We start from the raw sequence: 57671 nt of genomic DNA, 5'->3' as shown, positions 1-57671 counted from the left end.
GGTGGTTGCTCTTGAGTGGGACAGTTGATCTCCGTCGTCAACAATTGACGATCACTCTCTACGGTCAGCCAACCAATCGACGGGTCGAGTATACCTACCGTATTCTCGAACGCATGCCAGCACCGACTCAACCGGTGTACGTTGATGATCCTACTCTACCGAGCGGTATGATTCGGCAAACCGATACTGCTCGTGACGGACTACGGGTTGAGATCTATCGCACCGTCTACGTAGGAGATCAGGTACATCTCCGTGACACTATCCCCACGACATTTCAACCATGGCCCAACATTTTTGTTCGGGGCACCAAACGCTAATGTTTCGTTAGCATGATAGCACAGCGACACTGCGCCCCGATTCACCTCGCCGCCAAGTTGACGATCTCTGCTATACTAGAATTGAGTTGTTTGAGCAACTATTCTCGTGAATAATATCACGACTGAAGATAACGAAAGGTAACTCAGAATGAAAGCGCGCGAGATCATGACCCGCAATGTGATTTGCGTCAACGATGATGCCACTGTTGAAGACGCGGCCCGTCTGATGACGCGCAACCGGATCAGTGGTTTGCCGGTTATCAATTCCCATGGCATGCTGGTTGGCCTCGTCACCGAACATGACCTGATTGCCAAAGAAGGACGTACCGTCAAAGAAATCATGACTCGGAGTGTCATCAGTGTGAGTGCCGACACCGAAGTCGAACATATCCAACATCTCCTGACCAACCAGCGCATCCGACGGGTACCGGTCGTTGAGAATGGTAAAGTCGTTGGGATTGTCAGCCGTTCTGATCTTGTGCGCCAGATTGCTATGCGTTGGGTTTGCGGGGTATGTGGTGAGATTGTACGTACCCTCGATCCACCTAGGCATTGTCCACGCTGTGGCGCCGACACCCATGCCTTCACACGCGAAGTTGTGCCACCGGGGATGTAATGACCGTCTGCAAACCTAACAACCTTAAGCAGGTAAGGACATCCCCAACCTTTATACCGGCTCGTGAATCATCGGCGAAGCATGGTAATGCGGCACAGAACAATTGCAACGAAGCCACGACTGTCGCGTTTGTAGAGGTACTCGTGTAAAAAGCATTGTGTCAATCAGTTTTGCGATACCGTCATTGCTTGTCAGAACGGTAACCCTTACACGATACGGATAGAGCGGGTGCTTCTTACCTGTTTGAACAATCTGCCTTCGTCGGTATCAGGCGCAAGCCTAAACCTCTGGTTTGGGTAGCACCTAGAGCGCAACCCACACTCGCGGGAGTGTGGTAGCAATAACAGATGGCGCACCAAACCGGCTCATATCCCCTTCCTGCCGGAGCGGAACGCCCAGCATAAGAGAGGAGACCACAACAATGGCCGAAGTTGCCGAAACGACTCAACCACTGCTTGAGCGTGCTACTGTCGATGAATTGAAGCACTACTACTACCAGATGCTTCTGTTACGACGTTTTGAAGAGCGCGCCGGCGAGATGTACGTGAAAGCCAAAATTGGCGGGTATTGTCACCTCAATCTTGGCGAAGAGGCTACCATCGTTGGCTTGATGGCAGCGCTGACTCCCGACGACTATATCTTCACCAATTATCGCGAGCACGGTTACATTATTGCCCGTGGTGTACCACCCGGCCCAGTAATGGCCGAACTCTTCGGTAAAGAGACCGGTGTATCCGGTGGTCGTGGCGGATCGATGCACCTGTTCGACCGCAAGACCAACTTTATGGGTGGCTATGCCATTGTTGGTGGACAGGTGCCATTGGCCGTGGGTGCCGCCTACGCGCTGCGTTATCAGAATAAGCCGGGTGTGGTCGTTGCGCAAATGGGTGATGGAACCACCAATATTGGTGCATTCTACGAGTCACTCAATCTAGCTAAACTCTGGAAATGTCCGGTGCTCTTCTTCATTGTCAATAACGGCTACGGTATGGGCACTTCAGTGGAAGCCGGTTCATCAGAACCCGATCTATGGAAGAAAGGTGCATCATTCCGCATTTACGGTGAGCGTGTTGACGGCACCGATGTGCTCGCGGTGCGCGATGTCGTGCGCCGATTACGAGCACGAGCCGAAGCCGAGGGTGAACCGGCGATTATTGATGCGGTTAGCTTTCGTTTCCGTGGTCATTCGGTTATTGACTCCGATCGCTACCGTGATCCTGAAGCAGTCCGCCGGGGTCGCGAATTGTACGATCCGATCCGAAAATTTGCCACGCTCCTGCTTGAGCACGGCGTTATTGATGATGCCTGGCTTAAGGCGGTTACCGAACGGGTTGAACGCGAAGTACAGGAGGCAATTGATTTCGCCAACAACAGTCCCGATCCGAAGTTTGAGGATCTCTACAAGTATATGTATGCCACACCGGTACCAAATACACCAACGACCGAAGATGCTATTCGTGCGGTAAAGATCAATCACGGTGAGTTTGACGTATAGCCGGTTATAGTGGAGTGTCATCCGCTTTCCCGATGTTCCGTGTGGTGTAGCGGATGTTGCATGGACTAAAGAGGTTGTTATGCCTGTTATTACGTATCGCCAGGCCCTGAATGACACCCTTGGCGAGGAGTTAGCCCGTGATCCAAATGTCTTGCTCATGGGTGAAGAGATTGGCGTGTTTCAGGGTTCGTATCGGGTCACCGAGGGCTTGCTGGCCGAGTTTGGCCCCAAGCGCGTTGTTGATACCCCGATTGCGGAAGAGGGATTCGTTGGAGTCGCTATCGGCGCTGCGATGCTCGGCCTGCGTCCGGTGGTCGAGATAATGACGATCAACTTTATCCTGGTCGCTATCGATCAGATCGTCAATCATGCGGCGAAGATTCATTATATGTTCGGTGGGCAGGTCAGTGTGCCGCTGGTGATCCGAACACCTTCAGGTGGCACTGGCCAACTAGCAGCCACCCACTCGCAGTCATTCGAGAACTGGTTTGCCTACTGTCCTGGCCTCAAGGTGGTTGCACCGGCCACACCTTACGATGCCAAAGGTTTATTACGGGCTGCCATCCGTGATGATGATCCAGTGATCTTTATCGAGTCGCTGGCGCTCTACGATACTAAGGGTGAAGTACCAGAAGATGATGATTACGTCCTTCCGATTGGGATTGCCGACGTAAAGCGACCGGGTACCGATGTGACGGTTGTCTCTTATTCACGAATGACAGCCGTAGCATTGCAAGTTGCGCAGCGGATGGAACAAGAGGGCATTAGTGTCGAGGTCGTTGATCTGCGTTCGCTCCGCCCGCTTGACCGACCCACCATCATCGAATCGGTGAAGAAGACGAATCGCGCCGTTGTGATCGCGGAAGACTGGTACTCATACGGTGTAACGGCTGAAATCGCGGCGACAATTCAGGAAGAAGCCTTTGATTATCTCGATGCGCCAGTTTACCGGGTCGCCGGCCTTGAAGTGCCGTTGCCCTACGCCAAAGAGCTGTCGGCAGCTTCAAAACCAAATGCCAATAATCTGATTTACGCCATTCGGCAGGTCATGCGTGGCACGAAGCGCATGCGATAACGATACGGTTATGAGGAATAGGAGGCTCCATGGGTGAAATAACCATGCCTCGTCTCTCCGACACGATGTCGGAAGGCACTGTAGGCCGCTGGTTGAAGAAAGTCGGCGATCAGATTGCTGTTGGTGACATCATCGCCGAAATCGAGACCGATAAGGCCACAATGGAACTGGAAGCTTTTGAAGCCGGTGTTCTGCAACAGATTTTGATCCCAGAAGGACAGACCGTGCCGATTGGGCATCCGATCGCGATCATCGGTGATAGTGCGGCACCCGTTGCGCCAACACCGTCAATACCACCAGTCACGACGCAACCATCGGCTCCCTCGGCATCGGCTGTCACTCCAGTCACCGTTCAGGCAGTGTCTCCAGCAGCAGTAGCAGAGTCGGCTACGCCCGCACCGGCTGTCGGTGGTGATGACAATGGTCGGATTAAGGCATCACCGGTTGCCCGACGCCTGGCCGAAGAGCTAGGGATTGATTTGCGCCAGGTAGTAGGTACCGGCCCAGGCGGTCGCATTATCAAGGAGAATGTTGAAGAGTTTGCGGCCCGACGTGGTGCTGCCGTGCCAGCTCCGACCGTGACCCCATCTACTCCGCCGCCGACGCCTGTACCGGTTTCACCACCAACGCCAGTGCAGCCACCAGCGCCAGCACGTGCTCCGACACCTGCACCAGTACCGACACTGGCCGGCGCCGAACCGCTGAGTCGGATGCGTAGGACTATTGCTCGCGCAATGACCGATAGCAAGCCTGGTGTACCGCACATCTATCTGACCATCGAGGTCGATGCTGACGCACTGGTAGCATTGCGTGAGCAAATTACCGCCAGTGGAACTCGCGTTTCAATTAACGATCTTGTGGTCAAGGCGGCAGCAAAGGCTCTGAGTAAGGTACCAGCCGTGAATGTCAGTTACAGTCAGACTGCTGACGGTCAACCCGGTATTGTGCGTCATAGCCAGATCAACATCGGTGTAGCCGTTGCTCTTGACGATGGTCTGGTGGCGCCGGTTGTCCGCGATGCCGACAAAAAGAGCATTAGCGTGATCAGTGCTGAAATTCGTGACATGGCACTGCGTGCGCGCGAGGGCAAGATTAAGCAACAGGAACTCGAAGGAGCTACCTTCCAGGTCACCAACCTTGGCATGTTTGGCATTGTCGAGTTCGGTTCGATTATCTCTGTACCGCAGGCAGCTTCTCTGGCCGTTGGTGCGGTGCGTAAAGTTCCGGTGGTACGCAACGACCAGATCGTCATTGGTCAGGTGATGAACCTTACCCTCAGTGCCGATCATCGGGTTGTCGATGGGGCGGTCGGCGCGCAGTACCTGCAAGAGTTGCGTAAACTGCTCGAAGCACCGATGAATATCATCGTCTAACGAGCAGGTGAGACGCATTGCTGTCGGTCGCTGTGACCTTTGTGTCTTGTGGTGCAACCAACCACTATGACACCGAGGTCACAGTGTGTTTGAACCATCGCTTGTCATGACCATTACCGAGGAGCCGTATGAGTATAGAGATAGAGCTACCATCAGGGCCCCTGGTTGAAACTGACTGGCTGGCAGCCCATCTCGGTCACCCGCAACTGCGGATCGTCGATATGCGTGGAACCGTCTTGCCACCTACTGCACCTAAACCGCACTACTTTGCCCGCCACGACGATTACGCCGCCGGTCATATTCCGGGCGCCGTCTACATTGACTGGACACGTGACATTGTTGACCTTGATGACCCGACGCCCGTGCAGGTCGCTCCACCGGCCAAAATTGCTTACGAGCTAGGGAAGCGCGGTATCGGTGACGATTGTGTGGTTGTTGCTTACGATGACTGGTTTTCAATGTTTGCCGGTCGTCTGATGTGGGTGCTGCGCTATTATGGTTTCGAGCGCGTTCGGGTTTTAAATGGTGGGCTGGTGAAATGGCTGGCCGAGGGGCGTCCGCTAACTACGGAGGTTCCCAATTACCCACCGGCAACTTTCACGCCACGACCACAACCGCACCTGCGGAAAACAGCCGATCAAGTCTTGCAAGCCCTGGAGCGTGATCTGCTCTTGATCGACGCTCGCCACGAGCGAGAATACCGCGGTCTGGAATCACGTGCTGCCCGTGGCGGTCACATTCCAGGTGCCCACAACGTTTTCTATCAGAGCCTGGTCAGCGGGCCGCACCAAACTTACCTTTCCCCTGATCAACTCCGTGAACGCTTTCGCGCTGCTGGTATCGATCCGGATGCCGTCAATGATCGTGAAGTAGTTGCTTATTGCAACGGCGGTGTTTCAGCCACGCCAACTGCACTGGCTTTCGAGATCGTCAGCGGACGTCGGGTAGCGATTTATGATGGTTCCTGGAATGAGTGGGGGAATGATCCGACCAAACCACTCGAAGCTGATCGGGAAGGCAGTGAATGACATCAGGAGAGTGTGGGAGGCAGGTTCGGAACTTACCCTTGATAGTATACTGTTACGACGTGAACTGATGTATGACGTTCATCGGCCTATCAAACCCGACCGAAAACCGGCCCATTGAACATTCATTCCTACCATGCTTTAAGAGCGTGATCAGAAACTCGAGGTTTTGATCAGGCGCTTAGCAGGGGTATCGGCTGAAGTGGCGAGCAACGAGGAGCACGCCTGGCTCCTCACCTACCCCCGGCCCCTTCCTCTCCCGCAGTGTGGGAGAGGAAGGGAGAGGGTGCCACCTCACCCATCCCCCTGGCCCCCTTCTGCTCCCAAACAAGGCGAGAAAGGGATTGCTCAGGCACGGTATGTCCCAATGAGAAAGCAAGGTTTTTGATCAGGCGCCAAGGACTATCCGAATAATCCATCATCACCTCACAACGGATGAACCTTGTCGATGGATGCAAGACGATTCACAAGGAGGGGCGAGGCGCCGCCTCGTCCAGATAAGATCCCACGGCGATGGTCGTGGCGCCTAGGCTATCGAACGTCGTCGCAGCGCAGGAAGATGACGCTTTCGGATGGCACACCGATCTCAGTGAGGATAACCTGCGCTAACCCGCATCGCTCGGAACAGGATATGTCGGATCGGCGCTCGGCAGGTGAGTGCCCTGTCGTTATCGGCAAATTGTCACATCAAGGTACTACCTCGCCTACCGACGCGCAACTGTTCTCGCACGTACCCGGTGGTGCCTTACCGGGGGCACGCACGAACGTGCCGCTGAGCTATTGCTAATGAGATGTCAACTTACTCATCTGGGTTGCCGTACTCATTAATGTCAGCAGGATTCGGATCGTTGAACGGAATATTAGGTGGAGTCAGGGGATTGTTGTCTAACCCAATCAGCGGTACCGGTTGCGGATTGGCAATCGTGTCGCTGGTTTGGGTCAGGGTAAAGGTGGCAATAACCAGTTGCTGACTCACCGCACCCTGGGCGGTAAGCTGGTAGAAACCAACCGGCAACCGTTCATCGAGGAACAGTTCTACCATGAACTGACCGGCTATCGGATCGGCAAAGGTTGAGGGAAAGCCTCGCACCGCGCCGTCTGGCATTGTTAACCACAAATCCACTCGTTCACCAGGGAAGAAGAGGTCGCCATTCGCATAAAAGATGGAGCGTTGCGGCGCCTGCGCTCCGAAGGGAACGACCACCGACAGACGGGCTGGCCCACGTGGTGTTACCGGTCGTGAGCGTAGTTCAAAGTGGGCAAAGGCGCGAAACCCACTGGTATTACCGAGTGCGGTTACGGTGTAGCGCCCAACCGGATTCTTACCCTCAAACTGGAAGGAAGTTGAGACTGCGCCAGCGGGTGTTGCCCGTATCACCTGTTGGCCGGGCGGAAAATCGATGACGGTACCGTCGGGTGCTGTAAGCCAAAACGACACCAATTCACCGCCGATGAAGCCTCGACCATCGACCTCAAGGATCTGCCCCTGTAGAATGACATTCGTCTCCTGACCATTCAATGTCGCCCGGATAGTGGCATTACCACTTGGCCCTGGTTGTCCGCCTGGAATCACAACAAAGAAGGCCGATGCCGTATTTGCCCCGCCGCTACTCAAACCGCGCCCGGTCAGTCGGTAGCAGCCATACGGCCAGGTACCCGGTACCGTAATGGTCAGCGAAAGTTGACCGCCATTGTTGGTAAAGCGGGCAAACTGCACATTCGTAGGCATATCGATCACGCCGTCGAGCAACTGGCTGGCACCAACGGTAAAGATACGACCGTCGGGGAAGGTAATGTCAACTTCTACCGGTTCTGGACCAAAAGGTGGCTCAAGGACCCGATAATAATCGAAACGAGCAAGCAGGCTCTGAGTTTGAAAGATAGCCGGTGCTGGCGCGTTGGTGGTTGCACATGGTGCGAATCCCTGGGGTGTAAAGATTTCGACACGTGCCTGAGAAGCGGCTGAACCATACACAAATACCCCAAGAATCACGAGAATAAAGATGCTGAATCCGAATGCAAAGGCGGAACGCAGTGAAAGTCTTCTCATAACCCCCTCCCTGGTATGCTGAGAAAAACCTGATAGGATGATGAAAATGTACAATTCACTGCGTCCAACGAGCAATCTGTGTAGATTACGCTATCGTTACAAGCATTGTTAGAACGGGAACAGACTTTATGAGTAAAAATGCGGTTTAAATTGGTGAAAAAATGTACAGATTTTAACATACTACAAAAAGTAATCTCACCACAGAGAGGTTACAGAGATTTCCGCCTGCAATCATCTTGTTCGGCGCGCTGTCTTACTCTCTATGGTGAGTCGTGTAGTGAACTACAAGGAACGTGTATCAACCTCGTTCCGAACGCTGTAACTCCTCAACCCGTTGCAACTGTACGTAGAGCGGTGGAACACCGAATAAGGCCCGTTCCCAATCGGTCACTCGTGGATTGACCTCGCCAAGCGACCAGCGCCCACCGATGCGGATAATCTGCGTGCCGAAGTGCTGTGGCTGGCCCAGTTCGATGAGCAGGCGATCCCATGCCATCGCTCGCAGTGTCCACGCCCGCTCGTCACCCAATTCTGTGGCACGCCGGGCAAAGCGATGGGCATGACGAAAGTCGGCTGCTGTTTCACCACAGATCATGACCAGGCCTGCCAGAAAATATGCGCGCTCGTCGGTAAGGTATCCCTGCGCTTCCATTTCCAGTACGCGATCACAGCGTCGCCGCCGTTCAGCCGACGACGCCCCTTTGGCCTGTCCATCTATTGCTTCGCTGGCGAGGCGGCTTAGTTCGGTTATGGGATCCTCGGGAAGGAACTCATCATCTGGATCCATCACCAACTCCTTACCGTCTGACGGTCAGATATATAGTGAGTGTTTGCAAGTTTTTAGCTTCTCTTTTCAGTGTACCACGTATTAGAGGAGTCCTCGGTGGTGAATCGTAACAGGTTGTGGATGATGATCGTTACCGTCATTACGACAACGCACCACCTATCATGCAGAGCAGTGGTCATCTACGCCAGGCCAAGGGATAATCCCTTTACAATCCATCTTCAACGTGCGGCAAGTATGGCTGCCCGCTGCATCTTACCGCAATTACGACCGGACTGTACGCTGTGATAGATGCCACCCATCGAGCACATCGGCAAACGTTCGCCGATCATTCGCACAGCGTCGGCATAAGACTACCCAGCGCCAATCTTCCCCCTGCTGCACTGGCCGTCGGTAGACATCAATCCGCTGGTTCGTTCCACAACGGACGCAACACCCACCGGCACGCAGGTATGTAGCCCAGATAACCGGCATTGCCAGATGATCGAGGAACAGATGCAATGTTACCCCCGCCGCTAGTGGACGAATCCATCGATGGTGCTGCGCCAATGCCCAAAGTGTTGGTACCACAAGGAGCGGTTGATGCAGCCACGAACGTAATGAGCCGTACCTTGGCCGGTTGTCGCCACGCTGCGGCAGTCGATTGCGATAACGATTGTAGTGGAGGGCACCGCTAATACTCCAATCGCCGGTACGACTGATGTACAGTACCAGATGATCGAGGTCGATCAAGACACCACCGGCAATGAGTAGGGCTGCTGATAAAGGTTGCCGTGGATATAAACACATCGCCAGAACGGCTGAAGAGACGAGATGTTGATCAAATCGCATGCTGCGCTCCGCTACGCTAAGAACGTCGTGAGTATAAAATTCAGAGGTTTCACCCCGCTACAGCATAACGTCTTAGAGCCTGATCAGAAAGCCAGATTTCTCATTGGGCACGTACCCGTGCGAACCATTGCGTGAGGTGTACCAATATGCTTTCGCGCCAGCCACGCTCCGCCCCCTTCCTCGGCCCGTGTGGGAAAGGAAGAGGCCAGGAGGGAAGGTGCGGGGCCAACCTCCCCTGCCTCGCCCCGTGTGGAGGAGGAAGGGGCCAGGGGGAAGGTGAGGGGTGCCAGTTGCCCGCCACTATTCCCCGAACCATTCTGGAGATACCATGGTCTCGCCTCATCAAAAGCCCGGGTTTTTGATCACACTCTGATATTTACGGCAATCTATCCGCTAACATTGTCGGTACAATCTCCGCAGTCGCTGTGCACTCTAGTTGCGCCAGAACGTCCATGACCGGCTGAAAAGTGCGGCGATGTAACGGTGATGGGCCGTATCGAGCGAGTGCACGTTGATGAACGGCTGTACCGTAACCCTTGTGCAGGGCAAAACCGTACTGCGGGTAACAGCGGTCGGCGCTTACCATCAACCGATCACGGGTGACTTTTGCAACAATTGAGGCAGCCGCAATCGAGAGTGAACGCGAATCACCACGGATGAGCGATTCCTGAGCAAGTGTGATGCCGGGTAGCCGTTCGGCATCGATGAGCACGCCATCAACCGCACAGGGTAGCGCCAACAACGCCTGGATCATTGCCAGACGGGTCGCCGGAACGATGCCATAAGCGTCGATGAGAAAAGCCGGCACGATACCAACCCCAATCCCTGCTGCGTGCGTCTTGATGACGGTATACGTCTGTTCGCGGGCGTTTGCCGTCAATTGTTTGGAATCGTTCACCATACGTAACAGGTCGGGCTGATCGTATACGGCTGGTGAGAGCACTACTGCGGCTGCAACAACCGGACCGGCCCAGCAACCGCGTCCGGCTTCATCAACCCCTGCCAGTACGGTGCAACCTCGTGCGCGCCAGGCGAACTCAACGCTCAGATTCGGTGGCATACGGTTTTCCCATCATCATCAGGACACTACTGTTTCCTACCCGAACACGCTGCACCTGCAAGCGGAAATCCCCGAACTCAACAACAGTCGGTAGCTCATCGGTGTGCCGTCTCAGCCACACCAAACGATAGAGAGCATCAATCAAGCGACCGTACCATCCTTCCGGGCGTCCACCGTCAACGATCACTAATTGTCCGTCAGCAGTTAACACTCGCCGTATCTCGGCCTGTGTGTTCGGATCAAGGATATACTCTGCCGGAAAGGTTGCACATACCGTATCGAAACTGGCGTCGGCAAATGGTAAGCGGCGCGCATCAGCTCTTATCAACCGACGGCTGAAACGTGCTGCTCGTCGCAGCATAAACGGCGAGAGGTCTAGTCCGATAACATCGGCACGTCTGGCGAGTGCTCGTTGCAGATAACCCGGCCCACATCCCAACTCCAGCGTCCGTCCGCGTAACACAGGAACTGCTGCCAGTACCCAGCGTTGCCAGTAGCCACCGGAAACCAGCCACGCGATGAGGTCGTAACTCCACGCCAGTTCGTGGTAGAGACGATGAAACAGCCACCGGACGATCTGTTGATAGAAGAACACAAATTGCTTCATGTTAAGGATGATACAATAATTGCTACATGCTGCGTTGTAGAGACCTTGTTGGCGACATCGTATATCTATCGTTATACCATATCCGGTCGGAGGTGTGAAAGCGGAAGATGTTGGGAAGTACGCCCACCGTAATGTGCTGACACGCCAAACGATGATGTTCGGCCAACGGTGCGGGGTGGGGATTATCGTCAGCGGATGCAAGACAGTGGTTTTTCAGGAAGGAGGCTCCCTTATCCCAAATCACAGAGATACTGAACATGCCTGGTACCCTGTTGTCGGTCGCGGCCTGCTGGGTTTACAGGGCCAGATAGGTTTATATACCGTCCGGATCTGTGTTTATGCTCATCACTGCTGTCATCATACCTGAAAGTGACATTCTGCATCCACTGACGATTGCTGATCGTCAAACATAGCGAAAATCCTTTGAGAAGATTTCTCGCCGAGCGTAGGAGGGAGATTTTGATGAGCATTCTCGACCAACTGGGTAAGACCATTGCCAATGTCAGTGATCGGGCAAGGTTCGAGGCTGAGAAGTTTCAGAAGACGACACGTCTGCAAAGTGAAATCAACGAACTTCGCCGCCTGATCGATCAGAAACTGTTAGAGCTTGGTCAGCGTGCGTATGACCTGCAACGGGCAGGTCAGATTCACGCCCCTTCACTGGCCGAACTGGCAGCCGCACTCGATCAACTGCGTTCGACACTGGTTGCCCGTGAAGAAGAGCTGAAACAGGCGCAAAACGAGGTCTACGTTCCGCCAACACCGCCATCGCCAACGGTGCAGTCGGTTCCAATTAGCGAAGCTCCGCCTACATCTGATGCGCCAAAGATATGTCCACAGTGCGGTTTCCAGATGCCGGCGCGAGCGATTTTCTGTCCGAGTTGTGGGACACGAGTGGGCAAGTGAAGATCAGCCGTTTGATAGCAAAACCCCTTCTTCACGCCATTGTGAAGAAGGGGTCACTTGGTTGAGTTTTGTGGCTGGGGGACAGGGATTCGAACCCCAACCGCCTGGGCCAGAACCAGGTGTTCTACCCTTAAACTATCCCCCAACGTGGTGCCGAAGGTGGGATTTGAACCCACACGAGGTCACCCTCACTACGCCCTGAACGTAGCGCGTCTGCCAATTCCGCCACTTCGGCCTGAGCCGTTTGCTCGGCGCGAAACATATAATACTACGACGAACGTCCTTTGTCAAATGGATTCCAGGACTCTTGCAGAGCAATCGGATCGCTTAAATGCCAGGCATCTTGACTGGAAAGGTCATCACACGCTGCACGAAAGCGTTTGGTTTTTACCTGACTTCTTGAGAGAGAATCAGGAGGACTGAGCGATTGAAAGAACTTATTTTTGATGTTGAAATGCCTGACGGGATTTCTGCACAGAAGTTATCTTCCTTGCCAGACCTGGTTCTGCAACTCGAAAACTACGCTATCAAGCGATGACGTGAAGCGCCTGTACCGCTACCGTAAAGTGTAGAGTTCTTTCTTATGGGAAGAATTCAACGAAGACTCTTTTAAAGAGGGCATTCGTGTTTCTTTAGAGCCGATCCGATATATCTCGTTCCAACCCATGAAGGTCGCCCCTCGCCGTCCTGATGCAGCGGCAGCGGCCCCGGGATGTACATCGCACCCGGTCCGGCCGTCTATCATGCGAGAGGGTAGGGCGCAGCGGTGCTGACATCTATGTACCGTTCTGCCGCGCATCGTCATTTATTTCACCGTTCTGCCGCCCGAAAGGTGAAACTCATGACGGGCTGCTTCCTGCTTCATCGACCCATAGCTCGTAGACCGACCCTCGCGGGCCGTTCCGCCGCCAGAGGGATCTCCACAGGCGTCACTTCCCGGGGAACTCCCGGTAGGACCCGTCAGGTGGGTCAGCCCGTATGCGCTCAGGTTGCACGCCGCATTGAGATCCCGATCAACCTCCAACCCGCACGCCTCACAGTGAAACACCCTCTGGGAAAGGGGGAGCGCAGGACCGACCCAGCCGCAGCCCGAGCACCGCTTCGTGGACGGGAAGTTCCGCGGCGCAATGAGGAGCACGGCCCCATACCAGGCGTACTTATACTCCAGCATCCGCCGGAAGGCCCCCCATCCCACATCCAGCATGGCCCGCGAGAGACTCCCGTTCCGCGCCAGGCCCCGCACGTTCAGGTCCTCCACCACCAGAACCGGCTTGGCTGTCGCCAGCTCGGTGGTGACCTTGTGCAGGAAGTCCTGGCGAATGTTGCGGATGCGGCGATGCAACCGGGCCAGGCGCAACACGGCCTTCTCGTAGTTGCGGGAGAAAACTGTTCGCTTCTGCTTCCGCGAGAGCTGCTTCGAACGGCGCTTCAACAGCCGCAAGGCCTTCTCCAGAGGCTTCGGGGCCTCGATCCGCGTTCCATCCGACAGCACGGCAAAAGCCTTCAGCCCCACGTCGATGCCCACCACATCCTCCGGTCCCTGGACCTCCCGGGGCTCGGGATCCGGGCGCTCCACCTCACAGGTCAGGCTCACGAACCAGCGATCCGCCTCTCGGGAGATGGTCGCCGAGAGGATGCGGGCCTTCTCGGACTGAAGGAGCTCCAGGAGTTTATCCGTCCGCTCCTTGGTGCGGACCTTGCCGATGCGAGGGAGCTGCACGTGCCGGGGCGTGACCCGGATATGGCCGGTTAACCTCGCCTTGTTGTCCGCCAGGGCCTTCTTGCGCTTGACGCGGGGGAAGTTGGCCCGGCCCTGCCGCCAGTTGCGGACGGCCCGCTCCAGATCCCGGAATGCCTCCTGAGGGGCGCATTTGGACACCTCCACCCACCAGGGGGCGTTCTCTCGCTTCCACTTGTTCCAGTCCTTGTGGAGGTTCACCGCTGAGGGGATCTGCTTGCCGCGTTCTTTGGCCTCCAGACAACGAGTCAGGCCCCAGTTGTAGGCGAAGCGGGCGGCACCCACGTGCTTCGCCAGGGCGATCCGGGCCTCCCGGCTGGGGGCCAGCTCGAAGCGGAACGCCTGTATCACCCGCATCCCATTGCCTCCAGCGCCTGCCTCGCTCGGTGCCGGGCCGACCGACGCCCATACCGACGCCCGCAGGCCGAGGTGCGGATGTCCAGGACGTCGTGCACCAGGTCGTCTGTCACGTCCCCATCCTCTATGACCACCACGTGTCGCCCCGAAGCGGCCAGAGCCGCTTCCAGCACGTCACATCCGAACCGGGCCAGCCGATCGCGATGCTCCATGACAATCCGAACCACCTGGGGATCCCGCAGGATCCGTAGAAGTTTCTTTCGTTTTCCGTTCACCCCGGAGCCGATGTCGGTCACCACTGTAACCTCTGTCCAACCCTGCTCTTGAGCAAAGGCCTGAAGGCGTTGAACTTGCCGTTCCCGATCCTCTTTCTGGTCAGCGGAGGACACTCGGGCGTAGAGCACCGTGGTGCCTTCTGAGCGAGGTGCTTCGACGAGGATTGTCCCAGTAGGCAATTGGCGGGCAGGGACAGGGAGCTTCCCCGCCCGAAACCACCGCCAGGCAGTGATAGAGCTGATCCCCTGCTGACGAGCCCAATCCGAGAGTTTTATGGCTGAAATAAATGATAATAAAATTTCCAGCAGTTGTCAACCCTACCTCCATCCACCGATGATGGGGAGTTGGCGTGCGCACCACCCCACCGGTACAATGGTCATGTGATGCGGGGTGGGAAGCATAGAGGTAGTCGATGCGACGGGTGGTGAGGCACCGGTAGAGGTACGGCGCCGCTGTACCCCTCCTGACAGAGTTAATCCGTCATGGACGTGACGATACGATATTCGGATAGGCACTCATTCGTTATTCGTGCAGATGAATACAGCGTGAATATCTTATCGGTCTATCGTTTGCCAGTGGAGGATGAGATCAGGATACATCAGGTAGAAACGTTGCAAGGCCGCGGCATCAATTGACCAGACCATCCCTTCGGTCAGGGCACGCACGGTAAGCCGGTAGGGTTCGCCACGCAACGCCGAGCGCATACCAAAACAGTGGCCGCTCTGTTCACTCTCACCACTGGTCTCACCGCTGAAGTGCAAGCGACCGCTTATCAGCAAGAAACCGTGTGTTCCTATTTCGCCTCGTTGACAGAGAACATCACCGGTGGCGATCGGGTGAGGGGTAAAATCGAGCGCTAGATCAAGTAGCGTAGCCCAAGGCAATTGCCCCAACGTTGAATGCAGCCAGAGCCATTCGGCGCGGGCAAAAGCGGCTCGTAATCCCAACTGATCGGCTACAAAGGCAAATAGCTCAGGTGTGATCTGTAGCAGTTGCACGTCACTGTGTGCCACCAGCGTACTGGTACGCGGTTCGCCGATCAAGGCGCCTCGTTCCCCCAAACTGTGACCACGCCCCAAGAGACGCACCGCTTCACTGCCAACAACTATCTCGACGATCCCGCGATGGATAACATACGCACAGCCATCGGAGGCTTCACCTTCACGTGCGATAACGCTACCTGCTGAGAACGTAAGGACTGTACACTGTTGGGCTAGCTTTGATCGGGTAGAAGCCTTCAGACGGGCAAAGATCGGGCAGATGGTGAGCGTTTCAAACCGTTGGCGTTGTTCGTCGTCTTGCACGATGTCACCTGTGCCAACAATATGACCACTAACGGCGATTTCTACCCGGTCGGCCACGTCCGCGGTTACGTCGAGATGTCGGTGACTGGTATGGGCCAGGATAAGACGTCGGCTGCGAGCGCTAAGTGTGCGTAACAATTGTGCACTCGGTGTTGTATGAATAGCACCACCACCCATATCGTGAACCAGGAATTCGGCTCCGTCGGCAAAGCGGCGTAGTTCATTGAGCCGTTCGGCGCTCAGATACCCGGTTTGATGCAGATGTTCTAACCACTCCTCATCGTACCGCATATCACCTGAATAGCCGACTCCGTTGACCTTTACCGCAATGGTCGGCACCGAGTGGACTGCATATGTGGCGATAAACTGGTAACCGTGCAGTTCCAGGGGTTGGCCTGGCTCAAGCGGGTAAAAGTCGAATAGTTCGGCGACCGTCGCTGGTGTCAGATTAAGCATTTCGCTCAGGACACGCAATAATGAACGGTAAATGGTTGGCGCGGTTACAAGTTGAACTCGTTTACCACCGGTCAGAATCAATTCGGGCAAGCCGGCGATATGATCTTCATGAAGGTGCGAGATGATAACCAGGTCGATCTGCCTTGGCGATAGTCCTAAATGGGCCAGGCGTACATTAATGTATGCAGCAGCATCAAACAAGAGAGGTTGACGATTGCCAAAGTACGCTAGAAAGCAGGTTGTAATACCGGTGGGGTCAAATCCATCACTGCCACCGATGAACTGGAGGGTTAGAGCCTGACGTGGTAATGGACGTGGTGGCGCTACCGTCAACGGATGGGCGACAGCAGAGATTGTCGTAGGAATACGAGCTATTTCAGCGCCGTTTTCGGTGAAGATAAAGTTGCTTCCATCACAGGTAATCTGCACCTGACCAAGATCACCACCTCCTGCTTCCAAAGCCACAATGCTTGTCATATCGTCAATCGTTGGTGCGCGTCCCAGGGGAGGAAAGAAGGCGACCGCTGCACATTCACGCCGGAGCCATGGGTTGGGCCACTCTTCAGTTGCTGTTGGGCCGTTGATAGTTTCACTCAATAGTGCGTGCAATCGTTGGGCTTGCGCTATGGTTGGGGTAATCAGCGTTATTTTCTGTTGTTGCCCGAAAAAATTGGCATAGATGAGAAATTCGACGCTCGCGTAATTGATACCACGATAGACAAAACCTCGCGAGCTTGGCTCGCTTCCCGGTAGAGCATCAAGGGGGAGTATGACATACCTGGGTGGGTTCACGCCGTGTGCCAGCAAAAACTTCAGACTCTCCGGTGGACTGTTTACCATAACATCGCCAGCAGCAGTCGTAACGACATAGATATCGTTCGGCAAACAATGTACTCGATCAGTTATCACCGTTGACATATGCCCCTCCTGCCGGCAGATGAAAACCGCTACTGATTCAAAACGGAACTAGTAACAATATTGTACGATGCGAGACCTTCAACGAGCCATGCTATAATTGAGCATAGTATAACCTTCTATCACAGGGAGGTGAGAGGATATGTCAGGTCATTCAAAATGGCACACCATTCGCCGCACCAAAGGCGTAAACGATCAGCGGCGAGGTCAACTTTTTACGAAACTGGCGCGTGATATTACGATTGCAACCCGTGAGGGTGGTAGTGGCGATCCAGACTTGAACTTTCGCCTGCGGCTGGCAATTGAAAAGGCCCGCGCCAACAACATGCCAAATGAGAATATTCAGCGCGCCATTGATCGTGGTTTGGGTAAGTCGAATGAGGCAGCGCTCGAAGAGATTTTCTACGAAGGTTACGGGCCTGGTGGCGTTGCCATCCTGATCGAAGCGGCTACCGATAATCGCAATCGAACCAGTTCTGATATTCGGGCTACATTTAATAAAAATGGTGGTAGCCCCGGTGAACCCGGTTCCGTGGCGTGGATGTTTGAACAGAAGGGACTGGTTACGATTGATTTGAGTGCCACCAAGCGCGATCCCGATGAATTGCAACTGATGGCAATTGATGCCGGTGCCGATGATGTGGTGGTTGATGATGAAACGCTTGAAGTATACTGCGATTGGACGCAGTTGAATGCTGTCCGGCAGGCGTTTATTGATCAGGGTGTACCGGTAAGCAACGCCGAGAAGATTATGCGTGCTAAGACGCTTATCCAACCCGATGAAAAAGATGCGTTGGCGGCACTGCGCTTAATCGAGAAGCTCGAAGATCTCGACGATGTGCAGAAGGTCTATTCTAATCTCGATATTACCGCCGAATTAGTGGCACGTTTCGATTCGTGAACTTTACCCACCAACAGGAATATTGTGCGGGCACTTGGTATTGATCCTGGGACAGCGACCATGGGGTGGGGCGTCGTTGAGTTCGACAGCCGTCATTTGCGCTTGATCGATGTTGGTGCGCTCACCACTCCAGCCGGTATGCCACAACCTGAACGGCTATTGCAGCTCTACAATGGCCTACGAGCAATTATCGAGCAGCTACATCCTGATACCGCGGCAGTGGAAGAGCTGTTTTTTGGGAAGAATGTAAATACCGCCCTATCGGTTGGTCAGGCACGTGGTGTGGCGTTACTGGCCCTGGCACAGGCTGGTGTACCGGTCTACGAATATAAACCGCTGGCCGTGAAGCAGGCTGTGGCCGGCTATGGTGGCGCCGATAAGCGACAAATGCAAGAGATGGTGCGGCTGACGCTCGGTCTGGCTACGGTACCACGGCCTGACGATGCTGCCGATGCTCTGGCAATCGCTATTTGCCATGCTTATTCTGCGCCAAACCGTCAGCGACTTGGCTTGTCGTAAATCAGGGCGGTATCTGGCTAGCTGACGTCAGACTTATAGTTTCCTTGGCCTATGGCTTCTCGTCGTCGCCCTGGTGCACCCGCCGATTTTGAAGAGATTCGGCCTAATCTGTTTCTAATCCACAATCCGGCATTAAGTCCTGTTTTACGTGGTGAAGGCGAGCGTGAAGGGTTTCAATTCCGTCTGACCAGTTGGCGACGTGAAGGTTTGCTCGCACGCCTGGCAAACCGTGGTTTCGTTACTTTGACGATTGCCGATCGGATTGCTGCGCTCCCTTCGCCTCCTATCGTATCACCTGGTGCGCTCCGCGTCATTCACGTAGGACCGAAACAACAGCTTAGCCTGCTCGATCTGAACGTACCCGGCGGATGGCGTGGATTATGCCCATCGCCTACCGGTACTGTGACGCTGCCTGAAAAACAAATTGTGCGCCGTCGTCTTGGGCGTGGCCCGGCGGAATATCTGCGTATTACCGCAACCGGCTGGCAAACTGTGCCTGCCGATGAAGCACTCTTGACTGCCTACGGTCAGTTGATCGATCCGCCGCCAATTTCCCTCACCTCGGTTGGTGGTGGCTGGCTTTTGCCCGAACTTCCCTTGCCATCAAACTATTGTCGAGTTCTGAACCATATTGTTCAGTCGCATCCTGCTGGTTGGTTGCTGACCAATGTGTACGCATGTGACCTGGCTGAACTCTTATTACACAAGCTGCGGTTAACGGTAGTACGCCGGTAGTTATGTCTGGCAGTGGGATGCTCTTAAAGGGGGAGGGTTGCCCCCTCACCTTCCCCCCCTGCCCCCTTCCTATCCCGCGCTGCGGGCGAGGAAGGGGGGATGGGAGAAGGAGACCTGCACCTTCTCCCACCCCCTTGCCGCTCCTCCACGCGGCGAGGAAGGGGGGATGGTTGGCCCCTACCACCCAAGAGAACGTTCAAACATACTCGTCGCCGATTGGGCGCATCGCGACATAGACCACTCGTGGATCAGCGGTAGTTGCCGGTGTCCAGTGGGGAGTGAGACGCGCCGTCAAGACTAGTCCGCCGGCGTTCAAGGCTGCCGCGATGTCTGTTTCCTCCCACGGTCGTTCGCAATGCGTCTCTTCGCCACGCCACCAGCGCTGCCCGTCGCGGCGAAACCAGATAATGCGACCATAGGCGCGCTGCTGCACCGGATCGAAGGTGAGCCGGTTGATGACCAGCAGATCACGTCCGTCGAAGGTTACCTGATCGTATTCGTGCCATGAACGAAGGCCGGCCGGTGTGTTCAGATCAAAGATGAAGTGTCCACCGGGGCGCAATAACGTGCCGACTGTTCGACAAACCGTTGTCAGATCGGCATCGTTGAGAAGCTGGTTAAGGCTGTCGAAGAGACAGGTGATCATGTCGAAGCTGGCCGGTGCCAGACGTGGATCAGGTGGGAGTGCACGGATGTCGGCTTCGATCCAGTCAATGTCTAACCCGCGCTGAACAGCCTGCTCTTGGGCAATGCGCAGCATATCGGGCGACAAATCGACCCCGACAACGATCGCACCGTTTGCGGCAAAAACCAGCGCTGCCGCGCCGGTACCACAGGCAAGGTCGAGCACCCGTTGCGGTAACGGAAGATGCTCGAGAATAGTACTGGCTAACGTGGCACCGAAGGTCGCCTGACCGGCAGCATGATAAATTGGTGCGTATGCACGGTAATTCATTGTCGCGGGCAGGATTAGATTACGATGCTAGAAATGAACATCCTTAAGCTGCCAGTTGTTCCCACAGAGCGTATTTAGCTGCCAGCAACTGTTCTAGTTCGGCATATTGCGCGCCCAGGGTCGTTAGCCGCGCAACATCACAGGCCTGACTGGCCGCATCGAGTTCACTGCTGAGTCGGGCCAGGTCTTGCTCGAGCGCCGTTACTTCAGCTTCCAACGCTGCTAGACGACGTTGCCTGGCTCGTTCGGCATCATTGGGACGTGATGGCTTTGTTGGTGTTGGCCGCTGTTCATACTGTTTTGGCGGTGACGGTTGGGGTAGCGCGGCTTGGGCAGCAACGTACTCACTATAGTTCCCGATAAATTGTCGGATTCGACCTTGATCAACGATCCAGAGCTTATCGGCCAGGGTGTCGATAAAATAGCGGTCGTGCGAAACAAACAAAATCGTACCGGGATACTCTTTCAAAATAGACTCTAACGCCTCACGTGCATCAATATCGAGATGGTTGGTCGGTTCGTCGAGCAGCAGCATATTGCCGGGCAAGAGGGTGAGTTGGGCCAGCGCCACTCGTGATCGTTCACCACCACTCAGATCGGCAATTCGTTTGAACACATCGTCACCGGTAAAGAGAAAACGCGCCAACAGATGACGTGCCGCTGCCTCACCAAGCCCTGGGGCTACGCGCATGATCTCGTCAAGGACAGTATTGTTCCACTGCAAAATATCGTGACCCTGTGCATAGTATCCGATCCGCACTTCGTGACCGAGACGTACCATACCCTGCAACGCCGGTAGTTGTCCGACCAGGGTGCGGAGCAAGGTTGTTTTGCCACATCCATTTGGGCCAAGCAAGCCAACCCGCTCGCCGCGCCGGATCGTCAGATCATCCGCTCTTAAGAGCGCCTGCGCCCCACCATTTTGGCTACGGTAGCCAACCACCAGGCCATCGAGATGTAATACCAGTTCGCCTGACCGGAGTTGATGATCGAGTGATATGCGCAGTTTTGCCGCTTCTTTAGGCCGTTCAACCATCTGCTCACGTTTCAAACGTTCCAGTCGTTTTTCACGCCCTTTTGCCTCACGTGCGCGCTGTCCGGCCCGATAGCGGCGAATAAACTCTTCGGTGCGGGCAATGAACGCCTGTTGCGCCTGGTATTCCTTGAGCCGTCGTTCCATACGTTCGGCTTTCAAGGTCAGATACTTCTCGTAACTGCCAGGGTAATCTTCAAGACGCTGAAAACTCAACTCCAACGTGCGCTGGGTTACTCGTTCAAGGAAATATCTGTCATGCGAGACGACAATCAACGTGCCGTCCCAGTTCCGGAGAAACTGTTCCAGCCATTCGAGCGCCTGCATATCAAGATGATTGGTCGGCTCATCGAGTAAGAGCAGATCCGGATCGCTGAGCAAGGCGGCAGCCAGAGCTGCCCGCGTCTTTTGCCCACCCGAAAAGTGATGCAGACACTGATGATATTGTTCGGGCTGGAAGCCAAGCCCGTGAAGTGTGCGTTTGATCCGGTATTCGATCTCGTAACCACCGGCGTGCTCGAAGCGGGCACTCAATTCACCATAGCGCTCCATCATCGCTTCCCAATCGGCAGCCGAGGTATCGGCCAGCCTTGACTCTAGGGCCAGCAATTCGGTGCGCCAGGTGTTGAGATCGGCCAGGGCCGCTTCCATCTCTTGCCAGAGCGTGCGCTCGCCACTGAAGCGCGCTTCCTGAGCGAGGTAGGCAACACGCACCCCTCGCGCCAGTTTGAGACTACCACTGTCTGGAGTCTCGTGACCGGCAATGATACGTAACAGAGTGCTTTTGCCAGCGCCGTTTAAGCCGACAATTGCCACTTTCTCGCCACGGGCAATTTGAAAACTGACGTCGTGAAAGATCAGTTCAGCGCCGAAATATTTACTCAGGTTGTTAGCACTTAGCAGGGTCATGGTGTCTGTTGATATAGGTGTTGGACTGTTCGGGATAACTTGTGGTCACGGGTTCACAATGCGTTGCTACGCACAGATTGAGTGCCAACGGTGATCTTCGTAGAATGACATTGCCGTTGCCATCTTTACGTCATGAACTATATCATAGATTGCCAATCTCTGCATCGTGAGCAGAATACAGCCTATCCTCGCCGACGCTTTCTGGTGCGCAACCGATTCTGAAGGGCATGCGGATGCGGTGAGCGATGATTTCAAGACACCTGACACAGGCGTGGGCTTGCGGCCTGTATTTTCAGATGAACAAAGTATCATCACGTAAGGGCGACGCATGCGTCGCCTCTATACCGGTATTGAACAGTGTTTCGTCACGTTGGTACGTCGCCGCCGGTGATACCCAATGCACGATCACGGGTGTATACCATACGAGACACGGTGTTGCCAGATCTATCCGCGTCATCCGTTGCGATGCGGAAGGACTGTGCATCACGTCAATGTGGTAGATAGATGTTCGGGCAGGCTCTTCAGATTACGGCTTGTACGTTTCACTCAAACGAAAAAGCCAGTGCTTACGCACCGGCTTATAATGGAGCGGGAGACGGGATTCGAACCCGCGACCTACACCTTGGCAAGGTGTCGCTCTACCAGCTGAGCCACTCCCGCATCGCGTTTAGAGTATAGCACAATCCGATAATTCGTGCAAGTGTGATACGATCAGAGCACGTATCGTTGTAAAACCTGTTGTGAAGTTGCTAGATCATACGAGGCTACAAGGTTCTGCCTATGACAACATCATCACTACGTCAACGGCTAGGTCGCCGTTTAAGTGCCGTGCCATACTACCAGGTACTCGTAGCTGAACCGGATCGGTTGCACCTGCGGTCATATCCTCAGGCGAATCGTCCGGCGGCGCTGCCGCTCCTGGTTGGTGGTGGAGTGTTGATGCTCGTTGCTATGGCTGTTCTCATTGCCGGTGTGCTGGCAGCCCTGCAAGAGCTAGGATTTGCCGCAGCAGGTATCAGTGCCGCAATTGCCGGACTCTTCGGCGGGTTAGGCATTCAACGGCTTGTCGGCGGGTACGCCATTGCCACAACGACAAACGAGATCATTCTCGATAACGAATCCTTCACGATGCGGCAGACGAGTCGAGTCGGACGACCACGTGAACAGCGCGTTGTCCGTACTGCCATCAGCGGTTTACGGCTGCGCCCCTATCGAATCGTCACCGGTGGGTTGATTCGTCGCTTACAAACGGTCCTTACGCTCGAGATGCTGGTTGGTGAAGAGGTGTGGATCATCGACAGCGCGGCAGTTCCAGCTGCTTTACAGCCAGTCGTAAACGCTCTGGCGCTGGCCCTGGGAATGTCGGTTGAACGGGTGAGTGATGGTTCGGGCGTGATAGGCGCACGAGAGCAGAGGCGATAAAAGTGAGCGGAAGGGGTGGACTCCAGGCAACCTGATTGCTCACGAAGAGGCACTACTGAGAGTCGTCGCTTGTCTCGGAAGTATCACCCTTCCGCTGACCAGAGAAAACCTCCCATCCGTCTTGTAACGGATGGGAGGCGGGGAGGAGGGCGGGAATACGTTCAGCCTACGGCAACGAAACCGGTGGTGTAGGTCCTTGTGGATAATTGATACCGGCCTCAATACCCCATTGGAACCAGTTATTCACGAAATCAGGCATTGAGAAGAAGACGCCAAGTGCGCCGGTAATACCGCATAGCCAGGCAAACCAGAAAGCCCACAGATGGATCGAGTAGGCATTCGCATTAAAGCCCATGCACCAGCGCCAGAAGAGCTGCGCACGTTCAGTACCGGTACCGGGAGCCTGAATCTCATTCCACTCTTCGTGTGCGGCGTACTTCTCAAGTGCCCAAATCGTGCCGGCGTGCATTGCCAGCAAGAGTGTCGAACCAAGCAGGAAGAAGATTGAGAGCATGTGGAACGGATTGTAGTAGAAATTGCCGTAACGCACACTCACATTGTTCGTCCAGTCGAGCAGAGCCTTGATCCCATGGGCGGGGGCTTCCGACCAATCACCCATCCAGATAGGGCGAATGATGTAGATCACCAGGTAGAGAGCAATGGCACCCGTGAAGCCATAAGCCAGGTACGGCTTGATACCAAGGGCCTTGGCACGAGTGTAAATATGCATGTACCAGGCAAAGATTGAAACGGTCAAGAAGAAAGTCGCGATAAGCCACCAACCGCCCTCCTCCAATGGCGGAAAACTCAGGCCATAGCGCGATGAAGGCGGATCGATCTGTAACACTACAAAATACTTGATGAACGCTATCGGATTGTAATTGACTTGGGCAAGCATCACTACCAGCCAGATAAACGTGAAGATCCCGCCCGTGATGTACGCCACTGCATTCCAAAAGCCGAGGTAAAATGGGCCGAGCTGACTATCAAAGCCAAAGTTCTCGAGTAATGGAACCTCGATGGGCTTTCCGATACGACCGCGGTCACGACCCAGCTCCAGATCACCCGGCGTCATATTTATTGTCGCCATATCGTAACGCTCCTCTCTAGACGCCGCTCCAGAAGGGCAGATTATTCCAGAAGTTCCAGAAGCTTACCCAATCTTGTACTGGCCAGCCTGACAACAGGATGCACAAATCTGCTGAGAGGATGCCACCGATAGCGAAGATGTATCCCAAACGGTGAACACCCGACTCGCCAACCGAGTAGTATTGCACATCACGGAAGAAGACGTTCTCGATGTCGCCGCCTTCAGGGCCACGATACTGTGCCGCACTGAGGATCAGCGACCCGTGGCAGGCCAGGAGCCAAGTTGAAGCGAATAGACCGGTAATCCCAATCGCATGGAACGGATTGTAAAAGAAGTTATTGTAACGGTAGCCAAAATTCGATACCCAATCAAGATGTGGCATAATGCCGAGAACGAAACCCTCGTGCCACATTCCTAGTGCGATTGGGCGAATGACCTGTAGGACCAGCCAGGCTGAGAAGGCGACCCCAAAGGCAATCGGCACATGATAGCCCATATCGAGCTTCATGCTGATGTCAACCTGACGCATCATCCAGCCGAAAAAGGCGATGGTAGCGAAGAGAACCGTCATCTGCCAGGCAAACCCCGGCTCCCCTGGTGCAGCAAATCCCAGACCAAGTTCGGCAGGTGGTGGATCGATGCGTCCGGCAAAGAAGTTTTGTGGCAGTGAATAAGGCCCTTTGAGGATTGTTTCGTTGATGTAGAAATACGAACCAAAAATGATCCCGATCACCGAGACAAAACCCCAGAAGCCAACGTAAAATGGCCCGACCCAGAAATCGAACGGGTCATAGCGGAAGATAGCACTGAAGGTAGTCCGTCCTTTGATTTTGTACTCCGGCTCGATCTCTTCGATCGTCCGCCCGCCCGGTACCCGTGTAGCTCGCGCACCTTCGACGACGGTGAACGAAAAGTCGGGGAAGCGGGGGTCTTTCGCTTTTGCTCTACTCATAGCGACTCCCTCTAGTAGCGGTTGGCGCGGCGACCGATACCTTCATCGCGCCTTGTGGTTGACCTGACTCGGATGACGTGTAATGATAAGCAAAAATTTTTGCCTTTTCGGTCAGTATAATATGCCCGGTACACATTGTCAAGCCAAAGCTTTTAATATTTAATTCTGCATTATAAAGCCTTAAATCTTTTTCTATCGTTGATCTATGCCATCGATACGTTCTTGCATATAAAACAAGAGCAACCTGTGGTATACTGAGCCAGAATAGCAGCATGAGTTTTGACGCACAGGAAAACAATGAGCCGTCTGGCAGTCGTTATTCTCAACTACAACCGGGCCGACCTGTTAGCGGATTGTCTGGCGTCGATTGCCGCTGCACCCACCCGCTGTGAGTTGTCGGTGTGGGTAGTTGACAACGCCTCAACCGATGGCAGTGCCCGAATGGTTCGCGAGCGATTTCCGTGGGTTCACCTGATCGAAAGCCCAGTTAATGGTGGTTTCTCTGCTGGAAATAATCTAGCATTACGTCAAATCCTGGTGTTACCCGATCCGCCGACTTACATTCTGTTACTCAACAACGATACAGTGGTACCGCCAGGTGCACTCGACGGTTTGGTTGATTATCTCGACAAGCACCCAACGGTCGGTGCCGTTGGGCCAAAATTGCTATTGCCCGATGGATCGCTTGATCTGGCCTGTCGGCGTAGTTTCCCAACGCCAGCAGTTGCCTTTTACCGCTTATTTGGGCTGTCACGTCTCTTTCCACGTAGCCGCCGCTTTGCTGCGTATAATCTGACTTATCTCGACCCTGATGTTGAAACTGAAGTGGATTCAGTGGTTGGCGCCTGTATGATGGTACGCACAGCAGTTGTGCGAGAAGTGGGCTTGCTCGATGAAGCATTCTTTATGTATGGCGAAGATCTCGATTGGGCCTATCGGATCAAACAGTACGGTTGGAAGATTGTCTACTACCCTGCGGTAACGGTCTACCATTATAAACGTGCCGCTTCCAGTCGTCGTCCAATCCCATCGATCCGGGCGTTCTATGATGCAATGCGTCTTTTTCATCGGAAACATTATGCAGCGACGACGCCCGCCCTACTTAATGGTCTGATCGAGCTAGGTATTACTGTAAAGGAGCTGTGGGCACTTGGCCGCAATCTCCTCCTCCCCGCCAAGGCGCGTCACGTCGGTTAGAACGCGCTCATTGCTGCGCCCACGAGCCTGGCAGGCGTTGTTACGCCTGTTACTGATCGTGATTGATGTGGCGTCGCTCAATCTGGCAACCCAAGTAGCATATGCGCTCGGCGCCGAATCATTATCTGGCGCAGGCTTTCGTATGCCTGCCGATCCGCTGACGCCGCTGCGTCTAAGCGTGATTGGTAGCGTCATTGCGCTGATCGTGTTTGCCAGTAACGGTCTTTATGAGATGAAGCGCGGCGCCTCACGTCTTGATGAAGCGGTGAAGGTGCTGACCGCCGTGTCGCTAACGATGGTGTTGGTGATTTTCGTCAATGCGCTGATCGGTGAGTTCGGTGGTGAAGAGATACCATGGACGCGCGAGATTCTCTTTCAAGGCTGGTTGCTGGCGGTTGCAGCGTGTCTGACCGGTCGGTTTCTCCATCGTGGGCTGGTCTCGATCTTGCGCCGCCTTGATATTGACACTCGTCGGGTACTGATCGTCGGCGCTCGTGAACCTGGACGACTGGTCTGGAATACGATCCGGCGCCGCCCTGAGTTAGGCTATCGCGTTCAGGGTTTTCTGTCAGATACGGTGCCGATTGGCGAGATTGTTGATGGATTACCGGTTCTTGGTCGTACCGATCACATTTGCCGAGTCATTCGGGCTACTCACGCCGACGAGGTGATTATTGCGCTCTCTGGTCGTTCGTCACAAGACCTGATTGACGTGATCGCGCTAGCCGAAGATGAGTCGGTAGCCATTAAGATTTATCCTGATACATTTCAACTGATTACCAATAATGGTATCTCAATTGGCGACTTGCGCGATCTACCATTAGTAAGCGTAAAGAACGCGGCGCTCGATAATCCGTGGAATCGGATGCTCAAACGTGCACTCGATCTAGTTGTTGCATCGGTCGTATTGCTGTTCGCGGCGCCGGTGATGCTGCTCATTGCACTAGCGATCCGCCTTGAATCACGGGGACCGATCTTCTTTTTGCAGGAGCGGGTAGGGCTTGATGGTAAGCCCTTCTGGATGATTAAGTTTCGCACGATGCGCCCCGATGCCGAGCAATTTGGCACGTGGACGGTGCAGAATGATCCACGAGTAACGCGCGTGGGGCGTTTTTTGCGCCGTACCAGCCTCGATGAGTTACCGCAACTGATTAATGTTTTGATCGGTGAGATGTCAATTGTAGGGCCGCGTCCTGAGCAGGCACGCTGGGTTGAGCAGTTCCGACAGCAGATCCCACGTTACATGCGTCGGCACAAAGAGAAGGCCGGTTTGACCGGTTGGGCGCAGGTCAATGGCTTGCGTGGCGATACCAGTATCGAAGAGCGTACCCGCTACGATCTTTATTACGTTGAAAACTGGTCGTTGCTCTTCGATATCAAAATTATTTTGCGCACGATTATTAACTTCATTACCGGTCGGCAGGAAAATGCGTATTGATCACTTACCGGTTGCCAGGTGCGGCTACGATGCCTCTGGCTCTGTTTTGCAATGTATGGCCACTCGCTTTCCATCCTCACCCAAACCGGAATATATGTTACAATAGTGGAGAAATCTCCCCCTTAGGCGTCATTGCCCTGTTGCTAACGCACGAGGATCGATCCTCAATGGAGGAGGATTATTTATGGAAGTACGTGTCCGTGAGGCAGCCGCCCATGCTCGTCGGCTTGGTTACCAGGTTCTTGTCGCCGAACAATTGCGCGCCACTCGCTGTCTATTGGTATTGGCCGGTCCTGATGTGCAACCGTTCGCAGTGTTAGCGCAGCAACGATCTCTCATTACTGCCGCTGATGTCCAGGATTTTGCCGAGATATTGTTTCTCCGTCGTTTGAATCGCGGATTACTGGTCGCAGTTGACGGTCATTTCAGCGATGAAGCGCGACGCACCGCACAAGAATTGCGTCACGCTATGATTACGCTAACCACGCAATTGCCACCAGCGAATGCTTTGGTGGCAGCCGGTCTCCAGCCGGTTGTCAATTTGCATTAGGTGACATTGATTCCAGGCAGTATATTGTCGTGAAGGTCTGCCAGTAACGGATAACCACGAGCGAGCAGAACCTCTAGTTCGTATCAAGCATACGTACACGTCGTGGCAACAACTGCTTCGATGAGGTATATCCTTCTTTTTTTACGTTCGCTGCGGTCGGCTATGGTACAATAGGGCCATGACCGATCAACTGCTATCAGCGGCGCAAACGCCACACGATCTCGATTTTATCAGTCATAGCCCGAACCAAACCGAAAGAATCGGCTTTCGGCTCGGGCATTTATTGCAGGCTGGTGATTTGCTCTTACTCTCCGGCCAGCTCGGTGCTGGTAAGACGCATCTGATCAAAGGGATTGCCCGTGGTCTGGGGTACGACGGCCCGGTTACCAGTCCAACGTTTGTCTTGATCAACGAGTATCGCGCTGATGTTGCGCATGGCCGAATACCGATCTACCACGTAGACCTCTACCGGGTGAGTGGCGTTACCGAACTGGCGACAATCGGTCTTGATGAAATCTGGTTGAGTGAAGGTGTTTGTCTGATTGAGTGGCCAGAACGAGCGGCAGCCGCGTTGCCGCCTGAACATCTGCACATTGTGCTCAGCTATATCAGCGAAACCAAACGGCGGATACGGCTGATGCCACGAGGTCTGCGTTACCGAGAGCTGCTGACCACCTTCAAGGAGGAGACGTTCGGCTGATGCTGCTCGCGATTGATACCGCAACTGCGCTTACCGGTCTGGCGCTCTACGGTCCGCAAGGCCCCCTGGCTGAGAGTATCTGGGAGTCGGGACGCAACCATACTGCTCAACTCTTACCCCAGATTGATACATTGTTGCGCTACATTGGCGCATCACCGGGCGATATTACTGTCCTTGCCGTAAGCCTGGGGCCGGGTAGTTGGAGTGGATTACGGGTAGGTTTGAGTCTGGCTAAGGGTATGGCACTGGCCGGTGATCTGCCGTTGATCGGCATTTCCACCCTCGAAGCCCTGGCTTACCAGTACGTACCGACACCGCTACTGGTCTACCCACTCATTCGGTTGGGACGCGAACGCTACGCGACGGCCCCCTTTGCCGCTCATGAACGGTTTGAGCGGTTAGCGCCTGATCGCAATCTCACGCTTTCCGAATTATGTGCTGAAGTCGATAAGCCGGCATTCTTTTGCGGTGATCTCGATCCGGCGACTGTCGCCAGCCTTCAGCGTGGCTTAGGTGATCGTGCGGTACTGCCATCGCCGGCTGCGCGTTTGCGTCGTCCGGCTTTTCTGGCCGAATTGGCCTGGCAGCGCCATATTGCCCAACGCTACGATGATCTGGCAACGCTCGAACCGATCTACCTCGGTGAACCGGTACGGCCACAAGTGGGTAGCCATCGCGCCGAGTAGTAAGTCAACCTAGGAGCTGCTGTGTTGGACGGGGTACGGCAAGGTCGGTATTGCAAAGCTGTCCTCCCTTCATGTTCCCCAGTACATCCCACTTTCCCGCAAAAAGAGTTGTAAACAGGTTAGGAAACTCTCCCTCTTCACCGTTGTCAGGTAGTGTGAAGCGCTGAAACTCCTTAAACAACTTGCCACACCACTGTACGTAACCGATAATGACGGTATATCATGTAAAGACGTATGCTAACCGGATCGTTTACCTTGCGAGAGGGGAACGCAATGTCTGCCCTACGCCGATTTGAACAATTTATGGAGCAAATGGTTGAGGGGTCGGTAGCTCGTATCTTCCGTAGCTCGATTCAGCCGGTCGAAATTGCCCGTCGCTTAGAGAAGGCGATGGAAAGTAACCAGACGCTCAGCGTGAAACGGGTTATCGTCCCCAGCATCTATCGCGTCTTTTTGAACCCGCAGGATTTTGCCAATTTTCAACCGGTGCGGCAGCAGATCGAGCAGGAACTGGCAACCTATCTGAGCGAATTGGCTGCCGAGCGTAATTTTACGATGCTCGATCTACCACGGGTTGAGATTACCGAAGATCCAGCAGTACCACGACGCTCAATTCAGGTTGTAGCCGAGATGCGTGATGCGCAAGCAGATCGGGCGACAATGACGATGATGATGCCGGGTGAGCGGGCGGCTGGTCGATCATCGGGCGCGTTCTTTCTCTTACGAGCCACCAATGAGCCGCAAGCGTTACCTATTGCAACGACAACCGTGACTATTGGGCGAGGGCTGGATAACGACATTATCCTGGAAGATACTCGTGTTTCACGAAAGCATGCCCAATTACGCTACCGTCAGCGTCGGTTTTGGCTGACCGATCTCGGCAGTACAAATGGAACCTTTGTGAACGGCGAGCGAATTAGTGAACGTGCCCTGCGTGATGGTGATGTGGTCTCGTTGGGTGGTCTTGAACTAATATTTCGCGAGGGCTGATCGATGTTCTTCGATATTGCCAGCATCTCAATCGGGGTCATTTTGCTCTTGTTGCGGGTGGCAGTAGTTTTTTTGCTCTACTTTTTCCTGTGGCAGGTCATTCAAGTTATCAAACGCGATCTCTCACAAACGTCACCGCTGTCATCGCCTGTCAGTCCCTATGGCCAGTTGGTGGTAACCAGGTCTGGGCAAAGTGGAATTGCTGTTGGGAAAGTCTTTCCACTGAATGTAGTAACAGTGATCGGGCGTAATCCGAACTGCGATATTGTGCTAAACGACTCGTTTCTATCGAGCGAGCATGCCCGGCTTGAGCGGCGGAATGGAGTCTGGTGGCTCGAAGATCTGAATAGCACGAACGGCACCTTTCTCAATGGCTTTGAAGTGAGTGGTCCTACCGAAGTGCATCCTGGTGATGCAATTCAAGTCGGTCGTGTGGAGTTACGCCTTGAACAGGGTATGGGCTGATCGACAGATTGAACAGTATCTATACCTTTTTTGTTATAGGTCTCATAGAAATCTGGTATAACATCGTTGTTTTACCGAAAAACCCGCTCACTGCAATTCCTGGCGCTTATACTGAGCAAAGAATGGGCAGATCTTTGTCCTGAATTGTTAAGACTTTACCATTGTGTGCGGTGATCGCTGTGAGCGTTCAGACGCATTTGTGATATACTTCTCATTACCTTCATTCACGTAAACCACGGAGGACAGGCGATGCTGGCCAATTATGCTATAGTAGGCATCTTTCTTGTTGCTGCGATTAGCTTTCCACTTATCCCGTTGGTGTTAGCTTTCTTTCTTCGTCCCAAGCGACCAACGCCCCTGAAGACCAGTACCTACGAATGTGGGCTGGAGGCGATTGGTGATGTACACGTGCAGTTCAAGGTTCAATATTATCTGTACGCCCTGGCCTTCGTTATTTTCGATATTGAGGTGATATTTTTGTATCCGTGGGCAGTAGCATTTCAAGTAGTGGGGCTCTACGGTCTCATTGCCGCAACGATCTTTCTCTTGATGCTATTTGCCGGTTTGCTTTATGAATGGCGTAAAGGCGCCCTAGAGTGGGTGTGAGTATGGCTGAAATCGATCCAACCCAACTCGAACTCGAACGACAGGGTGTGCTATTGACGACCGTGAACCGGTTTTACAACTGGGGGCGTCGTTCGTCGATCTGGCCAATGGCGTTTGGGTTGGCGTGTTGTGCGATTGAGATGATGGCCTTTGGCCTGAGTCGTTATGATGTAGCTCGTTTTGGGGCCGAGCTGTTTCGCGCATCACCGCGTCAGGCCGATCTGATGATTGTTGCCGGTACGGTGACGAAGAAGATGGCACCACAAGTGGTACGGCTTTACAATCAGATGGCCGAGCCGCGTTATGTGATTTCGATGGGCGCGTGTGCTACCTCTGGTGGCCCCTTCCGCGACGGCTATAACGTGTTACGCGGCATCGATCTGCTTATTCCGGTGGATGTCTATGTGCCCGGTTGTCCGCCGCGTCCTGAAGCATTGTTGCACGCACTAATGACACTACAAGAGCAAATTGACCGGCAAAAATTAGGGCGTGTGCGCTGGTACGGTAGTAGTGACAAACCGCAAACCAGCGATTTTCCGGTACCGACTTTCGGGGCAAAGGGGCTGGAGATTGACGGCAAACTGGTCGATCCGGTTGGCGGTTTACCGCTCCTCAGCCCGTATACCTCGCCGAGCCACGGCGAACACCGTTCAGGGCAGATCGAACACCCGGAGATTGTGCGCCAGTTCCCAATTATGGATCCGGAAGTAGAACTTGAGAATGCACTGAAGGCACGCGGGGTGGCCCCTGAGATCGCAGCCGATGATCTGAAACGGAGTGTGGTGAACGATGCCTGAGATGTCTCCTGCCGAGCTTCGTGCCCGATTGGCGGCAGCGCTGCCGGATGCGTTGGTTGATGTGGCTCCCCTGGCAATGACGCCACCACCTGCCCATGGTCCTCAACCTGGCATGTTTCATCCACCCGATCCGTTTGTGCATCCCGATCATCTCGTCGCGGCAGCGCTCTTCGTGCGTGATACGCTCGGTTATGCGTTGCTATCCGATATTGCGGTGGTCGATTATCTCTACGCAGGATGTTTTGAGTTGGTTTACCGCTTCTACCATCCCTCCGGTGGGCCAGGAATTGTCTTGCGAGTACGGGTGCCACGTGATGCGCCGCAGGTGCCATCGTTGACTCCACACTGGCCGGCAGCCAATTTCCACGAACGTGAAGCCTTTGATCTGTTCGGTGTTGAGTTTGTCGGTCATCCTTACCTACGGCGGATCTATATGTGGGATGAATTTGAAGGCTTTCCAATGCGCAAAGACTTTCCTCGCCAGGGCGATAAGTATCTGGGTGGCGATGAGTAAGAAGCTGAGAGATGAGGGATCGGTACCGTTATGCTCCAAACCCAAGAGTTGCAAGTCAATATTGGTCCGCAACATCCGTCAACGCACGGTGTGTTTCGCATGCTGGTGACGGTTGACGGTGAAACGGTGGTTGATCTCAAGCCCGTATTCGGTTATCTGCATCGGAATCACGAACAGATCGCCGAGGCGAATACATATTTGCAAAATATGCCCTACACCGACCGGCTCGACTATTTTAATTCGATGGCGAATAACCACGCCTATGCAATGGCTGTCGAGCGGTTGGCTGGGATCGAGGTGCCTGAGCGCGCTGAATACATTCGGGTGTTGATGGTTGAGTTGACGCGGATTCTCAACCATGCCAGCGCGGTTGGCTTCATGATCAATGATATGGGGGCATGGCAGACACCGCTGGCTTTTGGCATGCGCGAACGTGAGAAGATTCTCGATCTCTTCGAGATGGCGAGCGGCGCCCGGCTGATGTGCAACTACTTTCGTTTTGGCGGTGTCGCACGAGATTTGCCACCTGAGTTTATCCCGAACCTGCGTGAGCTGCTCGTCGCTTTGCCGGCATATATCGACGAGCTTGAACGCCTGCTGCGCGATAACGAGATTTTACTACAGCGAGCGGTCGGTATCGGGATACTGCCACGTGAGGTTGCCCTCTCGTATGGTGTGACTGGACCGGTGTTACGCGGTTCGGGTATTCCCTACGATGTGCGTAAAGCCGAACCTTACAGTGTTTACGACCGGTTCGATTTCGATATTCCCATCGGTAAGGTGGGTGATGTATATGACCGGTTTTTGGTGAGAATTGAGGAGATGCGTCAGAGTAAGCGGATTATCGAGCAGGTGCTCGAGCAATTGCCTGACGCAAAGGGTGGTCATATCAATCCAAAGGCACGCCAGAATGTACGACCACCGGTGGGCGATGCGTATGCCCGGATAGAGTCGCCGAAGGGCGAGCTGGGTTTCTACCTGGTTAGCGATGGTAGCGGCAAGCCGTACCGTTATAAAGTGCGCGCACCGTCGTTTATCAATCTTACGCCCCTAGCCGATATGTGTCGCGGGTACAAGGTGGCCGATATTGTGGTCATCCTCGGCAGTATTGACATCGTGATGGGAGAGGTGGATCGATGATGGAACCACCATTTGAGATAGAGATTCCACGCGGTCGCGTTATCGAAGTGCAACGCGATGATTCTCGTGTGCGACGCGGCGGCGGTTTGCTCCGTGGAATGGCGGTGATTTGGAAACACTGGAAAGAGTCATTTCGCCTGAATCGCAGCTATAGCCAGATTCATGGTACGTTCACGATCCAGTATCCTGAAGAGAAGCCACGGATTCCAGAGGCTTACCGCAACATGCCCATTCTCCTCTACGATGACGAGACCGGTCACGAACTCTGCACCTCGTGCTTCCAGTGTGAGCGTATCTGCCCACCGCAAGTCATTCATATGACGCAGGCCAAGGACCCGGCTACCGGCAAACCGGTACCGGCAGTGGCAGAGTTTATTATCGAGTATGACGCCTGCATGAGTTGTGGCTTTTGCGCGGAAGTGTGTCCATTTGACGCGATCAAGATGGATCACGAGTTTGAGTTGTCGACCGACGATCACGCCCAACTGACTGTGCATAAAGCCCAGTTAAACCGACCAATTAGCTACTACGCGAGCATTGCCCCAACGATGTGGGCAGAGGTGCGCGAGAGTGCTCTGAAGAAGCTGCAAGGGAATATTCGCCGTCGTCCTGATGTCATCGGGATTGCACCGCATCTTACCGAGCGCATTGCGGCACGGCGAGCTGAACTGGCTGCTCAGGCGGCTGCGCCATCGCCAGCAGCAGAGCCTGCATCACCACCAGCACCCTCAGCACCAACCGAAGCACGTAAGCTGACACCTGAAGAGAAAGCAGCGAAGCTGGCGGCGATCCGGGCGGCAAAGGCAGCCCAGGCTGGTGATGGTGTCACACCATCGGCTGAAGGAGGCACCCCTGCCGAAGCACCACCCGCCGACGACAAAGCAGCGCGCCTGGCGGCAATCCGGGCCGCCAACGCCGCGAAGAAGGCAGCCGCCACCGATGCCGCACCGGCAGCGACAGGTGAGCCGACGACGCCCACACCCGCCGACGACAAAGCAGCGCGCCTGGCGGCAATCCGGGCGGCTAACGCCGCGAAGCGCAAGCAAGCTGCTGACAGTGTTGATACGGAAGAGGGATCATAACCCGATGGAGAAGCCTCGATGTATGATATCTTACAGGCACTAATCAATGGGACCTTCGGTTGGGGATGGCCTGACTGGCTGATCTATCTGATCAGTTCTCTTGTCGTCGTGACGATCATACTGGTTGTGGCGCCGCTCCAGATGCTCTTTTTCACCTACTATGAGCGTCGAGTTATTGCACGTATGCAGGATCGGATTGGACCCAACCGTGTTGGCCCAGAAGGTATCTGGCAACCAATTGCTGACGGCGTCAAGATGTTTACCAAAGAAGACATCGTGCCAGAAGCCGCCGATCGAATTGTTCACTTTCTTGCGCCCTGTGTGGTGGTCGCTCCTACCATCCTGATGTTTGCCGTGGTTCCGTGGGGGCCGGGGATGACGCCGGTTGATCTGCCGACCAGTCTGCTCTTCTTCTTCGCGGTATCGTCAATCAGTGCAGTCGGGCTAATGATGGCGGGTTGGGCCAGCAACAACAAATTCTCGCTTTTGGGTGCGATGCGGGCCGTCGCCCAAATGGTCTCGTATGAGATTCCTGCCGTCTTGTCACTGATTGCGATTGTGATGATCGTTGGTTCGCTCTCCATTAATAGTATTATCGAATACCAGGCCGGTTTGTTGATCAGCAATCGTGATCTGCCAGGGATTCCCGATCTCGGTTTAGGGTGGTTTGTTTTCACACCGGTTGGCTTTGTCGCCTTTATTGCCTTCTTTATCGCCGCCTTAGCCGAAGGCGAGCGTACGCCGTTTGATATTCCAGAAGCCGACTCTGAGATTGTCGCCGGTTATATGACCGAATACAGTGGGATGAAATTCGGTCTGTTCTATCTAGCCCAGTATGTATTGAACTTTTTGCTCTGCGCTATCACTGCGATCCTCTTTTTTGGGGGGTGGCAGGGGCCAGGCGTGAATTGGCTCTATGCACAGGCGATCACACCGACTAACCCTGATGGCAATGGTCTCTTTAACGTTTTGGCCGGCGCGCTTGGTGTCTTCTACTTCCTGCTTAAAACGTATATCTTCTTCTTCGTGATGGTCTGGCTACGCGGTGCGTTTCCCCGGCTGCGGATCGATCAACTTATGGATTTTGGCTGGAAGTTTCTCATTCCACTTACCCTGGCTAATTTGTTCAGTGCTGCGGTGTGGGTCGCATTTACCCGTTGGGGGGCGGCTGAAGGAATGTTGATCACCGTTGGCTGGTCACCGGTACTGCGTTGGCTGGCGGCATTTATCATCACCCTGGCTATTAATATCGGTGTGTACCTCTGGTTGACTCAAGTCTATGCGGCGTCGCAAGCCGAACGACGACGAGTGGAACTAGAGGAGTTGAGTGCCACGTTGTAAGCGGTTGCGAACAGAGGCAATGATAATGGCAGCGGAAGGCTGGGGCAGGAACGAGTGATGGAAGTTGTTGTGCAAATAACGTTTGGCGTGATTGCCGTGTTTATTCTGGTTGCGGCGGCGATGGTCGTCTCGGTGCGGAATGTGATTCACGCTGCACTCTGGCTGATTGCCTGTTTCTTTGGCGTCGGTGCGCTCTATATGCTCCTTGAAGCCGAATTTCTGGCCGTTGTGCAGGTGTTGATCTACGTTGGTGCTGTGTCGGTCTTGATCCTGTTTGCCATCATGCTCACCCGCCAGATTACCGGTGAAGGGGTGCGTCAGCTTACCAATCGCTGGCCGGTTGTACTGGCAATTGCCACATTGCTCTTTGCGACGGTGCTGGCCCCCACATTGATCAACCAGCAATGGAATGTGCCACCAGCACCACCTCTGGGTACGCCTGAGCCGATTGCCGGCCCGGCAGAGCTAGGACGCGGTTTTGTCAACGAGTTTCTCATCCAGTTTCAGGTGGTAGGGGTCTTGTTGACAGTTGCGTTGATCGGGGCGATTGTGATTGCCTATGAAGAGCGCGCACGCCGTCGTAAGGTGCTGACCCTAGCTGAAGAGCTGGAATTGAAGCGCCTGCGTGAGCAAACGTCGCCAACCGTACCAGCACCGGTCGAGGCAGAACCGGTTGTGCAAGAGTCGCGATCGGCAAGTGAGAGGTAATTATGCTGAATGCAGTTCCATTACCGGCAGTATTGACATTGGCTGCTGCTCTCTTCTGTATTGGCCTTTTTGGCGCCCTTTCACGGCGGAACCTGATCGGAGTCTTGATGGGTGTTGAACTGATGCTCAACGCCGTCAATATCAATCTGGTCGCCTTTTGGCGCTATTTCGAGGCCCGTTACATTACCGGTCAGACATTTGCCATCTTTATTATCGCTGTAGCAGCAGCAGAAGCAGCCGTAGGTCTGGCAATGGTGATTGCCGTCTACCGCCACTATGTCACCGTTCAGGCCGATGAAATTGATCGCCTGCGCGGATAACGGAACAGTGGTGGGCCAGAAGGTTAGCAACGTCGGCGAGATGAGGGACCGAAGACAGGAAGACTTGCAGAAATGTAAATGACGGGAACGTATATGGCGTTTTTTCTGCAAAATGCATGGCTGATTCCGTTCTGGCCGCTACTGGCTAGCGCTCTCATCACCCTGACGCCAATACGGCGCATAGCGATGGCGAGTGCGTGGCTGGCGACCGGCCTGATGATGATCGCAACAGTCATGGCGTTGGGATTGCTGGCGGCAGTCGCCAACGGTTGGGCGCTGCACGATGGTCAACTGGTGCAGCTTGCTGTACACCACGGTGAACACGGCGCATTTGCTTTTCCTGAACCGAATGTGGTACAGCGGTTCGTATGGGCACCGACCGGGGAGACAGCCTTACAAATGGGTATTTATATCGATGGCGCCGCTGCCGCTATGCTGGCAATGGTGACCATTGCCTCAACCTGCATTCATCTCTTTTCAATTGGCTATATGGCTGCGCATCCACGCCAGAGTCGCTTCTTTAGTTTTATAGCCCTCTTCACGGCAGCCATGCTGCTGATGAGTATGGCCGATAATCTGCTCCTCTTCTTTATGGCGTGGGAAGTGATGGGGCTTTGCTCGTACCTGCTGATCGGCTTTCTCTACGAACGTCCCAGTGCAGCACGAGCAGCAGTGAAAGCGTTTATCACTACTCGCGTAGGTGATGTGCTCCTCTTACTGGGCATCGTGTACCTGTACGCGCAGGCTGGTGGCATCTCCTTTGGTCAGGATGAGCATGGCATCTTCTTTCCGCCGCTGCTCGAACGGCTGGCACGTGAGACGGGTGTATTGGGTCTGAGCCATGCAGCCGGCATTGCCTTGTTGTTGTTTGCCGGTACGGTTGGGAAATCAGCGCAATTCCCGCTGCATGTCTGGTTACCAGATGCGATGGAAGGCCCCACGCCGGTATCGGCGCTTATTCACGCGGCAACGATGGTTGCTGCCGGTGTCTTTCTTGTTGCCCGCACATTTCCCATCTTCACCGCCGATCCTACCTCGTTAGGCGTAGTTGCCTTTATCGGTGCCTTTACCGCTCTGTTTGCCGCAACAATTGCCGTTGCGCAATTCGACATCAAACGCATCCTGGCCTACAGTACGCTGTCGCAGCTCGGTTTTATGGTAGCGGCGCTAGGTGTCGGTGGTTGGGTGGCGGCAATGTTCCATTTGATCACCCATGCCTTCTTCAAAGCGCTGCTCTTCCTCGGTTCGGGGTCGATCATTCATGCGATGGAACAGCAGCCATCAATCCGGCAGATTCATCATTACGATGAATACGCGGCCCAGCAGACCGCGCAAGATATTCGTAATATGGGTGGCTTACGTACCCGTTTGCCGTGGACGTTCTGGACGTACACTGCCGGTTATCTGGCACTGGCCGGGATCGTTCCTTTTGCCGGCTTTTGGAGCAAAGACGAGATTTTGCTCGATGCCTTCAAACATAATATCGCGGTCTATGTGACGCTTAGTGTTGCCGCCTTCCTGACCGCAGTCTATATGACGCGCCAGTGGTGGTTGGTCTTCTTCGGTGAGTATCGTGGTGCTCAGCCAGTGGTGTTTGTGAATCCCGATGCACCAGTGAGTGAACACGGTCATCATCGAGATCACCATCATGACGATCATCATGAGCATGGCGAGCACTGGCACGAAGACCCACGCATGATTGCACCGCTGGTCATATTGGCGAGCTTTGCGCTCACTGCCGGTTTGCTCAATCTCCCATTCGACCTACCGTTTGGGCATTGGTTGGCCACTCTCTGGGGGCAAGAGGCCGCGAAACTCGATCCGCTGGTGGCCGGTCTATCACTTATCATTGCGCTGGCCGGTATTGCGGTTGGTTGGTACGGGTATCGTCAGGCCTTTACGTCGGCAACCGATACCGATCCATTGGCTGCACGAGCGCCGGGATTATTTACGCTGCTCAACGCTAAATACTACATTGATGAGCTGTACGCGGCTACCCTCGGTCAATTGACTGCCAGCCTGGCCGCAGCCTGGTCGTTACTGGATCGAGCGGTCATTGATCGGTTGATTGATGGCATAGGGCGCTTTACCTTCGGCTTAGGCAAAGTGAACTTCATCATCGATGACACCCTGCTCAACGATGGGCCGGACGGATTAGCAAGCGGCACGCAGGGGAGTGGTCGTCAGGTTCGACGTTTGCAAACTGGGAAAGCACAAGATTATCTGATCTACGTGTTTGGTGGTCTGCTCGCGCTAGCTATGTTCTGGCTATATGTAATTGGACGATAGCGTATGAATCTGCCGGAGTATCTCATTCCTGCCGCCGATGGCGTTCCGTGGCTCACATTGCTGATGCTTTCGCCGTTGGTCGGTATTGCACTGATCGGGTTGGCCTGGCTGATCAGACTCAACGAGCGGATTGTCAAGGTTGGGGTACTGGCCTGGACAGGTGTGCCGTTGCTGTTGGCCATTATGATCTGGATGCGGTTCGACCCGCAGGCTGTGGCAGGAGGCCAGGGGGCAGTACAATTAGTCGAACGGATTCCCTGGATTCAAGCTGTCCAGGTTGATTACTTTCTCGGCATTGATGGGCTAAGCCTGCCGCTGGTCTTGTTGACCGTAGTGATGACTCCGCTCGCTATCATCGCTAGTTGGGGTGTGCAGGAGCGATTGCGGGCGCATCTGGCATTGCTGCTTTTGCTAGAAGCGGCGATGTTGGGTTACTTTGTTGCGCTTGACTTCTTCTTTTTCTTCATCTGCTGGGAATTCAGTCTGGTACCGGCCTTCTTCCTGATCCAGGGCTGGGGGCGTGAACAGCGTCGCTATGCGGCTTTCAAGTTCTTTGTGTACACAATGGCCGGTTCGCTGGGGATGCTCCTGCTCTTCCAATTGATCTATCTGGCGATGCGTCAGGTTGGGATGCCAACGTTTGACCTGATCGCCCTTGGTCGCTTAGGTCAGGGATTAGCGGTGGCCGGGGTTGAAGGGACGCTGCGCGATATTCTTTTTGCCTACATGGATCAACTCGGGGTAACCGATGTGCTTGGTCGCTATCCGATGCTCTACAGTAGTATCGCGATGTGGGCAATCTTCATTGCCTTCGCTATCAAACTGGCGGTGTGGCCGTTCCACACCTGGCTCCCCGATGCCTACGCGGAAGGCCCGACAGCAGCGAGTATTCTGCTGTCAGCGGTGATGAGCAAGATGGGGGCCTACGGAATGTTGCGGCTCCTTTTGCCGTTCACGCCTGATGCTGCTCAGTATTTTGCGCCGGTGCTGGCTGCACTGGCAGTAGTGGGAGTGGTTGCCGGTGCATTTGGCGCACTCAGTCAGGTCAATGGCGATATTAAGCGACTGATTGGTTATACCTCGATCAATCACATGGGGTACGTCATGCTGGCAATCGCCGGGGCGGCAGCGGCAGGTGAAGCGGGTATTGATGCACGGGCGAGTGCGATCAATGGGGCACTAGTACAGATGGTCGCTCACGGTCTCAGCACCGGTGCTCTCTTCTACCTGGCCGGCGTCTTGTATGAACGTACTGGTCGGTGGGAACTCAGCGGTCTGGGTGGTTTACGCGCCAGTGCCCCAACCTTTGCCGGTGTGATGGGCATTGCGCTCTTCGCTAACCTGGGTCTTCCCGGATTGGCCGGCTTTGTCGGCGAATTTTTCATCTTTCGCGGAGCCTGGGCGACGTTACCGCTCTTCACGGCGCTGGCCGTGATTGGGCTGGTCGTGACAGCGCTGGCATTGTTACTTATGTTCCAGCGTATCTTTTTGGGGCCAGCCATCGGCACACCACGCACGATTGCCGATCTCCGCGCACCAGAATTTTGGTCAATCGTACCAATTTTAAGCCTCTCATTATTGATTGGAGTCTACCCTGGCCCGCTCATCAATCTGGGTAATGCTGCGGCAGGACAATTGGTTGCTATCTTTGCCCGTGCATTTAGTTAGAGAACAGATCGCCATCTGGCTTACCAGATGCATTGCACAAGGGTGACCACATGGGGTTGCTAACGCTTTCCGCCGATATACCGTGGTTGAGCCTGATCTGGCTTAGTATGCTCGTACCGGCCATCATCATTGCCTTCATTCCTGATCGGTATCCCGATCTGATGCGTTGGGTCGGGACAGGATTCGCCTTTATCTCGCTCGTCCTGTCGTTGTTGGTCTTTCTGGCGTATGATCCAGTTCGAGGCGGTTTTCAATTTATCGAACAACTTGACTGGATACCGCAGCTTGGGATGAGTTATCTGTTGGGTGTTGACGGCATCAATCTACCGATGCTGCTGCTCAACGGTATTGTGATCTTTACCGGCGCCCTGATGAGCTGGAATATCGAAGAGCGCGCCAAAGAGTATTGGGTCTGGTTGTTACTCTTGACCACCGGTGTTTACGGCGTTTTTAGTGCGCTTGATCTCTTTCTCTTTTTTGTCTTCTACGAGTTAGCCGTATTGCCGATGTACTTGTTGATCGGCATTTGGGGTAGTACTCGCAAAGAGTACGGTGCAATGAAGCTGACCCTGTTTCTGATGGCAGGGAGTGCGCTAGTTATTATCGGGATGATCGGTCTCTACTTTGGGAGCGGTCTGCGCACCTTTAATATGCTGGTGCTGGCCGAACAGGGTTTCATTGCCGGAGATTTGCAACGCCTCCTCTTTCCCGCCTTATTCGTCGGTTTTGGGGTGTTGGCCGGTATGTTTCCCTTCCACACGTGGAGTCCGACCGGTCACGTCGCCGCGCCGACGGCGGTCAGTATGTTGCACGCCGGAGTTTTGATGAAACTGGGAGCATACGGCTGTTTACGGGCGGCTATGTGGCTCATGCCCAATGGCGCCCGTGAATGGCTTCCAATTATCGTGATTTTAACCATTTTCAACGTAGTGTACGGTGCCAGCATTGCGATGGTACAACGCGATGCGAAGTTTATCATCGGCTATTCGTCGGTCAGCCACATGGGACTGGTCGTGATGGGATTAGCCGCCGGAACCCAGATTGCAGTGATGGGGTCGGTGCTCCAGATGTTTGCGCACGGGATTATGACCGCGCTCTTCTTTGCAGTGGTGGGACGAATGATCTACGACCGCACCCATACCCGACAGTTGCCCGAATTGGGTGGGCTGGGTCGGGTGATGCCTTTTGCGGCAGCAATGTTCATTCTAGGCGGCCTTTCATCGATGGGGATGCCGGGGTTGGCTGGGTTTTGGGCCGAGTTTAACATCTTTATCGGCGTTTGGGAACGGTATCCGTTAGTCGCCGTCATTGCGGCCCTGAGCATTCCAATTACGGGAGCCTATATTCTACGCGCCGTGTGGGCCGTCTTCTACGATGAGGTAAAAAATCCCGAATTTCTACATCTTCCCAAATTAACGTGGCAGGAATACAGCGGCGCATTGGTATTGGCGTTAGTACTGGTTGGGTTGGGATTGTATCCGGCGTGGATGACCGAGCTGATTGATACCGGTGTGCGACCATTGGTGGCGCGTCTCAATGAGGTGGTTGTAGCGCTACGCTGATTGTAGCAATAAAGAGGGACGTATGTTTCAGTTGACCGACATCCCACGTCTTTTGCCAGAAATTTTGCTCCTGGTGCTGGCGTTACTGGTGCTGGGTTCGGATATCCTTGAGCGGTGGGGGCGAACACCGGCCGCACAGCTTGAGCGCGTCAAATCTTCAGCCTCACTTACCGCTATCGGCCTGGGGATGGTGTTGTTTGTCGCGTTGCTACAGAGTGGCTATATTTACCGCCTGCCTGAGACGGCGCCAGTTAATTTCTTCACGAACATTATCCGTAACCTTCAGAGTGGTGGCCCCGGTGGTGAGCCAATTGCCGGGGCGTTTGCTACCGATCACTTAACGATGATTGCGCGTTTGCTCATCATCGGAGCTGCGCTGGTGACCAGTCTGCTCTGCCTTGACGTTCGGCCTAGTGCTCATCCTGGTGAGTTTTACGCCTTGATCATCTTTAGCACCCTCGGTATGTGTCTGATGGTGGGTGCCAACGAATTTTTGCTGGCGTATCTCGCTATTGAGTTAACTTCGATCCCACTGTATCTATTGGCTGGCTACTTTCGTAACGACCCGCGCTCGGCAGAGGCAGGTCTTAAATACTTCCTGTTTGGAGCTATTTCGTCGGCGATTCTCCTGTACGGCATGAGTCTGGCTTTTGGCGCAGCACTCAACGGTGTCGGTAGTGCAACCAATTTTAATGACCTGACTCGTTTTGATCGGATCGGTACCTTTACCGCGTCAAGTGGTGGCCTGATAACGCTGGCTATGCTCTTTATCGTGGCCGGTATGGGGTACAAGCTGGCAGTTGTCCCGTTTCACAGTTGGTCACCCGATGTCTATGAAGGTGCACCAACCCCGATTACGGCCTTCATTTCGACCGCCTCGAAGGCAGCCGGTTTTATCTTACTCTTCCGACTGTTGACAAAGACATTCCCGGCTATGACGGGATCGCCAACGCTCGATACTGCTGGTGGATGGACGGCAGTGCTGGCGGTACTGGCGCTGCTGACAGTGGTGATTGGAAATCTGGCTGCACTGCCGCAAACGAATGTCAAACGGCTGTTAGCGTATTCAAGCATCGCGCATGCCGGTTTTGTAGTGTTGGGCTTGCTGGCCTGGGCTGCTGCGCAACCGTTTGATCGGGAACAAGGGTTGACGGCGCTACTCTATTACCTGTTCATCTATAGTCTAACCAACCTGGGTGCTTTTGGCGCGTTGGCATTGATCGGACAGCAAACTGGTGGCGACGACCTGACCCATCTGCGTGGTCTTTCGCGACGCAATCTGCCGCTTGCGCTGCTGTTTACCGTCTGCATCCTCTCGCTGGCCGGAATCCCGCCCCTTGGTGGCTTTTTTGCTAAGTTTTACATCTTTATGGTCGGTTGGCAAAGTGGTGCAACCTGGCTGGTTGTCATTGCGGTGGTAATGACGATTGTCAGTCTTTATTATTACCTTCGTCTGCTCAAAGCAATGTTCATCGAACCGGCAACCGATTTGACGCCGGTTTCGCTCCCACGTGGAATTGGTGCAGCACTGGCCATTGCTGTCGTTGGTGTGTTGGTATTGGGTATCTTCCCCAATCTGATTTTGAGTGTTTTGGAACGGGTGTAGGGTCGCAGCAACGCTGCGCCCCTCTGTGTTGGACTACCCATGCATCTAGCATGAGAGGGAAGTTGGCTGAAACAGAATAGCACCGTCTATTGGGTGCGGACACATCGGCTTCCGCACCCAAATATTTGGGCGGCAATTACCCGTCACAGCAGCGGTCATTCTATTTTTGCTGAGTGCATGATTCAGAAACTCGTGGTTTTATCAGGCGCTCAGCAGGAGCGTCGGCTGAAGTGGCGAGCAACGAAGCACCTCATCAAAAAGCTGGGCTTTTGATGAAGCTCGACCATGAGAATGGTATAGCTCGGAGAACGTTCATGCAGGCGTCTCCTCACCGTGATGGAAACGGGAGACGCCCCTCACCTTCCCCCTCGCCCCTTCATCTCCCAGGCGGGGAGAGGAAGAGTGAACGTGGTGTGGCAGGCAAGAAAGAGCGTTGGCGCCTCCTCACGCGACGGTTGCACGGCCACGGTACGTTCCCAATAAGAAATCTGGGTATTTACACCGGCTGACCAAATACCTCGCTGATAATCTCCTCAATCGGCGGCTCAGCGATGTTGACATCGGCTACCGGCAGCTCACTGAGCAATTGGGCGCCAATGCGCGATGTTTCGTAGCGGGGCACTTTCAGTTCAACCTCTAACCCATCGTACCGTTGCACCTCGCCGTAGCGGTTCAGGGTCTCAAGTGCGACCGGTTGGTGTAGCGTCAGGTGAATAATCTTGTGAGGGGCAACCTGTTCAACCATTCGCTGGAGATTGCCATCGTAGAGCAGGCGACCGTGGTTGATCACAATGACCCGCCGACAGAGCGCTGTCACATCGGCCATGTAGTGGCTGGTTAGCAGCACCGTTGCACCGTAACGCCGATTGTATTCGGCGACAAATTCACGGACACGGGCCTGCATCGTTACATCGAGACCAATGGTTGGTTCGTCGAGAAAGAGTACTCGCGGCCGATGAAGCAGGGCAGCGGCCAGTTCACACTTCATCCGTTCACCCAGACTTAGCTTGCGCACCTGCTTGTTCAACAGATCACCCAGTTCAAGCAGGTCGGTCAACTCGTTGAGCATCCGGCGATATTCATGTGCTGGCACCTCAAAGATAACGCGGTTTACTTCAAAGGTCTCGATAGCCGGTAAATCCCAGAGCAGTTGCTGTTTCTGGCCCATTACTAGCGTGATTTGCTTGAGGAAGGCCGTCTTCCGTTCAAATGGCGTATAGCCCAATACCCGTACCTCACCAGCCGTCGGGTGTAGTAAACCGGCCAGTACCTTGAGCGTTGTCGTCTTACCGGCGCCATTAGGACCCAGAAACCCAACCATCTCACCGCTATCAATCGTGAAATCGATCCCATCAACTGCCTTGACCGTCTCGTAACGGCGTCTAACGAACGCTCGTAGTGATCCCAGCAGGCCGGCCTCTTTGCGATGAACCTGATAGTATTTGCGTAGATTACGTACTTCAATGGTCATACTCAACGACCACGTGCTACTTCCAGAAATTGCTCGGCGACTCGCATCCAATCGAAACGGGTAACGTACTCACGACCGAATGTTCCGTAGCGCCGCCGTAGCTCCGGATCGGCTAATAAGGTTGTCAGCGCCTCGGCCAGGGCTGTTACATCGGCAGGTGGCACCAGTAGACCTGCCTGACCGTGAGGCACAACTTCGGGAATTGCCGCTGCGGTTGTGGCTACAATCGGTAGTCCGGCAGCCATGGCTTCGAGAAACACAATACCGAACCCCTCTTGTACACTAGGCAGACAGAAAAGGTCGGCGCGGTAGTACCACTCTTTCACTGCCGCATCGTCAGGGAGCGCACCAAGCAACTGGCAGCTTGCCCCAAGTCCGAGTCGATTCGCCAGGGTACGGAGATTGATGTGTTCGGGACCATCGCCGATAATCACCAGGCGCGCAGTGGGAAAACGGGGACGGATTCGGGCAAAGGCCTGAATCAGATCAGCGATGTGTTTACGCGGATACTGGCGAGCCACACACAGAATCGTCTGTCCGTCGTGACGAGGGAGTGGTGTGGGCCACGAAGCCAGATCAATGCCCTCTGGCACTAGATGTATCCTTTCCAGCGGCACGCCGTAGTGCCGTTGAATACTTACCCGACAATAGTGACTGGTCGTAATGACGATTGGAGCCTGGCGGGCGTTGATCCGTTCAAGCCGCGAAAGCAACCATAACACATGGCGTACCTGACCGCGCTCGTGCTGTAGCTCCTCAGCGATCACGCCCTTGATACTACAGATATACGGTGTCGTTACCCGACGGGCCACCAGTACGCCGTCAATATCCACCCCCACAATCAAATCGTAGGGTAATGTACGCAGGAGTGCCGGTACATAGAGATTAAACAGCAATCGCCGCAGCGTCAGATTAGATGGCCACGCCACCAATGGCGAGATACGAGCCACGTGATGGCCATGGATACGCAGAGCGCGTCCTAACCCTCCGATAGCAGCAGCAGTGCCGCTGCCTTCAGCCACTTGCTGAAGCCATGAGTCCAGAAAAGCAATACGCATGTCAAAACCTGTTGTTTCAATGATCCTCAATTTATAATACTACAAGAACAGATTTTCGTGATGGAGAATATATGACTGCTAAATTCGTCGTCTTGCTCCGTGCAGCGTGGGTCGATGCGCTGGCCTACCGCGCTCAACTGTTTATCTGGGTAACTACCGGGATGTTGCCACTGATCATGCTAGCGATCTGGCGGACTCTCGCGGGGGATGGCACAATCGGCGGTTACGCTCGCGATGATTTTGTTGCCTATTTCGTTGGCGCCCTCTGTATTCGACAGCTCACCGGGGTCTGGATTATCTGGGATATGGAACGCGAGATTCGCTTAGGCGAGCTATCGCCACACCTGCTGCGACCAGTGCATCCGCTGTGGCGCTATCTGGCGATGGCGTTGGCCGACAAGCCACTGCGCCTGCTGATGATGGCTCCTATCGTCTTGATCGCCAGTCTGATTGCTCCTGGAGCCATTCCGCAGCCTGATCTCCTCAGATGGAGCCTTTTACCACTGGCAATTGGGCTGGCCTTCACCGTTTACTTTCTGAACCAGTGCTGTATCGGTGTACTCAGTTTCTGGTGGACGCAGGTGCTGGCACTGCAAGACTTTTGGTTTGGCGTCTACGCCTTTTGCAGCGGATATCTCGTACCACTCGACCTGTTACCGGCACCGGTTACGGCGGTTCTGAACTGGTTGCCTTTTCGGGCGATGCTGGCTTTTCCCCTCGAATTACTGCTTGGCCGTCTTGATCAGACAGCCATCATCTGGGGATTCGCTCATCAGCTCGGTTGGATTGTAGTGCTGGGAGCGTTATTGCACTGGCTTTGGAACAACGGGGTGCGCCGTTACAGTGCGGTTGGGGCGTAGCATAGGCGGAGCGTAGCGAGCAGCGCATTCTTTAGCAGTACCGGGGTACGGACAGAAGAACGATTTAAGGTTGTACGATACCAGCAAGTGTTCTTCTGACCTTCACCAACGAAGAGCGGTTTGCGCCTGTACAATCTCGCGCACTGTCGCGAAATGTTCTGGGGGACAGAACAGCAGAAATGGGGAGCCGCTTTTACGATGCAACGTCAGCAGATATTGTCGCGGCTCGACTTCCACCTTCCGCACTTCTTGCCAGTCGATGGCATCACCTGTGCGCATAAGGAGTGCTGAACCCATTGCACCGGGTCGTCCGCTCAATAAAAAGAAGGAATCGGGCCGCACGAAAGAATGCTTTGGTACACCCATGCAGTAACACGAACACCTTGCCCGTCGAGCACAAAGTGCTGTTGATAGCCAACCAGCCACAAGATCAGGACGGCCAGCACGAGCAATACCACAAGAATAGCAGCCACAATACTCATCACCTGTAACGTAACAAGCCAACGATTTTCTGTGGTGATAATTGCAATAAAGAAACCCACCACAAGCACCGGTACGCCGAATGTAACGAGCAATTGCCAAAATACTGCTCGAGTGCCCGGCGGGAACAAGCTTATTGTCCATTCAATGTGAAGATTGCTCATGCTGTTGCTGAAATCAGATAGCTTCCTCAGTGGCTTTTGGAAAAAAGCTAAACCATCGTGCGCAGGCATGTAAGTGATAGCTGCTCAATTAACAGTAGCTAGACTGTAACGAGCGGGGTATGTTTGGCGGAAACGTGAGCAGGGAACGCGGGGAGAGGTCGGAGTAGAGGCGGTTCCCAAACCGTCCCCACTGCTTTAAGAGCCTATCCGGAGAACCCTGTTGCAGAAGAAGATCGGTTGGGGCACAGTGCCGCTGTGCCCGTAATCTATCAGGTTTCATCCGCCGTAAATCGAATTGACACCATCCGATTTTCGCGGTATGGTACTCATACATGTCGCTACGGCGACATAATCCGAAGACCTTCGGGGCAAGGTGAAATTCCTGATCGGCGGTAATGGTGGCGTGCCCACACAAGCCCGCGAGCCGCAAGGCAGGACTCGGTGCGATTCCGGGGCCGACGGTATAGTCCGGATGGGAGAAGGTCTGCGGTTGGTCTGGCACGATGGCATATGCAGCGGCAAGAGCATCCTCGTTGCTCTTGTCTGTTTGTACAACCGTACCGGTGCAGCACCGGTTGGTTGATATTCTCTGCTTCATCGTCCTCCCCGCGATGCCCCGAAGGTTATGAAGAGGGGTGTCGCGATGAATGATCATCACCAGTGCTTCACACCAGATCACTTTTTTGCCCTTGCCTGGCAGCAAGCAGCGGCTGTTGTCGGTCGCACCAGCCCTAATCCACCGGTTGGGGCGGTAGTCGTGCGTGACGGGCAGGTGGTGGGGGTGGGAGCGACCCAACCCGCTGGCGGCCCGCATGCAGAACGAGTCGCATTGGCGGCTGCCGGTCACCGCGCACAAGGGGCCGATCTCTACACGACCCTTGAACCATGTACCTTCCATGGGCGGACACTGCCTTGCACGGAAGCCATCATTACTGCTGGCATCCGGCGTGTCTTTTTCATTGCCCGTGATCCCGACCCGCGTATGGGGGCTGGTGCAACACCAGTGTTGCAGACCGCCGGGATTGAGGTACACCAGATTACAAGCGGCGCCGCTGTTGTCGCCGAACAACTGGCGCCGTTTCGTTGTCGAGTACAGTCCGGTCGGCCACTCGTCACGGCCAAATATGCCATGACGCTCGACGGTCGGATTGCGACTGCTGGTGGCGATAGTCGCTGGATCACGGGTTCCGCTGCTCGTACTCAGGTGCATCGGCTACGCGATCAGGTTGACGTGATTATGGTGGGAGTCGGCACTGTGCTCAAAGATGATCCGCAACTGACCACCCGTCTCGATCAACACTGGCGGATGCCGCGCCATCCGCTGCGGGTGATTGTGGATAGTCATGGTCGAACCCCGTTGGAAGCGCGGGTACTTAGCGCCGACCTCCCCGGTCAGACACTGATTGCGACGGTGAAGCCCGCTCCGGCCTGGGTGAGCGCCGTACAGGAGCGTGGGGGAAAGGTGGTGCAATGTCCACCTGGCACCGACGGGCGTGTCGCTCTTAAGCCGTTACTGTGCTATCTCGCAGAGCAGGGGCATAATCACGTGTTGGTTGAGGGTGGCGCGACGCTGTTGGGTGCGCTGCACACCGATGGTTTAATCGATGAAGTCTGGGCCTTCATTGGTACCCGAATCGTTAATGATGCCCTGGCGCCAGCGCCCATGGCTGGCGCCGGTGTGCCACGAATGGCCCTGGCTCAACCCTACCGTTTGCGTCGAATTGAACAGTACGACCAGGACGTATTGCTGATTGCTTCGTCAATCGCTGCGCCATGGTGGAATATCGAGGAGGTTGCTGATGTTTACTGGGATTGTGGAAGAGATGGGAACAGTTGCTCACATTGTCGGTGATCAGGATCAGGCGAATCAATTGACCGTGAACTGCCATACCGTGCTCGAAGGGACACGCATTGGCGACAGTATTGCGGTCAACGGTACATGCCTGACGGTGACAGCGCTGACCGATCACAGCTTCACGGTTGGGCTGAGTCCAGAGACGCTGCGGCGCACCAATTTGGGGCGGCTCAAGGTCGGTGATCCGGTGAATCTCGAACGGGCCCTTGCGTTTGGTAGCAGAATGGGTGGGCATTACGTCCAGGGCCACGTCGATGGTGTCGGCGAAATTGTCGCCATCGTTCCCGAAGGCGACTCGAAGCGCGTAACAATTCGCCCACCTGCCCGTTTATTGCCGTACATCGTCGAAAAGGGTTACATCGCGGTTGACGGTGTAAGTCTGACGGTAGCCGAAATGGGGCGTGATACGTTTACGGTTGCGTTGGTCGCTTACACCCAATCGGCAGTCATTATGGGCCATCAGCAGGTAGGGGCGCTAGTGAACATTGAGGTGGACATTATCGCGAAGTATGTGGAACGGTTGGTAGAAGCTTACCGGCGGGAGGCGCACTAATGTTTGCATCGGTAGAAGAGGCGTTACAAGATTACGCAGCCGGGCGAATGATCATCATCGTTGACGATACCGACCGTGAAAATGAAGGTGATCTGGCCTGTGCTGCCCAACACGTTACTGCCGAGACCATCGCATTTATGGCCCGTGAAGGTCGTGGACTGATCTGTCTGGCACTTGCCGGCGAAATTGCCGATCGGCTGGGATTAGCACCGATGGTACAGCACAACCGGGCTCCGTTTGGTACCAACTTTACCGTTTCCATCGAAGCGGCGAGCGGTGTCACAACCGGTATCTCGGCTGCTGATCGAGCGCATACCATTCAGGTGGCGGTTGATCCGGCGAGTAAGCCGGAAGATCTCGTCCAACCGGGTCATGTCTTTCCGCTCCGTGCAGCGCCCAACGGCGTCCTCGAGCGACGTGGGCAAACTGAAGCGGCTGTCGATTTAGCACGGCTGGCCGGTTTGCGTCCGGCTGGCGTTATCTGCGAGATCATGAACGACGACGGTACAATGGCGCACGGCCCCGATCTCGTTCGTTTCGCTGCCCGTCATGGCCTGAAGATTATCAGTGTGGCACAGATTGTCGCGTACCGCAAGCGACACGAGTGCCTCATCGAACGCATGGCGGAAGCGTATCTTCCTACACCGTATGGTACGTTTCGTATCATGTCGTACACCGCTCGCTATACACCTTACGAAGCCGTTGCGCTGGTGATGGGAAAACCCACAGCCGATCAACCGGTCTTGGTACGTTTGCATTCGGAATGTCTGACCGGCGATGTATTTGGTAGTCTCCGTTGCGACTGTGGTGAGCAACTCGACGTTGCTCTACAGCAGATTGCGGCTGTCGGATGCGGGGTAGTGGTGTATTTGCGGCAAGAGGGTCGCGGGATCGGATTACATCATAAACTACGAGCGTATGCGCTTCAGGAACAGGGTTTGGATACGGTAGAGGCAAATGAACGGCTCGGTTTTCCTGCCGATCTCCGTGATTATACAGTCGGAGCACAGATTCTTGCTGATCTTGGTCTGCACCACGTTCATCTGCTCACGAACAATCCACAGAAAGTTGCCGCATTACGTGAATTTGGCTTCGTAGTTACGCCAGTTCCAATCTACGTAACGGCCAATCCACACAACGCAGCGTATTTGCTTACCAAACGGAATCGCATGGGTCACCAACTGGAGCATCTCTATGACCATTTATGAAGGTATGCTGGTAGGAAATGGCTTACGGATCGCGATTGTTGTCAGTCGTTGGAACGAACTGATCACCAATCGTCTTCTTGACGGCGCCCGTGATGCGCTCCGTCGGCATGGTGTAGCCGAAGAGCATATTGATATTGCCTGGGTACCGGGATCGTTTGAAATACCACTGGTGTGTCGGCGATTAGCCGAGCGTGGTCAGTACGATGCGATTATCGCCCTAGGAGCAGTGATCCGTGGCGCAACCAGTCACTACGAGCACGTCGCTGGTGCTGTCAGCAGTGGCATCGCCCAGGTGAGTCTTCAAACCGGTGTTCCCTGTATTTTTGGGGTAATCACAACCGAAAATATCGAGCAGGCGATTGAACGTGCCGGTACGAAGGCTGGCAATAAAGGGTTTGAAGCGGCTACAGCAGCTATCGAGATGGCTACTCTCTTGCGTAGTCTGAAACGCTAAACTCACCTGGTGCAAAGCGGGTCTACCAAATCATTGACAGAGCCGACAAGAGCGTGTACGATGCTACTGTAGCCATTCACATTGAATGTAGAACGCGGTACAGAGCTGTTACCGTTACCGATATGTCTGTTCACACAGCGGTAGGAGCGGGTTCTCGACCTGCTGCCAGCTCCTGCCGCTGCGCTTATGAAGTAACTCTATGAGCACAAAACGCATTATTATCACCGGCGCGACTGGCTTGATCGGGCGTAAGCTGGTTGCCGAATTACAGAACGAATACGCCCTGGTCATCTTTAGTCGTAATCCATCACGAGCACGAGATACCCTGCCCGGCGCGGCTGACTATGTGGCCTGGCAGCCTGCTGAACAGGGTGCTTGGGCAGCGGCCCTTGACGGCGCCTGGGGTGTCATCCATCTTGCCGGTGCACCTATTTCTACCGGCTTGCTCGGTAAGCGCTGGACACCTGAATACAAAGCGGAAATCCGCAATAGTCGGGTGATCGGCACCCGTGGTATTGTGAACGCCATCGCGGCTGCTTCCCAACGTCCCAACGTCTTCATTTGTGCATCGGCAGTCGGGTACTACGGCCCCTATCGCGATAGCACTCCACTCGACGAATCGGCACCGCCAGGTCATGACTTTCTGGCGCAGGTTTGTGTGGCCTGGGAAGCAGAAGCGGCACGGGCCGAGTCGTTTGGGGTTCGTACTGTGCAGTTGCGTACCGGCCTGTTACTCGATCCCGAATCGGGCGCGTTACCGCAAATTATGCTGCCCTTTAAGCTCATGACCGGCGGCCCCATCCTTCCTGGTACCCAGGTCTATCCCTGGATTCATCCTGCCGATGAAGTTGGCCTGATCCGTTTTGCCCTCGAAGATGAACGGGTACGCGGACCGCTCAATGCGGTTGCGCCAGGCGCACTCCCCAATCGTGAGTTTGCCGCTATTCTCGGCAAAGTGCTCGGCTCGCCGTCGTGGTTACCGGTCCCTGAGTTTAGTTTGCGCATTGCCCTCGGTGAAATGGCTGATCTGGTGGTGTACGGCCAAAACGCCATTCCTCGAAAGGCCCTAGAACTCGGTTACCAGTTTCGTTTCCCAACCTTAGAACCGGCACTGCGCGATTTGCTGAAGTTGCCGCAATGATCTTTCTGATCGAGTATCTGAAAAAGTGTGGCTGGTAGACGTACCATTTCCTCGATGCCCCTTCTCCAACGGATGAGCGAAAGGGGCATCAAATGTAGCAAGACGGTGTTCAGCACCTCGCTGAGGGTTCAAGCCAACACTCTTATCCAATGCTGAGAAAGGCCGACAGTGGTTTGATCCTGCTGTATAGCTCACCCGCTACGCATCATCTCATCAACTTCTTACGCCCTTCTAACCGAATTTTAAAATAACTGCGTGATGATATGCTTAGCAAACAGGCGAGTTCATGATCGTCTGGCTCATTTGGGAGGTCTGGCTATGAACGGGAATCGTCTAGCGTTGATTTTTACCTTCTTGTTAGGCATCTTTATCGGTGTTGCCGGTGGCGCCGCTGCCGGTGGTCTGGTAGGGTTTCTGGTCTCGCAGCAGACACTGGCGCAGGTAACAGCTAAGGTGTCTGCCATCGATACACGACCCGTCAATACCGTTACTCAAACTCCACCATCGTCGTCAACAGTCAATGAAGCCGTTGTTGTCAACATCTCTGATGCTATGGTCGCGGCGGTAAAGCGCGTTGCCCCCGCAGTCGTGACGATAACGGTCGAAGGTCGTACCGGTCGCGGAAGTGGCAGCGGCGTCATTATCAGCGAAGATGGCTATATCCTCACCAACAATCACGTCGTTAGCGACGGTAATCGCTATTTCGTGCTCTTTGCCGACGGCACTCGTCGCCAGGCAGAGTTGGTCGGTACCGACTCGCTCAACGATATTGCCGTGCTCAAAGTAAACGGCGAGGTGCCTGGTGTGGCTGTCATTGGTGACTCATCGGCTTTGCAACCGGGTGAAACAGTACTGGCGATCGGTAGCCCGCTCGGCAACTTTCGCAATACGGTAACCGCTGGTGTAGTAAGTGCGCTCAACCGCTCGGTACCGGGTAGTGGGATGGAAGGACTGATCCAGACCGACGCGGCCATCAACAGTGGTAACAGCGGTGGGCCGCTCATCAATCTGAAAGGGGAAGTGGTCGGTATCAATACCTTAGTGGTACGTAACGACGTAGGCTTTGGCACAATGACGCCGGTTGAAGGGCTGGGCTTTGCCGTACCGAGCAGCATCTTCGCTAATGTCGCTGATCAGATCATCCGTACCGGCCAGGTGCGCTATCCGTTCCTCGGTATTACCTATCTCATGATTGATGGCGAAGTAGCCGCCGAGTATAATCTGCCGGTACAAAATGGTGCGTTCATCAGTGCTGGTGTTAACGGTCAGTCGGCTGTGTTGCCCAATACTGCCGCCGCCAAAGCCGGTCTACGAGAAGGTGACATCATCGTTGCAGTCAATGATCAACGACTCGACGGCAATGTCTCGCTGCGTCAACTGTTGTTGCAGTACCGTCCTGGTGATACAGTTGAACTAACCATCCTTCGTGATGGTCAAGAGCAGAAGGTGTCAGTTACCCTGGGTGAGCGACCGAGTAATCTGCGCTAGTTTGGGTAGAGTGGGAGCGTGATAAGGATGTCTTTCGTGGGTGGGCGGGTCGTTGACCCGCCTTGTCACCGTCCCTGAATGCGCGGGCCGCTGGCTCGCCTTGTCAGACACGCAGGGGAAACGATTGGCAAACGTATCCGTCGCTGGCGAAACTGCTAGTAGTCACATAAGTACACTCCCCGCAGCAACCCTACTTGCAGGCGCAATCGTAAGACCGGCCGCCACAACTGCCCCACGATTGACCAAATCGGCATGGGAGAGCAGACCGTTCACTACTGCTGTCGGTTGTGGATCGGAAAACGCTGCTGCTTCAATAACCGTTTGCGGACCGATCTGCACTCCTTCATCCAGCCACGAGTGACTGATCGTAGCACCGGCCCCCACAATCGCCGCCGGGCCAATGACTGAACCGCCAACCATCGCCTCGCTCTCAATCGTTGCCCCGGTCTCGATCACCGATGCTATCACCAATGCGCCCGACCTGATCTCTGCGCGTGGCCCGATCCACACCGGGCCGACAATCCGCACCTGACCCTCAATGCGCGCCCCTTCACCAATGACCACTGACCCTTCGAGTTCGGCCTGCGGGTCAACGGTCGCCCCCGGCGCTATCTGTGGCTGCAATTGATGCTGGGCTTGTTGGGCTAACAAAAAGCGAGCTGCTACCAGTGCTTCCCATGGGGTTCCCACTGGAATCCAGTGACCGGTGCAGACATGACATCCTACCGGATGCCGGGCGGCCAGCAGACCGATCAGATCGGTCAATTCCAATTCACCGCGTGGGGAAGGTGTAATCTGATGCAACAACGGCACTACTTCACTATCGAAATGATAAATTCCGGCATTCGCCAACGCATCAGGTGGTGGGTACGCCGGTTTTTCGATAATTCGCTGTACCTGCCCATCGACCAGCTCAAGAATGCCAAATGACCGAGGGTCACTGACCCGCAGACCGGCCACGCCGTAGCGCATCTGCCGCACCCCTTCTATATCTGCTCGGGAAACCAGATTGTCGCCGTAGAGCAACACAAATGGCTCATTGAGAGGTGTTGCCGCCATCAGTGCTCCCGCCGTACCGTTAATCGTCGTTTGGTAAGCATACCGGATTGCCATCCCCCGATACACAGGACCAAACGTTGCCACAATCTGATCGGCCCGATACCCTACGACTAGTGTCACCCGATCCACCAGCCCTACCAGCTCATCAAGAATGTGCGCCAGCAATGGCCGCCCTAACAACGGGATCAGCGGTTTCGGGCGCTGAACGGTCAGCGGACGGGTGCGCGTTGACGCACCGGCCACCAGAATCACCGCGTGACGTGCGATATTCATGCCGTGTCTCCATTCAACTCTCGCGTAACTTCAATCGTATTGTATCCCTGATCCAGCCAGGAAAGGAGGGTAACATCCATTCATATCTATCTCAACCGTATCCACTCGCGTAGAACCGTAGGACCCTAAACAGCAGTGTCGGGCTGCGAACCTATGGGTTGCGTATCAAGATTAGGGCACGCTGGCATCACTATCAGGTAGGGGCTAACAGTGCCGGAGAATTTTAGGAGTGAGCTGCGGCGGCCCC

The 57671-nt window shown here is 54.6% G+C and carries 54 protein-coding genes, 3 tRNA genes and 1 riboswitch (1 of these 58 running past the window's edge); of the genes, 37 read left to right on the top strand and 20 right to left on the bottom strand.

Annotation, left to right across the window (positions count from 1 at the left end; all coding sequences use genetic code 11):
* The 6 genes from JE47_RS0102190 to JE47_RS0102165 form a co-directional block, all read left to right on the top strand.
* Nucleotides 1-317, top strand: partial view of a VanW family protein gene (locus tag JE47_RS0102190; RefSeq protein ID WP_031458193.1) — the end only. 1516 nt of this gene lie to the left of the window's left edge; the window shows 317 of its 1833 coding nt (coding positions 1517-1833); its start codon lies off the left edge, out of view; it ends in the stop codon at nt 315-317.
* A gap of 148 nt (nt 318-465) precedes the next feature.
* Nucleotides 466-933 carry a CBS domain-containing protein gene (locus JE47_RS0102185; protein ID WP_031458192.1) on the top strand — a complete coding sequence of 156 codons (468 nt, stop codon included), beginning with the start codon at nt 466-468 and terminating at the stop codon, nt 931-933.
* Nucleotides 934-1354: 421 nt separating this feature from the next.
* A complete protein-coding gene (pdhA, locus tag JE47_RS0102180) occupies nt 1355-2428 on the top strand; it encodes a pyruvate dehydrogenase (acetyl-transferring) E1 component subunit alpha (RefSeq protein WP_031458191.1) in 1074 nt (357 codons plus the stop codon).
* Between the two features lie 79 nt (nt 2429-2507).
* Complete coding sequence (locus JE47_RS0102175; protein WP_031458190.1) at nt 2508-3503, top strand: pyruvate dehydrogenase complex E1 component subunit beta; 996 nt, start codon at nt 2508-2510, stop codon at nt 3501-3503.
* A gap of 29 nt (nt 3504-3532) precedes the next feature.
* Nucleotides 3533-4876 (top strand): dihydrolipoamide acetyltransferase family protein, encoded by a 1344-nt coding sequence (locus JE47_RS0102170; protein ID WP_031458189.1) that lies wholly within the window; start codon nt 3533-3535, stop codon nt 4874-4876.
* Between the two features lie 128 nt (nt 4877-5004).
* Complete coding sequence (locus JE47_RS0102165) at nt 5005-5904, top strand: sulfurtransferase (protein WP_031458188.1); 900 nt, start codon at nt 5005-5007, stop codon at nt 5902-5904.
* A 796-nt stretch (nt 5905-6700) separates the two neighbouring features.
* On the opposite strand, the gene JE47_RS0102155 is transcribed toward JE47_RS0102165, so the two are convergent.
* The 5 genes from JE47_RS0102155 to JE47_RS0102135 form a co-directional block, all read right to left on the bottom strand.
* On the bottom strand, nt 6701-7951 hold the full coding sequence (locus JE47_RS0102155; protein ID WP_031458186.1) for a hypothetical protein: 1251 nt from the start codon (nt 7949-7951) through the stop codon (nt 6701-6703).
* Between the two features lie 298 nt (nt 7952-8249).
* Nucleotides 8250-8738 (bottom strand): hypothetical protein, encoded by a 489-nt coding sequence (locus tag JE47_RS0102150; RefSeq protein ID WP_031458185.1) that lies wholly within the window; start codon nt 8736-8738, stop codon nt 8250-8252.
* A gap of 261 nt (nt 8739-8999) precedes the next feature.
* Nucleotides 9000-9566 (bottom strand): hypothetical protein, encoded by a 567-nt coding sequence (locus tag JE47_RS0102145; protein ID WP_035418844.1) that lies wholly within the window; start codon nt 9564-9566, stop codon nt 9000-9002.
* Between the two features lie 376 nt (nt 9567-9942).
* Nucleotides 9943-10626 (bottom strand): ribonuclease HII, encoded by a 684-nt coding sequence (locus tag JE47_RS0102140; RefSeq protein WP_051871051.1) that lies wholly within the window; start codon nt 10624-10626, stop codon nt 9943-9945.
* Complete coding sequence (locus JE47_RS0102135; protein ID WP_031458182.1) at nt 10604-11233, bottom strand: class I SAM-dependent methyltransferase; 630 nt, start codon at nt 11231-11233, stop codon at nt 10604-10606. Before JE47_RS0102135 ends, JE47_RS0102140 begins: the two co-directional genes overlap by 23 nt.
* 462 nt (nt 11234-11695) lie before the next feature.
* On the opposite strand from JE47_RS0102135, the gene JE47_RS0102130 reads away from it, so the two are divergent.
* A complete protein-coding gene (locus tag JE47_RS0102130) occupies nt 11696-12139 on the top strand; it encodes a zinc ribbon domain-containing protein (RefSeq protein ID WP_031458181.1) in 444 nt (147 codons plus the stop codon).
* A gap of 71 nt (nt 12140-12210) precedes the next feature.
* Here JE47_RS0102130 and JE47_RS0102125 read toward each other — a convergent pair.
* From JE47_RS0102125 to JE47_RS0102105, 5 genes are all read right to left on the bottom strand, one after another.
* Nucleotides 12211-12284: transfer RNA gene (locus tag JE47_RS0102125), tRNA-Gln, on the bottom strand.
* Between the two features lie 3 nt (nt 12285-12287).
* Nucleotides 12288-12374, bottom strand: a tRNA-Leu gene (locus tag JE47_RS0102120).
* 570 nt (nt 12375-12944) lie between these two features.
* Complete coding sequence (locus JE47_RS0102115; protein ID WP_035418842.1) at nt 12945-14234, bottom strand: RNA-guided endonuclease InsQ/TnpB family protein; 1290 nt, start codon at nt 14232-14234, stop codon at nt 12945-12947.
* Nucleotides 14225-14785, bottom strand: coding sequence for an IS607 family transposase (locus JE47_RS0102110; RefSeq protein WP_031458179.1), 561 nt, complete (start codon nt 14783-14785; stop codon nt 14225-14227). Before JE47_RS0102110 ends, JE47_RS0102115 begins: the two co-directional genes overlap by 10 nt.
* A gap of 279 nt (nt 14786-15064) precedes the next feature.
* The gene (locus JE47_RS0102105; RefSeq protein WP_031458178.1) at nt 15065-17188 is read right to left on the bottom strand and encodes a cyclic nucleotide-binding domain-containing protein; all 2124 of its coding nucleotides are present in this window, start codon (nt 17186-17188) and stop codon (nt 15065-15067) included.
* 139 nt (nt 17189-17327) lie between these two features.
* Here JE47_RS0102105 and JE47_RS0102100 point away from each other — a divergent pair, with 139 nt between their 5' ends.
* The 3 genes from JE47_RS0102100 to JE47_RS0102090 are packed head-to-tail and all read left to right on the top strand — an operon-like array spanning nt 17328 to nt 19340.
* A complete protein-coding gene (locus JE47_RS0102100; protein WP_031458177.1) occupies nt 17328-18086 on the top strand; it encodes a YebC/PmpR family DNA-binding transcriptional regulator in 759 nt (252 codons plus the stop codon).
* A 24-nt stretch (nt 18087-18110) separates the two neighbouring features.
* Nucleotides 18111-18605, top strand: coding sequence for a crossover junction endodeoxyribonuclease RuvC (gene ruvC / locus JE47_RS0102095; RefSeq protein WP_031458176.1), 495 nt, complete (start codon nt 18111-18113; stop codon nt 18603-18605).
* 51 nt (nt 18606-18656) lie between these two features.
* On the top strand, nt 18657-19340 hold the full coding sequence (locus tag JE47_RS0102090; protein ID WP_031458175.1) for a hypothetical protein: 684 nt from the start codon (nt 18657-18659) through the stop codon (nt 19338-19340).
* 196 nt (nt 19341-19536) lie between these two features.
* On the opposite strand, the gene JE47_RS0102085 is transcribed toward JE47_RS0102090, so the two are convergent.
* From JE47_RS0102085 to JE47_RS0102070, 3 genes are all read right to left on the bottom strand, one after another.
* Nucleotides 19537-20295 (bottom strand): class I SAM-dependent DNA methyltransferase, encoded by a 759-nt coding sequence (locus tag JE47_RS0102085; protein WP_031458174.1) that lies wholly within the window; start codon nt 20293-20295, stop codon nt 19537-19539.
* 43 nt (nt 20296-20338) lie between these two features.
* Entirely contained in the window at nt 20339-22237 is a 1899-nt protein-coding gene (locus tag JE47_RS0102080; RefSeq protein WP_031458173.1) for an ABC-F family ATP-binding cassette domain-containing protein, read from the bottom strand.
* A 584-nt stretch (nt 22238-22821) separates the two neighbouring features.
* Nucleotides 22822-22897: transfer RNA gene (locus JE47_RS0102070), tRNA-Gly, on the bottom strand.
* Nucleotides 22898-23017: 120 nt separating this feature from the next.
* On the opposite strand from JE47_RS0102070, the gene JE47_RS0102065 reads away from it, so the two are divergent.
* Nucleotides 23018-23659 (top strand): hypothetical protein, encoded by a 642-nt coding sequence (locus tag JE47_RS0102065; RefSeq protein ID WP_051871050.1) that lies wholly within the window; start codon nt 23018-23020, stop codon nt 23657-23659.
* A 166-nt stretch (nt 23660-23825) separates the two neighbouring features.
* Here JE47_RS0102065 and pufM read toward each other — a convergent pair whose 3' ends face one another.
* Together pufM and JE47_RS0102055 are read right to left on the bottom strand one after the other, a co-directional pair.
* Nucleotides 23826-24749, bottom strand: a complete 924-nt coding sequence (pufM, locus tag JE47_RS0102060) for a photosynthetic reaction center subunit M (RefSeq protein ID WP_031458170.1) — start codon at nt 24747-24749, stop codon at nt 23826-23828.
* Nucleotides 24750-24765: 16 nt separating this feature from the next.
* The gene (locus tag JE47_RS0102055; RefSeq protein ID WP_031458169.1) at nt 24766-25701 is read right to left on the bottom strand and encodes a photosynthetic reaction center subunit L; all 936 of its coding nucleotides are present in this window, start codon (nt 25699-25701) and stop codon (nt 24766-24768) included.
* Between the two features lie 297 nt (nt 25702-25998).
* Here JE47_RS0102055 and JE47_RS0102050 point away from each other — a divergent pair, with 297 nt between their 5' ends.
* The 19 genes from JE47_RS0102050 to JE47_RS0101960 all read left to right on the top strand — a co-directional run bounded on the left by JE47_RS0102050 (nt 25999) and on the right by JE47_RS0101960 (nt 45360).
* A complete protein-coding gene (locus JE47_RS0102050; protein ID WP_031458168.1) occupies nt 25999-26898 on the top strand; it encodes a glycosyltransferase family 2 protein in 900 nt (299 codons plus the stop codon).
* Between the two features lie 10 nt (nt 26899-26908).
* Nucleotides 26909-28336, top strand: a complete 1428-nt coding sequence (locus JE47_RS0102045; RefSeq protein WP_031458167.1) for an undecaprenyl-phosphate glucose phosphotransferase — start codon at nt 26909-26911, stop codon at nt 28334-28336.
* Nucleotides 28337-28520: 184 nt separating this feature from the next.
* Nucleotides 28521-28886: a hypothetical protein gene (locus tag JE47_RS0102040; protein WP_031458166.1), complete on the top strand. Its 366-nt coding sequence runs from the start codon at nt 28521-28523 to the stop codon at nt 28884-28886.
* Between the two features lie 178 nt (nt 28887-29064).
* Nucleotides 29065-29586: a tRNA (adenosine(37)-N6)-threonylcarbamoyltransferase complex ATPase subunit type 1 TsaE gene (gene tsaE, locus JE47_RS0102035; protein ID WP_031458165.1), complete on the top strand. Its 522-nt coding sequence runs from the start codon at nt 29065-29067 to the stop codon at nt 29584-29586.
* Nucleotides 29586-30272 (top strand): tRNA (adenosine(37)-N6)-threonylcarbamoyltransferase complex dimerization subunit type 1 TsaB, encoded by a 687-nt coding sequence (gene tsaB, locus JE47_RS0102030; RefSeq protein ID WP_031458164.1) that lies wholly within the window; start codon nt 29586-29588, stop codon nt 30270-30272. Before tsaE ends, tsaB begins: the two co-directional genes overlap by 1 nt.
* Nucleotides 30273-30545: 273 nt before the next feature.
* Nucleotides 30546-31262, top strand: coding sequence for an FhaA domain-containing protein (locus tag JE47_RS0102025; RefSeq protein WP_031458163.1), 717 nt, complete (start codon nt 30546-30548; stop codon nt 31260-31262).
* Between the two features lie 3 nt (nt 31263-31265).
* Nucleotides 31266-31727: an FHA domain-containing protein gene (locus tag JE47_RS0102020; protein ID WP_031458162.1), complete on the top strand. Its 462-nt coding sequence runs from the start codon at nt 31266-31268 to the stop codon at nt 31725-31727.
* 249 nt (nt 31728-31976) lie between these two features.
* A complete protein-coding gene (locus tag JE47_RS0102015) occupies nt 31977-32333 on the top strand; it encodes an NADH-quinone oxidoreductase subunit A (protein WP_031458161.1) in 357 nt (118 codons plus the stop codon).
* 2 nt (nt 32334-32335) lie between these two features.
* Nucleotides 32336-33130 carry an NADH-quinone oxidoreductase subunit B gene (locus JE47_RS0102010; RefSeq protein ID WP_031458160.1) on the top strand — a complete coding sequence of 265 codons (795 nt, stop codon included), beginning with the start codon at nt 32336-32338 and terminating at the stop codon, nt 33128-33130.
* The gene (locus JE47_RS0102005; protein WP_031458159.1) at nt 33123-33644 is read left to right on the top strand and encodes an NADH-quinone oxidoreductase subunit C; all 522 of its coding nucleotides are present in this window, start codon (nt 33123-33125) and stop codon (nt 33642-33644) included. Before JE47_RS0102010 ends, JE47_RS0102005 begins: the two co-directional genes overlap by 8 nt.
* Nucleotides 33645-33674: 30 nt before the next feature.
* Complete coding sequence (locus JE47_RS0102000) at nt 33675-34784, top strand: NADH-quinone oxidoreductase subunit D (RefSeq protein WP_031458158.1); 1110 nt, start codon at nt 33675-33677, stop codon at nt 34782-34784.
* On the top strand, nt 34781-35866 hold the full coding sequence (locus JE47_RS0101995; RefSeq protein WP_031458157.1) for a 4Fe-4S dicluster domain-containing protein: 1086 nt from the start codon (nt 34781-34783) through the stop codon (nt 35864-35866). Before JE47_RS0102000 ends, JE47_RS0101995 begins: the two co-directional genes overlap by 4 nt.
* An 18-nt stretch (nt 35867-35884) precedes the next feature.
* Entirely contained in the window at nt 35885-37207 is a 1323-nt protein-coding gene (gene nuoH, locus JE47_RS0101990) for an NADH-quinone oxidoreductase subunit NuoH (RefSeq protein WP_031458156.1), read from the top strand.
* A 57-nt stretch (nt 37208-37264) separates the two neighbouring features.
* Entirely contained in the window at nt 37265-37915 is a 651-nt protein-coding gene (locus tag JE47_RS0101985) for an NADH-quinone oxidoreductase subunit J family protein (protein WP_031458155.1), read from the top strand.
* 2 nt (nt 37916-37917) lie between these two features.
* Complete coding sequence (gene nuoK, locus JE47_RS0101980; protein ID WP_031458154.1) at nt 37918-38235, top strand: NADH-quinone oxidoreductase subunit NuoK; 318 nt, start codon at nt 37918-37920, stop codon at nt 38233-38235.
* Nucleotides 38236-38328: 93 nt separating this feature from the next.
* Nucleotides 38329-40524: an NADH-quinone oxidoreductase subunit L gene (gene nuoL / locus JE47_RS0101975; protein ID WP_031458153.1), complete on the top strand. Its 2196-nt coding sequence runs from the start codon at nt 38329-38331 to the stop codon at nt 40522-40524.
* A gap of 3 nt (nt 40525-40527) precedes the next feature.
* Nucleotides 40528-42192, top strand: a complete 1665-nt coding sequence (locus JE47_RS0101970) for a complex I subunit 4 family protein (protein WP_031458152.1) — start codon at nt 40528-40530, stop codon at nt 42190-42192.
* A 50-nt stretch (nt 42193-42242) separates the two neighbouring features.
* A complete protein-coding gene (locus tag JE47_RS0101965; RefSeq protein ID WP_031458151.1) occupies nt 42243-43754 on the top strand; it encodes a complex I subunit 4 family protein in 1512 nt (503 codons plus the stop codon).
* Nucleotides 43755-43776: 22 nt separating this feature from the next.
* Nucleotides 43777-45360, top strand: coding sequence for an NADH-quinone oxidoreductase subunit N (locus JE47_RS0101960; RefSeq protein ID WP_031458150.1), 1584 nt, complete (start codon nt 43777-43779; stop codon nt 45358-45360).
* Between the two features lie 496 nt (nt 45361-45856).
* Here JE47_RS0101960 and JE47_RS0101955 read toward each other — a convergent pair whose 3' ends face one another.
* Together JE47_RS0101955 and JE47_RS0101950 are read right to left on the bottom strand one after the other, a co-directional pair.
* The gene (locus JE47_RS0101955) at nt 45857-46831 is read right to left on the bottom strand and encodes an ABC transporter ATP-binding protein (protein WP_031458149.1); all 975 of its coding nucleotides are present in this window, start codon (nt 46829-46831) and stop codon (nt 45857-45859) included.
* A 2-nt stretch (nt 46832-46833) separates the two neighbouring features.
* Complete coding sequence (locus JE47_RS0101950) at nt 46834-47889, bottom strand: glycosyltransferase family 4 protein (RefSeq protein WP_031458148.1); 1056 nt, start codon at nt 47887-47889, stop codon at nt 46834-46836.
* A 71-nt stretch (nt 47890-47960) separates the two neighbouring features.
* Here JE47_RS0101950 and JE47_RS0101945 point away from each other — a divergent pair, with 71 nt between their 5' ends.
* Nucleotides 47961-48749, top strand: coding sequence for an ABC transporter permease (locus JE47_RS0101945; protein ID WP_031458147.1), 789 nt, complete (start codon nt 47961-47963; stop codon nt 48747-48749).
* A 102-nt stretch (nt 48750-48851) separates the two neighbouring features.
* On the opposite strand, the gene JE47_RS20905 is transcribed toward JE47_RS0101945, so the two are convergent.
* Complete coding sequence (locus JE47_RS20905) at nt 48852-49091, bottom strand: hypothetical protein (protein ID WP_152555984.1); 240 nt, start codon at nt 49089-49091, stop codon at nt 48852-48854.
* Entirely contained in the window at nt 49064-49462 is a 399-nt protein-coding gene (locus JE47_RS20900; protein ID WP_152555983.1) for a hypothetical protein, read from the bottom strand. The genes JE47_RS20905 and JE47_RS20900 overlap by 28 nt, the downstream gene beginning before the upstream one ends.
* Before the next feature lie 286 nt (nt 49463-49748).
* Nucleotides 49749-49881: riboswitch (FMN riboswitch) on the top strand.
* A 155-nt stretch (nt 49882-50036) separates the two neighbouring features.
* Here JE47_RS20900 and ribD point away from each other — a divergent pair.
* The 6 genes from ribD (at nt 50037) to JE47_RS0101905 (ending at nt 56092) form a co-directional block, all read left to right on the top strand.
* Entirely contained in the window at nt 50037-51245 is a 1209-nt protein-coding gene (gene ribD / locus JE47_RS0101930; protein WP_051871047.1) for a bifunctional diaminohydroxyphosphoribosylaminopyrimidine deaminase/5-amino-6-(5-phosphoribosylamino)uracil reductase RibD, read from the top strand.
* A complete protein-coding gene (gene ribE, locus JE47_RS0101925) occupies nt 51193-51801 on the top strand; it encodes a riboflavin synthase (protein ID WP_031458144.1) in 609 nt (202 codons plus the stop codon). The genes ribD and ribE overlap by 53 nt, the downstream gene beginning before the upstream one ends.
* Complete coding sequence (locus JE47_RS0101920; protein ID WP_031458143.1) at nt 51801-53009, top strand: bifunctional 3,4-dihydroxy-2-butanone-4-phosphate synthase/GTP cyclohydrolase II; 1209 nt, start codon at nt 51801-51803, stop codon at nt 53007-53009. The genes ribE and JE47_RS0101920 overlap by 1 nt, the downstream gene beginning before the upstream one ends.
* Entirely contained in the window at nt 52996-53463 is a 468-nt protein-coding gene (ribH, locus tag JE47_RS0101915; protein WP_031458142.1) for a 6,7-dimethyl-8-ribityllumazine synthase, read from the top strand. Before JE47_RS0101920 ends, ribH begins: the two co-directional genes overlap by 14 nt.
* A 199-nt stretch (nt 53464-53662) precedes the next feature.
* Nucleotides 53663-54604 carry a TIGR01777 family oxidoreductase gene (locus tag JE47_RS0101910; RefSeq protein WP_031458141.1) on the top strand — a complete coding sequence of 314 codons (942 nt, stop codon included), beginning with the start codon at nt 53663-53665 and terminating at the stop codon, nt 54602-54604.
* A gap of 318 nt (nt 54605-54922) precedes the next feature.
* Complete coding sequence (locus JE47_RS0101905; protein ID WP_031458140.1) at nt 54923-56092, top strand: S1C family serine protease; 1170 nt, start codon at nt 54923-54925, stop codon at nt 56090-56092.
* A 162-nt stretch (nt 56093-56254) separates the two neighbouring features.
* Here the strand turns inward: JE47_RS0101905 and JE47_RS0101900 are convergent, their stop codons facing one another.
* Nucleotides 56255-57424, bottom strand: a complete 1170-nt coding sequence (locus tag JE47_RS0101900; protein ID WP_031458139.1) for a sugar phosphate nucleotidyltransferase — start codon at nt 57422-57424, stop codon at nt 56255-56257.
* Between the last annotated feature and the right edge of the window lie 247 nt (nt 57425-57671).

It is taken from the genome of Chloroflexus sp. MS-G, from assembly GCF_000735195.1.
Classification (GTDB): domain Bacteria; phylum Chloroflexota; class Chloroflexia; order Chloroflexales; family Chloroflexaceae; genus Chloroflexus.
The sequence above is the reverse complement of the archived record's forward strand: the minus strand, read 5'-3'. Positions and strand labels throughout refer to the sequence as shown.

Excerpts from the sequence above, each read along its gene's own strand:
- JE47_RS0102185 (WP_031458192.1), top strand. The coding sequence starts at position 466 with ATGAAAGCGCGCGAGATCATGACCCGCAATGTGATTTGCGTCAACGAT.
- pdhA (WP_031458191.1), top strand. The coding sequence starts at position 1,355 with ATGGCCGAAGTTGCCGAAACGACTCAACCACTGCTTGAGCGTGCTACT.
- JE47_RS0102175 (WP_031458190.1), top strand. The coding sequence starts at position 2,508 with ATGCCTGTTATTACGTATCGCCAGGCCCTGAATGACACCCTTGGCGAG.
- JE47_RS0102170 (WP_031458189.1), top strand. The coding sequence starts at position 3,533 with ATGGGTGAAATAACCATGCCTCGTCTCTCCGACACGATGTCGGAAGGC.
- JE47_RS0102165 (WP_031458188.1), top strand. The coding sequence starts at position 5,005 with ATGAGTATAGAGATAGAGCTACCATCAGGGCCCCTGGTTGAAACTGAC.
- JE47_RS0102155 (WP_031458186.1), bottom strand. The coding sequence starts at position 7,951 with ATGAGAAGACTTTCACTGCGTTCCGCCTTTGCATTCGGATTCAGCATC.
- JE47_RS0102150 (WP_031458185.1), bottom strand. The coding sequence starts at position 8,738 with ATGGATCCAGATGATGAGTTCCTTCCCGAGGATCCCATAACCGAACTA.
- JE47_RS0102145 (WP_035418844.1), bottom strand. The coding sequence starts at position 9,566 with ATGCGATTTGATCAACATCTCGTCTCTTCAGCCGTTCTGGCGATGTGT.
- JE47_RS0102140 (WP_051871051.1), bottom strand. The coding sequence starts at position 10,626 with ATGCCACCGAATCTGAGCGTTGAGTTCGCCTGGCGCGCACGAGGTTGC.
- JE47_RS0102135 (WP_031458182.1), bottom strand. The coding sequence starts at position 11,233 with ATGAAGCAATTTGTGTTCTTCTATCAACAGATCGTCCGGTGGCTGTTT.
- JE47_RS0102130 (WP_031458181.1), top strand. The coding sequence starts at position 11,696 with ATGAGCATTCTCGACCAACTGGGTAAGACCATTGCCAATGTCAGTGAT.
- JE47_RS0102115 (WP_035418842.1), bottom strand. The coding sequence starts at position 14,234 with ATGCGGGTGATACAGGCGTTCCGCTTCGAGCTGGCCCCCAGCCGGGAG.
- JE47_RS0102105 (WP_031458178.1), bottom strand. The coding sequence starts at position 17,188 with ATGTCAACGGTGATAACTGATCGAGTACATTGTTTGCCGAACGATATC.
- JE47_RS0102100 (WP_031458177.1), top strand. The coding sequence starts at position 17,328 with ATGTCAGGTCATTCAAAATGGCACACCATTCGCCGCACCAAAGGCGTA.
- JE47_RS0102090 (WP_031458175.1), top strand. The coding sequence starts at position 18,657 with ATGGCTTCTCGTCGTCGCCCTGGTGCACCCGCCGATTTTGAAGAGATT.
- JE47_RS0102085 (WP_031458174.1), bottom strand. The coding sequence starts at position 20,295 with ATGAATTACCGTGCATACGCACCAATTTATCATGCTGCCGGTCAGGCG.
- JE47_RS0102080 (WP_031458173.1), bottom strand. The coding sequence starts at position 22,237 with ATGACCCTGCTAAGTGCTAACAACCTGAGTAAATATTTCGGCGCTGAA.
- JE47_RS0102065 (WP_051871050.1), top strand. The coding sequence starts at position 23,018 with ATGACAACATCATCACTACGTCAACGGCTAGGTCGCCGTTTAAGTGCC.
- pufM (WP_031458170.1), bottom strand. The coding sequence starts at position 24,749 with ATGGCGACAATAAATATGACGCCGGGTGATCTGGAGCTGGGTCGTGAC.
- JE47_RS0102055 (WP_031458169.1), bottom strand. The coding sequence starts at position 25,701 with ATGAGTAGAGCAAAAGCGAAAGACCCCCGCTTCCCCGACTTTTCGTTC.
- JE47_RS0102050 (WP_031458168.1), top strand. The coding sequence starts at position 25,999 with ATGAGCCGTCTGGCAGTCGTTATTCTCAACTACAACCGGGCCGACCTG.
- JE47_RS0102040 (WP_031458166.1), top strand. The coding sequence starts at position 28,521 with ATGGAAGTACGTGTCCGTGAGGCAGCCGCCCATGCTCGTCGGCTTGGT.
- tsaE (WP_031458165.1), top strand. The coding sequence starts at position 29,065 with ATGACCGATCAACTGCTATCAGCGGCGCAAACGCCACACGATCTCGAT.
- tsaB (WP_031458164.1), top strand. The coding sequence starts at position 29,586 with ATGCTGCTCGCGATTGATACCGCAACTGCGCTTACCGGTCTGGCGCTC.
- JE47_RS0102025 (WP_031458163.1), top strand. The coding sequence starts at position 30,546 with ATGTCTGCCCTACGCCGATTTGAACAATTTATGGAGCAAATGGTTGAG.
- JE47_RS0102020 (WP_031458162.1), top strand. The coding sequence starts at position 31,266 with ATGTTCTTCGATATTGCCAGCATCTCAATCGGGGTCATTTTGCTCTTG.
- JE47_RS0102015 (WP_031458161.1), top strand. The coding sequence starts at position 31,977 with ATGCTGGCCAATTATGCTATAGTAGGCATCTTTCTTGTTGCTGCGATT.
- JE47_RS0102010 (WP_031458160.1), top strand. The coding sequence starts at position 32,336 with ATGGCTGAAATCGATCCAACCCAACTCGAACTCGAACGACAGGGTGTG.
- JE47_RS0102005 (WP_031458159.1), top strand. The coding sequence starts at position 33,123 with ATGCCTGAGATGTCTCCTGCCGAGCTTCGTGCCCGATTGGCGGCAGCG.
- JE47_RS0102000 (WP_031458158.1), top strand. The coding sequence starts at position 33,675 with ATGCTCCAAACCCAAGAGTTGCAAGTCAATATTGGTCCGCAACATCCG.
- JE47_RS0101995 (WP_031458157.1), top strand. The coding sequence starts at position 34,781 with ATGATGGAACCACCATTTGAGATAGAGATTCCACGCGGTCGCGTTATC.
- nuoH (WP_031458156.1), top strand. The coding sequence starts at position 35,885 with ATGTATGATATCTTACAGGCACTAATCAATGGGACCTTCGGTTGGGGA.
- JE47_RS0101985 (WP_031458155.1), top strand. The coding sequence starts at position 37,265 with ATGGAAGTTGTTGTGCAAATAACGTTTGGCGTGATTGCCGTGTTTATT.
- nuoK (WP_031458154.1), top strand. The coding sequence starts at position 37,918 with ATGCTGAATGCAGTTCCATTACCGGCAGTATTGACATTGGCTGCTGCT.
- nuoL (WP_031458153.1), top strand. The coding sequence starts at position 38,329 with ATGGCGTTTTTTCTGCAAAATGCATGGCTGATTCCGTTCTGGCCGCTA.
- JE47_RS0101970 (WP_031458152.1), top strand. The coding sequence starts at position 40,528 with ATGAATCTGCCGGAGTATCTCATTCCTGCCGCCGATGGCGTTCCGTGG.
- JE47_RS0101965 (WP_031458151.1), top strand. The coding sequence starts at position 42,243 with ATGGGGTTGCTAACGCTTTCCGCCGATATACCGTGGTTGAGCCTGATC.
- JE47_RS0101960 (WP_031458150.1), top strand. The coding sequence starts at position 43,777 with ATGTTTCAGTTGACCGACATCCCACGTCTTTTGCCAGAAATTTTGCTC.
- JE47_RS0101955 (WP_031458149.1), bottom strand. The coding sequence starts at position 46,831 with ATGACCATTGAAGTACGTAATCTACGCAAATACTATCAGGTTCATCGC.
- JE47_RS0101950 (WP_031458148.1), bottom strand. The coding sequence starts at position 47,889 with ATGCGTATTGCTTTTCTGGACTCATGGCTTCAGCAAGTGGCTGAAGGC.
- JE47_RS0101945 (WP_031458147.1), top strand. The coding sequence starts at position 47,961 with ATGACTGCTAAATTCGTCGTCTTGCTCCGTGCAGCGTGGGTCGATGCG.
- JE47_RS20900 (WP_152555983.1), bottom strand. The coding sequence starts at position 49,462 with ATGCCTGCGCACGATGGTTTAGCTTTTTTCCAAAAGCCACTGAGGAAG.
- ribD (WP_051871047.1), top strand. The coding sequence starts at position 50,037 with ATGAATGATCATCACCAGTGCTTCACACCAGATCACTTTTTTGCCCTT.
- ribE (WP_031458144.1), top strand. The coding sequence starts at position 51,193 with ATGTTTACTGGGATTGTGGAAGAGATGGGAACAGTTGCTCACATTGTC.
- JE47_RS0101920 (WP_031458143.1), top strand. The coding sequence starts at position 51,801 with ATGTTTGCATCGGTAGAAGAGGCGTTACAAGATTACGCAGCCGGGCGA.
- ribH (WP_031458142.1), top strand. The coding sequence starts at position 52,996 with ATGACCATTTATGAAGGTATGCTGGTAGGAAATGGCTTACGGATCGCG.
- JE47_RS0101910 (WP_031458141.1), top strand. The coding sequence starts at position 53,663 with ATGAGCACAAAACGCATTATTATCACCGGCGCGACTGGCTTGATCGGG.
- JE47_RS0101905 (WP_031458140.1), top strand. The coding sequence starts at position 54,923 with ATGAACGGGAATCGTCTAGCGTTGATTTTTACCTTCTTGTTAGGCATC.
- JE47_RS0101900 (WP_031458139.1), bottom strand. The coding sequence starts at position 57,424 with ATGAATATCGCACGTCACGCGGTGATTCTGGTGGCCGGTGCGTCAACG.